The sequence below is a fragment of the Brucella anthropi genome, assembly GCF_046630315.1.
In the GTDB taxonomy this organism is placed as follows: Bacteria; Pseudomonadota; Alphaproteobacteria; order Rhizobiales; family Rhizobiaceae; genus Brucella; species Brucella anthropi_A.
In genome coordinates this window covers 57,672-115,342 of sequence record NZ_LQBD01000001.1, presented here as the reverse complement: position 1 = coordinate 115,342, position 57,671 = coordinate 57,672, and the positions used below count along the sequence as shown (strand labels likewise).

Sequence of the window (57,671 nt, the reverse complement as noted above, 5' to 3'; positions counted from 1 at the left end):
TGTTCTGCGCATGGATGGTGCGGACACGCGCTTCCCTGCCGGACGGGCTGATGAGCAGATGGTCGCCAGCCGCAACCTTGCCGGAAAGCACCGTGCCGGTGACGACCGTGCCCGCGCCCTTGAGCGTGAAAGAACGGTCCACGGCCAAACGAAAACGTCCGTTTACCCGCCGCCCGCCGAATGCATGCGCTTCGATTTCCAGCAAGGTTCTAAGTTCGTCGATCCCGGCACCGGATAGGGTGGAAACCGCCAGAACGGGAATATCGGCCAGTCCCGTCGGCGCCAGTTCATTGCGGATGGCGATTTCGACTTCTGTGAGGCGTTCCGGCTCGGCAAGATCGGATTTGGTGATGACGGCGACGCCGCGCCGAATGCCGAGCAGATTGACGATTGCCAGATGTTCGCGCGTTTGCGGCATGATCCCGTCATCGGCGGCGACAACCAGCATGACGAAATCGATGCTCGCAGCCCCGGCCAGCATCGTATGCACGAATTTTTCGTGCCCCGGCACGTCGACAAAGCCGAGTGTATGCTTTTCATCGCCGGAGAGAGGCAGATAGGCAAAGCCGAGATCGATGGAAATTCCGCGTTCTTTTTCTTCTTTCAACCGATCCGTATCGATCTTGGTCAGCGCGCGCACCAGCGCGGTCTTGCCATGATCGATATGTCCCGCCGTTCCGACGATCATGAGCGGCGTGCCGCAAGAGACGACAGATCGTGCAGAAAGCCGTCTTCATCCTCAAGGCAGCGCAGATCGAGCACGAAGGCACCCTTTTCCATCCGCCCGATGACGGGCAGAGGCAGCGCGCGCAATGAACTGGCAAGCGCTGTCAGCGCCGTGCCGCTGCCCTCCTTCGGCACAATCGACAATCCGGCGCTTGGAACCGTTGAAAGCGGCAATGCGCCGGAGCCGATCTGGCTGGCGCAATCCGTCACCGCCACAGTGAAAGCCGGGCCAAGCGCTCTTTCAAGCTGCGGCTTCAGCCTTGCCGCCTGGGCGGCAATTTCCGGCTGCGGGCGCGCCAGAGCGCGAATGGTCGGCAGTTTTTCCGCAAGCCGTTCCGGGTTGCGATAAAGTTTCAGCGTCGCTTCCAGTGCCGCAAGCCTGATCTTGTCGACCCGCAGCGCACGCTTCATCGGGTTCTTGTTGATGCGGGCAATCAGATCGCGCCGCCCGACGATGAACCCCGCCTGCGGTCCGCCCAGAAGCTTGTCGCCCGAAAAGGTGACGATATCCGCGCCTTCGGCAACCGCCTCACGCACGGTCGGCTCATGGGCGAGGCCGAAAGCGGTCAGATCGGCAAGCGTGCCGGAGCCAAGATCATTGACCAGCGGCACGCCCTTGCCTCGCGCGATTGCCGCCAGTTCCGACGCCGTGACTTCCCGCGTAAAACCTTCGATCCGGTAGTTGGAGGTGTGGACCTTCAGCACAAGGCCGGTATCCGGGTTGATTGCATTCTCGTAATCGCGCGGATGGGTGCGGTTGGTGGTGCCGACTTCGACAAGCCGTGTCCCGGCACGGGTCATGATATCCGGCATACGGAACGCGCCGCCGATCTCGATCAGTTCACCGCGCGACACAATGGCTTCCTTGCCCAAGGCAAGGCTGTTCAGCACCAAAAGCACGGCGGCGGCATTGTTGTTGACGACGGTTGCGTCTTCCGCGCCTGTGAGTTCGCAGACAAGCGCGCGCAGATGGTCGTCGCGCTCGCCACGCGATCCCGACGACAGATCAAACTCAAGCGAAACCGCCTGCCGCATCGCTTGCGTGGCAGCCTCGATTGCGGCTTCGGCAAGGATCGCGCGTCCCAGATTGGTGTGCAGAACGGTTCCCGTCAGGTTGAACAGCGGGCGCAGGCTCGACTGTCCGGATGCTTCGAGCAAATGGAGAACCCGTTCCGCCAGATGCTTATTGCTGGAGAGCGAAGCACCGGATTTCACCGCCTCGCGCTCGTCGTGCAGAACCTTGCGGACGGCCTCCGTCAGCGATGCGTGGCCGAAATTCTCCGCTGCCCCGGCAAGTTCGGGCAGGTGCAGGATGGTATCCACGGACGGAAGATGGCGCAGCGAAGCCTTGATCTGGTCCATGCCGCCTCACAGCCCGGCAAGAAGCGGGGAGAACCCGCCGCGCCGGTAAGACGTCTCGCGCATCAGCATATCAAGGCCAAGGCTTGCAACATCGTCGGCCACCGGATCGGCATCCGCCGATAGCTGCTGATAGATGATCTTGACCCAGCGCTGGCATTCGTCGCAGGTTTCGGCCTTGATGATGCCGCCGCCTTCCTCAACGTGCCTGTAGCCAATGCCCTTTGTAGAGCCGCAGCACACGCATTTGACCCGCACATAATGCCAGAGCGTGTTGCACACGGAACAGGAACAGAAGCGCGCGCCATGCGCACCGTGCCAGCCCACGACCATCGAGCTTGACGGCAGGGAACCGCAGGCCGAGCAGACGCCATCGGCGACCGGCTTCACCGATTTCGCGTCGAGCGCCGAGGCAAGCCGCGTGAAATGGAGCTGCAATCCCGCCCAGATATAAATATGTTCGGCAATCGCCTGCGGCGGCAGAACCCCGGCGAAAAGCGCCTCGATCATCCGGCGGCGATCATCAGTGCTACTTTGCGCCACACGCTCCAGCGCATCGGCGGCATCCTGCGGCTTGGCGATTGTGTCGGCGCGCGCGAAAAGCCGGTCGAAGATGGTGTCGAGCGCCTCGTCCGATAGGACATCCGCACGATCGATCGACGGCATACCGAATTCCCGCCCCCGCTCATCGCCCTGCCGCGCAACGACGGGGCCGAGACCGGCCGCCACTTCAGACTGCGCCTCGCTCAGATCGGCGATGAATTCCAGATAGGGTTTCAGCGGGCTGACCGAGGCCAGAAGGCGCAGGCGCTCCGCTCGTCTGGCGAAAAGTGCGCCGGGGTCCGGCAATTGCACGAAGGGCGGGGCCGATATTTCGCCGATGACCGTCGGGTCCGGCACCAGATTTTTCTTGCCTGCCATGTCACTCCTCACGAACCCGACGGGCCACGTGGACCACTGAATATGATCGCCGCCGAATGACGATCACGCAAATTCAGGCGGCAGGTTTGCTGCCGCCCTGTTTCACTTTCTGCTTCGATGCCAGTTCGCGCAACCATTTGCGGTGGTGCCGCCAGGCCCAGCCGCCTGTCACCGTGCCGCGCGTCATGGCATGGATAGTGCCCTTCACCCAGATCGCGGCATAGACATGCACGATCCACACACAGATCGCCACCACCGCCGCCATGGAATGAACAAGCAGGGCCCAACGCTGCTGCTCGATGCTGGTATAGGCACCGAAATATTCGTTCCAGATCATCACGCCGGAAACGATCAGGATGATGATCAGGAGCGACATGGACCAGAAAACCAGCTTCTGACCGGCATTATATTTGCCGACTTCGGGCAGTTTTTCCTCATGGCCGGCAAGCACGTCATTGGCCTGCGCCAGCCACTGGCTGTCTTCGCGCTTCCACAGATTGGCGCTCCAGAAACGCAGGAAAAGCCCGAGGAAACTGACAAACAGCACGACGCCGATCCACGGATGGATGGCGCGGGTCCATTGTCCGCCGCCGAACAGACCCGACAGGAAAAACAGCGAAGGATGGAACATGGCAAGGCCCGAGAGTGCCAGCAGCACGAGGCTGATGGCGGTGATCCAGTGATTGAGGCGCGCGCCGCCGGAATAGCGATGCACCCGGACCGGTCTGCCCGGCTCTATGCCGTCGCCGCGTTCCACATCGTCAAAGTCGGTCTTGCTCATGAGTCTTCTCTCCCGTGAGCTTTTCGGCCTGTTCCTCGTCATGCTCCGTCACGACGTTCGGACCCTTGAAGATATAATGCAGCAGACCCGCCGCAGCGGCCAGCCCCATTGCAGCCATGCCCGCATATTTGGACACGCCCTTCCACGCCTCGACAACCGGGCTGATGCGCGGATCGCTCGGCAGATCGGCATAGATTTCAGGCTTGTCGGCATGGTGCAGCACATACATGACATGCGTGCCGCCAACGCCCGGCGGATCGTAAAGACCGGCATTTTCAAAGCCGCGCGATTTCAGATCCTTGATGCGGTCATCGGCCCATTCCTTCATCTCGTCCTTGGTGCCATAGACGATGGCCTGCGTCGGGCAGGCCTTGGCACAGGCCGGCCCCTGCCCCACCGCGATGCGGTCGGAACAGAGCGTGCATTTATAGGCCTTGTTCGTCACCGGCGAGATGCGCGGAATGTCGAACGGACAACCCTTGATGCAATAGCCGCAGCCGATGCAGTTCTCGTGGATGAAATCGACGATGCCATTGGAATATTGCACGATTGCGCCCGGTGCCGGGCAAGCCTTGAGACAGCCGGGGTCCTCGCAATGCATGCAGCCATCCTTGCGGATCAGCCATTCCAGATTGCCGGTATCGGGATTGTCCCACTCGGTAAAGCGCATCAGCGTGAAGGTATCGGGCGTCAGATCATGCGGATTGTCATAGACGCCGACATTGACGCCCACTTCCTCATGCGTGTCGTTCCATTCGGCGCAGGCCGACTGGCAGGCCTTGCAGCCGATGCATTTCGACACGTCGATAAGCTTCGCCACCTCGGTCTGGCGCTCCGCTGGCGGCGTCACGTTCGACGCCGACCGCCTGATCAGGTCCTTGTCACCGAAACGCGGCTGTTGCGGCGTGACATCGGGATTGGGAACGGGTGGAAACATTTCTAATCCCTCCTATGCCACTGGCGCGCTTGAGCGCTCGATATTGACCAGAAACGCCTTGAACTCCGGCGTCTCGATGTTCGCGTCGCCGACGAAAGGCGTCAGCGAATTCGGGCCGAAGCCCTTGCGGGCGGCACCCATGAAGCCCCAATGGAGCGGGATGCCCACCACATGCACCGTCTTGCCGTCGCAGATGAGCGGCTTGATGCGCTTCGTCACCACGGCCTTGGCCTTGACCGAGCCGCGCTTCGACCACACGCGCACCCAGTCGCCCTTGGCGATGCCCTTTTCCTTCGCCAGCTCCTCCGAAATTTCCACGAAGAATTCCGGCTGCAGGACGGCATTCACATGAACATGCTTGGTCCAGTAGTGGAAATGCTCCGTCAGGCGGTAGGAGGTTGCGGCGTAGGGGAACTCCTCCGACGCCGTTTCCGCGAACTGCTTGAAATCGTCATTGAAGACACGCGCCACCGGATTGCCCCGGATGTTCGGCGCGATCACATTGGCGAGCGGCGATTCAAACGGCTCGTAATGAGCCGGGAACGGACCGTCGCGCATCATGCCGCGGCTGAACAGGCGCGAGGCGCCTTCCGCATTCATGATGAACGGCCCGACTTCCTGCGGCCTGGCGGTCGGCGCGATGTCCGGCACGTCATAGCCCGTCCATTTCGAACCGTCCCATTCGATGAGCTTGCGGCTCGGATCCCACGGCTTGCCGTCAATATCGGCGGAGGCGCGGTTATAGAGAATGCGGCGGTTCGCCGGCCATGCCCACGACCAGTTGAGATAGGCGCCCGTCTCATCCGGATCGTGATTGTCGCGGCGGGCCATGTTGTTGCCTGCCTCGGTGAAGCAGCCGGAATAGATCCAGCAGCCCGATGCCGTCGAGCCGTCATCGCGCAGCGCCGCAAAGCCGGACAGAAGCTTGCCCGCCTCGGCAACGACCTTGGTCGGATCGGCCGGATCCGTCACCGTGGAAAGCGCGCGGCCGTTCAGTTCCTTGGCCAGCTCTTCCGCCGTCGGTTCGCCCTCATCCGCATAATCCCAGGTGAGGTTGAGGATCGGATCGGGGAAGGCGCCGCCCTCCTTGCGATAAAGCGCCCGCAGCCGCAGGAAAAGCTGCGCCATGATCCAGTTGTCGGTCTTCGCCTCGCCGGGCGGCGTTGCGCCCGGCCAGTGCCATTGCAGCCAGCGCCCGGAATTGGTGAGCGAACCCTCATCCTCGGCAAAGCAGGTGGAGGGAAGCTGGAACACTTCCGTCTGGATGGACGCCGAATCCACATCATTATATTCGCCGTGGTTTTCCCAGAAACGCGAGGTTTCCGTTTCCAGCGGATCCATCGTCACGAGGAATTTCAGCTTCGACAAGGCGTCGGTCAGCTTCTTGCGGTTCGGCACCGCCATCAGCGGATTGAACCCCTGACAGACATAGCCGTTGACCTTACCTTCATGCATCATGTCGAAGATGCGCAGCATGTCGTAGTTCGGCACGTCGAGCTTCGGTAGCCAGTCATAGGCAAAGTCGTTCTCGACCGTCGCGGCATTGCCCCACATCGCCTTCTGGAAACTGACGAAGAACTTGCGATAGTTCTGCCAGTAGCTCATCTGGTTCGGGCGCAACGGCTTGAAACCGCGTGTCGACATATAAGTCTCGAGATCGGTTTCCTTTTCGACCGGGATGTTCATATAGCCCGGCAGAAGATTGGACATGAGACCGATATCGGTCAGCCCCTGAATGTTGGAGTGGCCGCGCAGCGCATTCATGCCGCCGCCGCGCACGCCAATATTGCCAAGGATAAGCTGCAGCATCGCCATACAGCGAATGTTCTGCGACCCCTTGGAATGCTGCGTCCAGCCGAGCGCATACATCGACGTCATCGTCTTGTCCGGGGCAGAGCATTCGGACATCATCTGCGCCACTTTCAGGAATTTCTCCTTCGGCGTGCCGCAGATGCGTTCCACCATTTCCGGCGTGAAGATCGAAACATGCTGCTTCAACAGGTTCCACACGCAGCGCGGGTGCTGCAATGTGTCGTCCACGACGGCATAGCCGTCATCGCCGATCACATAGTCCCAGCTTGAGCGGTCATAATCGCGCTTTTCCGCATCATAGCCGGTAAACAGCCCGTCCTTATATTCGAAGCCATCCTTGATGATGTAGCTGGCATTGGTGAAATGCTTCACATAATCCCACTGCACCTTATTGTTCTGGATGCAGTAATTAATGACGCCGAGCAGGAAGGCGATATCCGAGCCCTGCCGGATCGGCGCGTAGAAATCCGCGACCGATGCCGTGCGCGTGAAGCGCGGATCGACGACGATCAGCTTCGCGCCGCGATTGGCCTTGGCCTCCGTCACCCATTTGAAGCCGCACGGATGCGCTTCCGCCGCATTGCCGCCCATGACGACGACGAGGTCGGTGTTTTTAATGTCGGTCCAGGAGTTGGTCATTGCTCCGCGGCCAAATGTTGGGGCGAGACTCGCCACCGTCGGGCCGTGTCAGACGCGTGCCTGGTTATCGAATGCCACTATGCCTGTACTGCGCACCACCTTATAGGTAAGAAACGCCGTTTCGTTGGTGGTCGCCGAAGCCGCGAGGAAGCCGGTTGACGTCCAGCGGTTGACCGTGGTGCCCGCCGCGTTCTTCGCGATGAAATTGGCGTCGCGGTCGTCCTTCAGATGCCGCGCGATGCGGTCGAGCGCATCTTCCCAGGAAATCTGCTTGAATTCAGACGAACCCGGCTCGCGCACCCGCGGATTTTGCAGGCGGGTCTTCGCCTTGACGAAATCCTTCAGCGCCGCACCCTTCGGGCAAAGCGTGCCCCGATTGGTGGGGTGATCCGTATCGCCTTCGACATGGATCAGTTCTGCCTTCTCGCCCTTGCGCACATCGCCCTTAGAATAAAGGATGACGCCGCAGGCGACCGAGCAATAGGGGCAGGTGTTCCGGGTTTCGGTCGTATTGGTCAGCTTGAAGGGGCGAATGGATTCGGCATAGGCGCTTTCCACCCCACCGAAACCGAAGGACCCAAGCGCCGAAGCCGCCACCACCGCCCCCGTTCCGCCCAGAAACTGGCGGCGTGAGAGCTCCACATTCATTGCGCTGCACCTCCCTGATCGTCAGAAGAAAATGCCGGGGCACACTCTTCTCTAAACTGGACTTGGCCGACATCAGTTCACCGCAATAAAACCATGTTGTCAACCGAACAGCGCGCCCAAAACAACAACAACAATCCTGTTTTACCAATAACATGACTCTCATATTCAAGTATTAATACACAAGTCTTATCTCAACAACGACTTGAACATGCGTCGGTCGATTGACGTCCTCCTGTAAAAACGCCAGACTGACGCGGTAGCTTCTTTCGTTGCTAGCCCTTTTCGGGGGACATCATGGATATCGCATCGCCCATCCGTCTCAGCACCCTTGCCCATGGCGGCGGCTGCGGCTGCAAGCTGGCGCCAGCCGTCCTCCAGGACCTGCTGGCCGACCAACCCGCCATGCAGCCTTTCAGCCAGCTTCTTGTCGGCACGGAAACCGGCGACGATGCCGCCGTCTGGCAGCTGGATGACGAAAACTGCGTGATCGCCACCACGGATTTCTTCATGCCGATGGTGGACGATCCTTTCGATTTCGGTCGCATCGCGGCCACCAATGCGATCTCCGACGTCTATGCCATGGGCGGAACGCCGATCATGGCGCTGGCAATCCTCGGCATGCCGGTGAACAAGATGCCGGCCGACATGATCCGCGACATCCTGAAAGGCGGTTCCAGCATCTGTGCCGAGGCCGACATTCCGGTGGCGGGCGGGCATTCCATCGACGCGCCGGAACCTATCTACGGACTGGCGGTCATCGGCACATGCAAGCTTTCCAGCCTGCGCAGGAACAGCGGCGCCCGCCCCGGCGACACGCTGATCCTGACCAAGGCCATCGGCGTCGGCATCTATTCCGCCGCCTTCAGGAAACAGGAACTCGACAGCGCCGGTTACGATGAAATGATGGCCTCCGTGACGCTTCTGAACCGGGTCGGGGCCGAACTCGGCAAGGATGACGCCGTCCACGCCGTCACCGATGTCACCGGCTTCGGCATTCTCGGCCATGCGCTCGAAATGGCGCGCGGCTCGCATGCGGGCATTGCCCTCGATTATGCCGCCCTGCCTTTTCTCAAGCAGGCCGAACGGCTGACACAGGCCGGTTTTTCGACCGGAGCTTCCACCCGCAACTGGGCAAGCTACGGCCATGCGGTAAAGCTTCCCGACGACTATCCGCTCTGGAAACAGCAATTGCTGACCGATCCGCAGACATCCGGCGGGCTTCTCATTGCCTGCGCACCGGCGGAAGCCGAAAGACTTCTGCACAGCATTCGCGCCGCAGGCTGCCCCTCCGCCGGCATCATCGGAAAAGTGACGGATGATGATGGCCGTGTGACTGTGGCCGATTGAAAACAACCGAGGCGGCTCATCAACAATTCGCTTCACGGATAGATCAACGCCCTCTGGAAATCGCCGCTGCGAGGCGATAAAGGCAACAGCGCGTCCCGAAAAGTGCGAAGCGGTTTTCGGAAAAGATGCGCGTAAATAACAAATGGAAAATATTTTTCAGAGGGACATCATGGGCTATTTTCCAAGTTGGCGCTTGACATCAAACGCCGTCGTGCTTCCTGACGAGCGCCTGCCAGCCGCCGCCGCCGTACCGATGGGCGTGCAGCATCTGCTTGCAATGTCGGGCTCGACCATCGTGGCGCCGCTGCTGATGGGTTTTGATCCCAATGTGGCCGTCTTCTTTTCCGGCATCGGCACGCTTCTGTTCTTCGCGCTGACGGCGGGCCGCGTGCCGAGCTATCTCGGCTCGTCCTTCGCATTCATCGCCGTCGTCATCGCCGCGACCGGCTATGGCGGCTCCGGCCCCAATCCCAATATCGCCATCGCGCTTGGCGGCATCATCGCCTGCGGCGCGCTCTATGCCCTGATTGGCCTCGTGGTCATGGCCATCGGCACCGGCTGGGTAGAACGGCTGATGCCTCCGGTCGTCACCGGCGCCATCGGCGTTTCCATCGGCCTCAACCTCGCGCCGGTTGCCGTGGGCCAGCTGAAGGGAAGTGGCACGCATATAACCATCGCGCTCCTCACCGTTCTCTGCATGGCGATGATCGCCGCCTATGGGCCGCGCGGAACAAGGCGCCTGTCGGTGCTGTTCGCGCTGCTGTTCGGCTATCTGCTGGTGCTGGTCCTCGGCAACGGCCTCGGCATCGTGCCCGGCATCGATTTCACCGCCGTCAGCAATGCCGCCTGGTTCGGCCTGCCGCATTTCACCACGCCGGAATTCAACTGGCAGGCGATCACGCTGATCGCGCCGGTCGCCATCGTGCTTGTGGCTGAAAATCTCGGCCATATCAAAGCGCTGGGTTCGATCACCGGCCAGAGCATGGACCGTTATATCGGCCGCGGCTTCCTGGGCGACGGCCTTGCCACCATGATTTCCGGTTCCGGCGGCGGCACCGGCGTCACCACCTATGCCGAAAACATCGGCGTCATGGCAATGACCAAGGTTTACTCCACCCTGATCTTCGTCATCGCCGCCGTCATGGCGCTGATCCTCGGCATGTCGCCGAAATTCGGCGCCATCCTGCAAACGATCCCTGCCCCGGTTCTGGCCGGACTTGCGGTTTCGGTGTTCGGCCTCATCGCTTCGGCCATGGCCCGCATCTGGATCGTCAACAAGGTGGACTTCGCGGATTCCCGCAACCTCTTCACCGCTGGGGTGGCGCTCATTTTCGGCGCTGGCGACTTCACGCTGAAGATCGGCGAATTCGCCCTCGGCGGCATTGCCACATCGACGCTGGCGGCTCTCGTCTTCTACCAGCTGCTCGGCATCGGCCGCAGCGATAAGCCAATGGCATGAAAAACCAAAAGGAGCGGGCACCTGTCCGCTCCTTTTATGAAAACAGTTGCTGCTTGATCGACATCAATTACTATCTTTCTATATCCGTCTATGTCCGCGACGAAGATCATCCTGAAACAGGCCTCCCAAAAGTGGGGGCCGGCTTCGGGATAAGGCATGCTTGGAAACAACCATTCAAAGCGTGTCCTATGAATATCTTGAAACACGACACGCTTTGATGAGACGGGCTCATGATATCAGACCTTTTCGAACATAACCGGCAATGGGCAGCGGAAAAACGCGCGGAAGACCCTGATTATTTCAACAGGCTTTCGTCCGCGCAGCGTCCGGAATATCTCTGGATCGGATGTTCGGACAGCCGCGTTCCGGCCAATGTCGTCACCGGATTGCAGCCGGGCGATGTCTTCGTGCACCGCAATGTCGCCAACCTGATCCACCGCGCTGATCTCAACCTGCTGTCGGTGCTGGAGTTTGCGGTCGCGGTGCTGGAGATCAAGCATATCATCGTCTGCGGCCATTATGGATGCGGCGGCGTGCGGGCGGCGATGGCCGGATATGGCCATGGCATCATCGACAACTGGCTGCAGCCGGTTCGCGATATCGCGCAGGCCAATGCACAGGAGCTGAACGGTTTTTCCGACCCCGAGGAACGCCTGAACCGGCTTTGCGAACTGAATGTCGCCGCGCAGGTGGAGAGCCTGTCGCGCACGCCGGTTCTGCAATCGGCGTGGAAGCAGAACAAGGACATCACCGTGCATGGATGGATGTATGGCCTCAAGGATGGCCTGTTGCGCGACCTTGATTGCGACTGCACGAAAAGCGTGCTGCATTTTTCATGTCAGCAGGCCGGATGATCTGTAAGCAGCCTTTCCGCCCTGACGCGCATATCGGGTGCAAGTTCGGCTGAACACCGCGCGATCTTGTCGAAACAAACAGCAGTCGTCTCGTTGATTGCGCGCGGTTTCCCGTCGAGCGAACCCATCATCATCTGGCGATAGGTGATTGACGAGCGACCGACTTTCAGCACCTGCGAACGGATCGTCAGCAAGTCCCCGGCGGGCACTTCCTGCTTGTATTCGGTTGTCGCGCGCACATCTGCCCAGCCGAAGCCGTCATCGGGAATTTTCCCGGCAATGTGGCCAAGTAACTGAAAGCTCGCATCGTCGAACATTCCCGCATAATGCCGGACATTCATGTGTCCCATGACATCGCACATCCACGGATGCGCGACGCCGACAAAGGTAACAAGACCGCTCATCGCACCACCGACTGATAGCCACCGAGAAAGGCTGTGAGATTATCGCCCAGTGCATCGCACAGATAGCCGCCTTCCTGCACGATGACGGTCGGCAGCTGAAGCTTTGCGATGGCTTCTGCAATATGTCCGAAACCGCCTGTGGTGACCGACAATCCGCCGAACGGATCGCCTTCGAACGGATCGAGGCCAAGCGCCACAACAATCGCATCCGGCGCGAAGGCTTCGATGCGGCGCAGCGCCGTAGCGAGCGCCGAAAGAAATTGGGCATCGCCGGATTTGCGCGGTAGCGGCAGGTTGAGATTGTAGCCAAGCCCTGCGCCTTCACCGCGCTCGTCGGCATGGCCCCAGAAGAATGGATAAAAACGCACGGGATCGGCATGGATCGAGACGGTCAGCACGTCGGGGCGAGCGTAGAAAATGCCCTGCGTTCCATTGCCGTGATGAAGATCGACATCGAGGATCGCCACGCGCCCGGCTTTCGAGCGCAGGCGCTCTGCCGCGACCGCCGAATTGTTGACGAAGCAGAAACCGCCCGCCACATCGGCAAAGGCATGATGCCCCGGCGGGCGGCAGAGCGCATAGGCCGCGACCTCACCGCCCAGCACGGCATCGGCGGCATCAACCGCGCTCCAGGCACTCCAGCACACGCTTTCCCATGTATGCTCGGCAATCGGGCAAGCCGTGTCAGCCATGTGGTAGCCGACCTGCCCGACAGCGGACGCCGGGTAACGGCCATCGCGCGCCAGCGGATGGATATTCGGGATCACCTCTTCCGGCGCCTCCTCAATGCGCCGCCAGCGGGCATAGATATGCTGCAGGAATTCCAGATATTCCGGCGTATGCACGGCTGCAATCGGGCCAAGGCCATGATTGCGCGGACGAATGATCGCGCAGCCTGCGGCCTTCGCACCGGCGAGCAGGCGCTCGATGCGTTCCGGTTGTTCAGGGTTTGGCTGCGGCGCGCCGCTGGAAAGAAAGGCTTTCGGGTCGTGACGCTTCTGCTCGACGGCGTAAAAGGCTTTCATGACTGCTCCCATATTTGATTGATATGCGCCAAGCGCTCGAAGTCATCGCCATAGGCGCCATGATCGCGGTCGGTCTCGATCCAGCCGATGCCCAACCGCTCATAAAATCTCTGCGCGGCAATATTGTCCCGGTCCACGGCCAGCCGCAGATAGACGCCGCCCCGCGCCATCGACCAGGAGGCGACATGGCGCAAGAGCAACTCGCCGATCCCCCTGCCGCGAAAGGCTTCATCCACATAGAGGTCCTGCACATAGACGCCAGGTTTGCCGAACCATGTCGAGAAGATGGGGAAAAACAGGGCAAGCCCGGCGAATGCCCCGTCCACCTCAGCGATCAGGCTGGTGAATGCCGCATGGGGGCCAAAACCATAGCGACGAAAATCCTCGACGGTGCTGGAAATCCTGTCAGCAGCGCCTAGCCCTTCGCCCATGATGCGGATTGCTGCGTGAATCTGTTCGGCATCGGCAAGTTCCGCCAGCCGGACCACGATGCCTGCCTTATTGTCCATCACGATTTGCGGCATCAGAACTTCACCCTGTCTCCACCTTTGAGGCCCAGATATTCACGCGCCTCTTCGGGCGTGGCAACCTCCAGCGACAGGCCATCAAGGATGCCGCGAATGCGCCGCACCTGATCGGCATTGCTTTTGGCAAGCTGGCCGCGCCCGTCGTAAAGGCTGTCTTCCAGCCCCACACGCACATTGCCGCCCATGGCTGCCGCCATGGTGATCATCGGAATCTGGTGCCGCCCCGCGGCCAGCACGGAGAAGGAATAATCGTCCCCGAACAGCTTGTCGGCGGTCCGCTTCATATGCATGAGATTGTCAGGGTCTGCCCCGATGCCGCCCAGCACGCCGAAGACGAACTGGATGAACAGATGACCGGACACCAGCCCCCGGTCGCGGAAATGCGCCAGCGAATAGAGATGGCCGACATCGTAGCATTCGAACTCGAAGCGCGTGCCGCAGCCCTGCCCGAGACTGGTCAGAATGCCTTCCATATCCGCAAAAGTGTTCTTGAAGATCGAATGGCGCGTGGCTTCCAGCAGTTCCGGCTCCCACGCATGTTTCCATTCACGCGGCTTGTCGAGTGCCGGGAACAGCGCGAAATTCATCGAGCCCATATTGAGCGAACACATTTCCGGCTCAGCCCGGAGCGGCGCGGCCAGCCGGTCTTCCAAAGTCATCAGCGATGAGCCGCCGGTGGAAATATTCACCACGGCAGATGTCGATTGCTTGATGCGCGGCAGGAACTGCATGAACAGATCCGGATTGGCGGACGGCCTGCCGTCATGCGGATCGCGGGCGTGAAGATGCAGGATGGATGCGCCCGCTTCCGCCGCCGCAATGGCTTCGCTTGCAATCTCGTCCGGCGTTACCGGCAGATACGGTGACATGGAGGGCGTATGGACGGAGCCAGTCACCGCGCAGGTGACAATCACCTTGCGATGCGTCTTCTTCTTGTCGGTCATGATCCGATTTCCTTACGCGTTGACAGGCAGTTTGAGTTCACGCGCAAGAACCTCCAGCGTATCGCCAAGGATGGCGGTGATCTCGCCGACCTGCTCGCGGCTCACGATCATAGGCGGGCAGACAAGGAAGTGGTCGCCTTCAACACCGCCGCGCGTGCGGCGCGAATAGATGATGAGCCCGCGCTCATAGGCGAGATCGACCATGCGCTGATGGGCGTTCAACTCCTTCGGCAAGGGCTTCATGGTTTCAGGATCGGACACAAATTCCGCTGCCAGCAGCAGACCCTTGCCGCGCACATCGCCGATGAAGGGGAAGCGTTTTGCCAGTCCTTCCAGCTCGCCTTTCAGCGTATCGCCCATCCGGGCGGCATTGCCAACCAGATCAAGCCGATCAATCTCCTGCAGCACGGCCTTGCCCGCAGCGCAGGCCAGCGGATTACCGGCATAAGTGAAGCCATGCAGGAAGCCGCCCGCATCCAGAACCGGCTGCACGATGCGCCCCGGCGCCGCCATCGCGCCAAGCGGGCAATAGCCGGAGGCAAAGCCCTTGGAAAGCGCAATCAGGTCGGGCTTGCAGTTCCAGTGGTCGCCGCCGAGAAACTTGCCTGTACGCCCGGCGCCGCTCATCACCTCGTCGTGGATCAGCAGGATGCCATAACGGTCGCAGATTTCTCGGATGCGCGGAAAATAGCTGTCGGGTGCGACCAGCGCGCCGGTGGACGCCCCACCGATCGGCTCCATGATGAAGGCCAGCACGCTGTCCGGGCCTTCTTCCTGAATTTTTTCCTCCAGCATGTCGGCATATTTCTGGCCGCGCTGTTCCATCGAAAGATTGTCGCGGTCGAGATAGGCGGTCGGTGCCGGAACTTTCGGCATTTCACGCATGATGGGCGCGAAAGGCTCGCTCAAGGCCGCATAGCCGGTGACGGCGAGCGCGCCAAGCGTGCCGCCATGATAGGACGGAAAACGCGAGATCACTTTCCAGCGCTTGCCCTGCCCGGTGGCGACTGCCCATTGGCGCGCAAGCTTGATGCAGGATTCGACCGCTTCCGAACCGCCGGAAACAAAGAATATCTTGTCCAGACCTTCCGGCATCCGCTCGGCGGCCATGCGTGCCAGATCTTCAGCCGGTTCATTCTCGAAATGCAGGCGATAGGCGAAGGTGACGCGGTCCATCTGCTCTTTCATGGCATCGAGCACGTTGCGATTGCCATGGCCGATATTGACCACCATCGCGCCGCTCGATCCGTCGATGACGCGGCGTCCGTCCTGATCCCAGATGTAGATGCCCTCGGCGCGATCCACCAGCGGCCTGCGCAGGCGCGACTGGTAGAAAAGATGCGATGCCGGGCGTTCATTCTGTGCTTTTGTGTTGAGCATGGCGTTACTCTGTCAGCGCTTGAGATATTGGTTGAGAACATTGGCGGTCACACGCTCGACCATGCGGTCGCCGCGCTTGAGGGCCGCCACCCATTCGCAGCTTCCGGCGTGGAAGACCTCGCCTTTGCCGCGCGGGAAATTGACGATCATACCGCAGCCGCGCTTGATGCGCTCCACGGCTGCATCTCCATCATTGCCGATCAGCGTATCGGCCACGAATTTTGCATCGGCATCGGAAAGAAACTGGTCGTCGGCTGGAATATCGGCGCTCTCTTCCTTGAGAGACGACATGCCGAGCGCCAGAATCTGCAATCCATCAGGCGCGCCGCTGCCTTCTTCCGGCTCCGGCAATCCGCCCCGGATCACATAGTCGAGCCCATCGACTTCGTAACCGAAGGCATGGCCTTCCGAGCCCAGAAGATCGCCATAATAGATGCCGGTGCCAGCAAAGGCCCAGTGTTCGGGGCGATAGACCGGGAAACCGCGCACGCCGCGCGGGGCGCAACCGCCCCAGCCGACATAAAGCCCGCGCAATGCGTTGAGGCCGAAGGTTTCGGCGGCAGGCCGTCCGGTTTCCGCCGCTTCCCAGCAGCCGCTGGTGCGGCGCGGATCGGCGGAGCGATAGACCGGGTCTTCGGCGCGGGCACGATATTTGTAGCAGGTCTGCCGCTTGCCATTGTCCTCCAGCCGGGTCTGCCACATGAAATTGCCGGCAAAACGCGCCGCACGACCGCCGCCATCGACATAATTGTCGATGGCATCGCGCATTTCCCATGTCCAGTATTCGTCGTGACCGACAAAAACCACGCAATCATAACCGTCGAGGATTTCCGGCGAGAAATGCAATTCGTGCTGGCTGGCGAGATCGACCGCATAGCCTTCCCGCTCGGCCCAGCGGAAAAACAGGCTGTCATAGCTTGCCCAGCCGGAAGAGACATATTTCTTGGAATAGCCATTGGCATAGGCCCATTCCATATGCGGATAGCGCGGGGGGCTGGCTGGTGGCGTCACAATTTCCAGCGGGACGCGCGGCGCATCGGACGGCAGGACGACAAAGCCGCGGCAGAACGGGCGCTCGATGCTCACCGTCGTCGCATATTGATCGCCATTCGGCCCAGTGATGCCCTGATAATGGTTGGAACCGCCCCATGTATTATAGGCGGTCCATGTGCCGGTTGCCGCGACTTGCAGGATACGACCGGGCTTTTTTCCCGCCGCAGGACGCAGGATGAACAGGTGATGGCAATGGATGGGCTCTCCGTCATTGCCATGCGCCTTCAGCGTGATGCGATACGCGCCGGAAGGCCAGTTCTCATCCGTCCTGAAGGCAAACGTCGTTTCCCATCCGCAGCCGACAACCGAACATTGCGCCGGTGTTTCCTGCCATTTGCAATCTATCCCGCGCTTGGAGAAGACCGGTGTTTCCACAGCACCGTCCCGCACGATCTCGATATCGAAACGCGAGGCGGTGGCGCTCACCTGCAAATGAACCGTCGCGCCCGGCAGATAGGAATAGGCGTCGGTGTAGCACCAGATTTCGCCACGCGGCCCATCCATGCCGGGATATTCGTAATAATGGCCGAGGACAGCCTCGCGCCGCTGCGCCGAGGTCAGCCCGAAATCGGGAAAATCGCTAGCGGTTCTCTCGTTCATGCCGGCACCTCAGGCAGCCAGATATTTTTTGAGGAAGGAGCGGGTACGCTCCTGTACCGGGTTGCTGAGTATCTGGTCCGGCGGTCCCTCTTCCACCACCACGCCGCCATCCATGAACAGGATGCGGTCGGCGACCTCGCCCGCAAAACGCATCTCATGCGTGACGATCAGCATCGTCATATGTTCGGCGGCAAGCTGCTTCATGACGGCGTTGACCTCATCCACCAGTTCTGGATCGAGCGCCGAGGTTGCCTCGTCAAACAGCATCACTTTCGGCTGCATGGCGAGCGCACGTGCAATGGCGACACGCTGCTTCTGCCCGCCCGAAAGGCGCGAGGGGTAGACGTCGATCTTGTCGGCAAGCCCCACCTTCGACAAAAGCTCCAGCGCCAGAGTGCGGGCCGCGTCCTTTGCCATGCCTTTCAGCTTGATCGGGCCGAGCGTGATGTTTTCCAGCACAGTCAGATGCGGGAACAGGTTGAAGTGCTGGAACACCATGCCCATCTGCTGGCGCACCGCATTGATGTGCTTTTCAAAGGCCTGCCCAGTTAGAGGCTGGTTGACCTGCACGCCATCGAGCCAGACTTCGCCGCCATTCAGCGTTTCCAGATGATTGATCGACCGCAGAAGCGTGCTCTTGCCGGAGCCGCTCGGACCGATGATCGCAACGATCTGGCCGCGCGCCACGGCAAGGTCAATGCCTTTCAGCACTTCCAGCGCGCCGTAAGCCTTGCGGGCGCCCTTCACCTCGACCATCGGTTTTGCAGATTTGGAGCTGCTCATCGCGTGACCTCCACTTTTCTTTCAATGCGCCGCAGGCCTGCCTCAAGCACGAGATTGACCACGTAATAGATGGCCGCGACGGTGATATAGAATTCAAACGGGCTGAAGGTTTCGCTGATGGCAAGCTGGGCGCTATGCACCAGTTCCGCAATGCCAATGATCGAAACCAGCGACGTATCCTTCAGAAGAACGATCATGTTGTTGCCGATGGGCGGGATCGTGTTGCGGATCGCCTGCGGAATGACGACATAGCGCAAGGCCTGACCGTGGCTGAAACCGATGGAACGGGCACCTTCCATCTGTCCCGGATCGACAGCCACAATGCCTGCGCGGATGATATCCGCATTATAGACCGCGAAATGCAGGCTGAGGCCGATGATGCCCGCGTCAAGGGCCGGAATATCGATGCCGACCTGCACCAGCCCGAAATAGATCAGGAATAGTTGTAGCAGAAGCGGCGTGCCCATGAACAGCCACATGAAGAACCGGACCGGCCATGCGAGGAATGCGGGCGCATAAAGCACCACCAATGCAAATGCGATGCCGAGCACGAAACTAAAAAAGGCCGAAGCAACGGTCAGAACCAGCGTCCACCAAAGACCGGTCAGAAGAAGATCGGTGTAAGGGGTGACGATGCTGAAATCGAGAGCCTGCATCCGGTCCCCCTCACTGCGCCGCGAAGCGCTTGTCGAGAAGATCGACCCCGCGCGCCACGACATAGATGATGATCATATAGAGAATGGCGGCGACGCCGAAAATCTCGAAGGGCTTGTAGGTCGAACCAATGAAGCGTTGCGCGGTATAGGTCAGCTCGACCACCGAAATGGTGGAGACCAACGCCGAGCCTTTCAAAAGGGCGATGGCGTTGACGCCGAGCGGGCGGATCATCAAGCGAGCCGCCTGCGGCAGAACCACGAGCCGCATGGTCTGGCCGCGCCCGAAGCCGATGGAGCGCGCGGCTTCAGTCTGGCCGCGATCCACGCTCTGGATCGCGCCGCGGATCGATTCCGACATATAGGCGCCGATATTCAGTCCGAGCCCGATGACGCCCGCGGCAAACGGCTCCAGATTGATGCCGATCTGCGGGCCGCCGAAATAGAGAATGAAGAGCTGGACAAGGCAAGGCGTGCCGCGAAAGACGCTGACATAGGCAGCCGCCAACCCGCGTAGAATGGGGGAGCGCGACAGGCGCGCCGCCACAAGGAATGCTGCCACTGCAAGGCCAAGGATCAGGGCCAGTGCGGAAATTTGCACAGTTACCCATGCCGCCTCCAGAAAAAACGGGAGGACGCGCTGCATCAACGCAAAATCCATCGGAAAACTCCGGTCAATCGGTTCTCAACCGGCCCGGACATAGGCCGGGCCGGGATGACGACAGATCAGCGAATGTCGCTGCCGACCCATTCCATCGAGATTTTCTCGTAGGTGCCGTCAGCCATGATCTCGTCGAGAGCCTTCTGCATGGCTGCCTTCAGCTCAGGATTGTTCTTGCGGATGGCAATGCCGATGGCGACGCTGCCGCCTTCAATATCCGGCGTATCGAGCTTGCGGACCTTCTGCCCGGTTTCCTTGATCGCCACCATGACCGGGATGTTGTCGACAACGATGGCATCGACACGGCCCGAATTCAGTTCGAGCATCAGTTCCGGCAAGCCCTTATAGGTGCGAATGGTCCAGCCGCCCTGCTCCCGCGCCCATTTCTCATGGGTTTCGCCAAGCGTCACGCCCAGCGTCTTGCCCTTGAGATCGTCGAGCTTCTGAACGGCGGAATCTTCCTTCACGAAAACCGCGCGGCCCGCGTGATAATAGGGTCCGACGAAATCCACCGCCTTCTCGCGCTCCGGCGTGATGGTCATGGAGCCGACGACCGTATCGAACTTGCCTGCACGAAGACCCGCGACGATACCATCCCAGGCCGTGGTGATGAGCTGCGGCTTCAACTGCATGCGCTCGGCAATCGCCGAACCGATGGACGCATCGAAGCCCACGACCTCGTTCTTCTCGTTGACGAAATTGAACGGCGGGTACTGGCCGCTCATGGCGATTTTCAATTCTCCCGATGCCTTGATTTTTTCAAGGTCGTCCGCTTGTGCGGGCGCAACCGCAAAGACTGCGGTGGCGGCAATTGCGGCAGCGGCAATGAAACCCGTGAATTTGTTAAACATGCTGTTCCCGTCTTCCTCTTGTTTGTTTTCTTGAGGCTTGTTTCTGCCCCTCAATATTCATGATTGCTTTTATGGATGCATTTCGCAAATAGATAATGGAAATGGATTGCATAGATTTTGTGAATGGATAAATCATGTCGCTGCATCGTCCCGAGCGCCTTGTCTGGGATCTGGACTGGAACCTGCTGCGCAGTTTCGTGGTGATCGCGGAGGTGAAAAGCATCACCCGCGCCGCCGAACGCCTCAACCTCAAACAGCCGAGCGTGAGCAATGCGCTGCGCCGTCTGGAAGACCGCATCGGCCAACGGCTGGTGGAGCGTGACGCCACCCATTTTGAACTGACCGAAGTTGGCAAACTGCTCTATGAACAGAGCATCGAAGTCTTCGGCACCATTTCGCAATTGCCGCAACTGGTGCGCGGGGTGGGGGACGATGTGACCGGCCATGTCACCATATCGGTCGCCAGCCACATTATCTCGCCGATCTTCGATCAGGCGCTTGCGCTCTTTCACGAACAGCATCCCCGCGCGACCCTGACGATCAACGTATCCGCCAGCACCGAAGTCGCCCGGCTGGTGCGGGAGAAGCGCGCTTCGTTCGGTCTGGGGCTGGTGAGCAATCGCGATCCCGCGCTGGATTACACCATGGTCTATCGTGAGTTCTTCGGCTTTTTCTGCGGCCCCCGCCACCGGATGTTCGGCCAGTCCGGGCTGACGCTCGCCGATCTGAAGGGAGAACCATCGGTATCGTTCCAGACCGACCATATTGCCGACGCGCTGCGCCCCGTGGCCCTGCTGCGAAGCGAAGCGCGGCTTTCGCCGGATGTTGTCGGCACCTCATCGAGCCTTGAAGAAGTGCGCCGCATGATTATCACCGGTCTTGGCATCGGCCCGCTTCCGCTGCATGTGGCGCGACGCGAGATCGATGACGGACTTCTCTGGCGTCTGCCGCCTTATGAAAATCCTCCGGCAATCGATGTTTTTCTGATCCACAATCCGGAAACCAATCTCAACAAGGCTGAAAAGGCTATGCTAACCGGACTGAAAGGATTGATCGCTTCCACGCCGCTGGAAGAGCGAATTTACGCAGATTGACAAGCGGGCAAAATCGCCCGCCCTCAGCCTGAGACAATCGACGTAAAGTCAGATATGTCTGCAAAACGCGCAGCGCGAACCTTGCCGTACTTGCTCCTGTCAATGACAAGGTGTTTTTCGACGGCGCGGCGCATGGCCATCTGCTTGATCGGCACTTCATGGAAGTGCGAACAGGTGACGCCGTGTTGCTCATCGACGCCGCCAGCCGACAGAAAAGCCTTGTTGATGTTGACGCGCTTCAGAACCTCAATCCCCTCATCCCCCGAAAACGACGCCGCTTCCGGGTGATAGAGCCCGCCCAGGACGATGAGGCGCACATCGCCGCGCTGCGACAGGATTTCCGCGATATTGAGCGCATAGCAGACCACCGTGACATGCTGGTTCTGCGGTATGCGGTGGGCAAGGTGCGGCATGGTGGTGCCGCAGTCCATGAAAACAGTGTCGTAGGGTTCGATCAATGCCGCCGCCGCCGTACAAGCCTGTGCTTTGGCGTTGGCATGGCTGTCTTTTTCGAAATCGAAGACATAATCGCCGTTCGATCCGTCCTGATTGGGGATAATGTAACCACCCAAACAATTGAGCATGCCGCCATCACCGCCGATATCGCGGCGGATCGTCATTTCCGAAACACCCAGACGCGCTGCCGCATCACGCAGGCGAAGCACCCCGACTTCATCGACCAGCGCTGCCAGTTCGGCCATGCGCTCTTCTTTCCGGCTGATCCTGCTCACGCTTTCCCCATTCTTCGCGGTTCGCTCACCCGTTTATAGGTCCGTCACATTTCACGCAATTGCGATCATCCGATCTTGACAGGCCAAACATAAATGTGAAACGATCCAAACATAATGATCGGATTGTAACATTATAATTCGCATTGTTGGGAGGAGATGACAACAGGGTTTTGCACGCGCCGAACAGAATTCCGTTCTTCGGCCAGCAGACCGGGAAACGTCAGACTGGCGGGAAAACAGATTGCATTTTCGCCCGGCCGGGAAGCCGGGCATGGAGGAGAACGCTGACGCGCCCCATCGTTCCAGGGCGCGTCAGCGTAACGACAGTTGTGCCTGTCTGGGCCATCAAGGGCAGACGGCAAAGAATTCCCAGGGAGGAAACACCGGTGAAAAAATTTCTAGCATCCGTGGCGATTGCCATGTCCGTTGCCGTTCCCAACGCTTTTGCGGAGGGCGTCGTTGACACGTCGAAGGTCAACAAGGAACTCATCACCACTGCCAATGACAAGAAATACACCATCGCGACCGTCGTGAAGGTGGATGGCATTGCCTGGTTCGACCGTATGCGCGACGGCGTCGACCAGTTCAAGGCCGACACCGGCAATGACGTCTGGATGGTCGGCCCGAGCCAGGCGGATGCCGCGGCACAGGTGCAGATCGTCGAGAACCTGATTGCACAGGGCGTTGACGCCATCGCTATTGTGCCGTTCTCAGTCGAAGCAGTGGAGCCGGTTCTGAAGAAGGCGCGCGACCGGGGCATCGTCGTCATCAGCCACGAAGCATCCAATATCCAGAATGTCGATTACGACATCGAAGCCTTCGACAACAAGGCCTATGGCGCCAACCTCATGAAGGAACTCGGCAAGTCGATGGGCGGCAAGGGCAAGTATATCGCCACAGTCGGCGGCCTGACCTCCAAGTCGCAGATGGAATGGATTGACGGCGCCATCGAATACCAGAAGGCCAACTTTCCGGAAATGGAAGAGGCGACTGGCCGTCTCGAAACCTATGACGACGCCAACACCGACTATAACAAGCTCAAGGAAGCAATGACCGCCTATCCGGACATCAAGGGCATTCTCGGCGCACCGATGCCGACTTCTGCCGGTGCCGGACGCCTGATCGCCGAAGGCGGCCTCAAGGGCAAGGTCTTCTTCGCAGGCACGGGCCTCGTTTCGGTGGCTGGCGAATATCTCAAGAACGACGATATCCAGTATATCCAGTTCTGGGACCCTGCCGTTGCAGGCTATGCCATGAACATGCTGGCCGTCGCCGCGCTTGAGAAGAAGAACGATCAGATCAAGGCCGGTCTCAACCTGGGCCTGCCGGGCTATGAAAGCCTGCTGGCACCGGACGCCGCCAAACCGAACCTGCTCTATGGTGCCGGCTGGGTCGGCGTGACCAAGGAAAACATGGATAAGTACGACTTCTGATTTCCATGGAGGTCGGATGGGAGGAGCGTCAGGCCCCTCCCATCCTGCAAATCGCATTCCAGCCTTGCACGAGGCCCCTCATGAGTGAAAACCTGATCGAACTGCGCCATATCGGAAAACGCTTCGGTGGCGTCAGGGCGCTGGACGATGTTTCCTTTGCCATCAAGCCCGGCGAGATCCACTGTCTGGCAGGCGAGAACGGCTCCGGCAAATCCACCATCATCAAGGTCATGTCGGGCGTCTACACGCCGGAAGACGGCGAGATACTGATCGACGGCAAACCTGTCGGCAAGCTCGATCCCGTCAAGTCGGTTCATCACGGCATTCAGGTGATCTATCAGGATTTCTCGCTGTTCGGGAACCTGACCGTTGCCGAAAATCTGGCCATCAATACTTTTCTCATCGAAGGCCGCAAGGGCGTCGACTGGAAGCGCGTGCGCGAACTGGCACAGAAGGCGCTGGACCGGCTTGGCGTCAGCATCGACCTCGACGCGGATGTGGACAGCCTGCCCACATCGGGCAAGCAGATCGTGGCGATTGCGCGCGCCGTCATGGCTGACGCCCGCCTCATCATCATGGACGAACCGACCACCGCGCTGACGCGGCATGAGGTCGATGCGCTGTTCAAGATCGTGCGCGATATCCAGGCGCAGGGCATTGCCGTGCTCTTCGTCAGCCACAAGATGCGCGAGATGCTGGAAATCAGCGAAAGGCTGACCGTCTTCCGCAATGGCAAGAAGGTCGCCGAAGGCCCGATTTCCGATTTCGACGAGCCATCGATCACCCGCGCCATGACCGGCCAGGAACTCACATCGGACCATTATCACTGGACCCCGCGCGAAGGCGCTTCGGCCCGTCCGACGCTCGAAATCAAGGACCTTTCTGTTCCGGGCTCGGTGGAAAATGCCAGCCTCACGCTCCATGCGGGCGAGATCGTCGGCATATCCGGACTGATTGGCTCCGGTCGCACGGAACTGGCGCTGGCGCTCTTCGGCATGAAGCCGGATTTCACCGGCACCGTGCATATCGACGGCAAGCAGGTCCACCCGAAAACCGTGCAGGAAGGGATTGCCTGCGGCGTCGCCTATGTGCCGGAAGACCGTCTGACGGAAGGTCTGTTCCTGACGCAATCGATCGAGCGGAATATCATCGTCACCTCGATCGAGAAATTCGTGCGCGGTCTCTTCATCGACCGCGGACAAGCCGATGCCACCACCCGCGACATGTTTTCCGCAATGCATATCGTCGCCCCCGGCCCGCATACGCCGGTCAACCACCTCTCAGGCGGCAACGCGCAACGTGTGGTGCTGGCCCGCTGGCTTTTGACCGGCGCGAAAGTGCTGATCCTCAACGGGCCGACGGTCGGCGTCGATGTCGGCTCCAAGGCGCAGATCCACAACATCATCCGCAAGCTCGCGCGCGATGAAGGGCTGGCGGTCCTGATGATCTCCGACGATGTGCCCGAACTGGTGCAGAACTGCAATCGTGTGCTGGTGATGCATCGCGGACGTTTCGTCGATGAGCTTTCCGGTGAAACCATGACCGAAGATGCCGTCAACGACCGGCTCAAGACGCTGAATTGAGGAACCGGCACATGAAGTTTTTCCGCAGTACCGAATTCATCATTGCCTGCGTTCTGTTCGCGGCGATGGTCATTATCGGCCTCATCAATCCGGCTTTCTGGTCGCTGGACAACATCTTCGGCCTTCTGCGCTCCAACGTCGTGATCGGTATCATGGCGCTCGGCGTTCTGCTGGTGATGATTTCCGGCGGCATCGATGTTTCCTTCACAGCCTTTGCCATCGCAGCCATGTATCTGACCGTCCGCGCCATGGTCTATCTCGGCTATGACGGCGTGTTCATTCCGTTTGTGGCGGCAACGCTGATCGGCCTGCTGCTTGGCGCTTTCAACGGCTTCATCATCCATCGCTTCAAGATGATCCCGCTGATCGTGACGCTCGGAACCGGCTCCATCGTGCGCGGGCTGGTGCTGGGCCTTGTCGGCACCAGCATCGTCAACATCAACAAGATGCCGAAGGAACTGATCGAGTTCGGCAAGACCGATGTGATCTCGCTGACATCGGCCTCCGGCACGGCTTTCGGCCTGACCGCGATGTTCGTCGTCTATCTGGCGCTGGCGCTGCTGATCCACCTCATCCTCAACCATACGATGATCGGGCGCAGCGTTTATGCCTATGGCGGCTCACCGGAAGCGGCAAAGCGCGTCGGCTTCAATACCCGCCGCACGATCTTCTTCGTCTATTGCGTGGCCGGAGCGCTCGCAGGCTTTGCTGGTCTTCTGCATTCCTCCATGATCTGGCTTGCCAATCCGCGCGATTTCGTCGGGCTGGAACTGGACGTGATCGCAGCCGTGGTTCTGGGTGGCGCATCCATCTTCGGCGGGCGCGGCACGGTTCTCGGCACGTTGATGGGTGTCTTCATGCTCGTCATGGTCAAGAACTCGCTCATCATCATGAAGGTGGACACCACATGGCAGCGCGTCGTCGTTGGCCTCATCATCATCGTCGCTACCGCCATCACCGCTTGGCGCGACCGCAAAAGCATAGCCTGAGGAGACAAGCGACATGAAACAGTCATTCGACATGCGCCGCATCCTTGGCGGAGACAACAATATCATCCAGCTCATCGTCATCACCATGCTGGTCTTCGCGCTGATGACCTGGATGAATCCGGACAAGTTCCTGCGCTACTACAACTTCGAATCCATCAGCTACATCATGCCGGAGCTTGGCATCCTCTCCATCGCCATGATGATTGCCATGCTGACGGGCGGCATCGACCTTTCCGTGGTTGGTATCGCCAATCTGGCGGGCATCGTGGCCGGGGTTTATTTCCATTCCTCCATGGTGCAGGCGGCACAAGCTTCCGGCTCGGGAATGCTGTTCTACACCATCATCGGCATATTGCTCGCTCTGTTGGTCGGGCTTGTGTCCGGGCTGGTCAACGGCCTTCTGATCGCCCGGCTGCGCATCACGCCGATCCTCGCGACGCTCGGCACCGGACAGGTGCTGATGGGGCTTGCCCTGGTTCTGACCGGCGGGCCTGCCATCGTTGGCTTTCCCGATGCGTGGAACTGGGTCGGTAACGGCAAGCTGTTCGGCATCGCCACGCCTTTCCTGCTTTTCATCGCGGTGTGCATCGTCGTGGCAATTCTCCTGACACGCACGACACTCGGCATCAATCTCATGCTGATCGGCACCAATCCGCGCGCGGCCGTCTTTGCCGGTATCCGCAAGGAGCGCATGATCCTCTATTCCTACATGCTGACCGGCGTGCTCGCCTCCATAGCCGGGATCATCCTCTCGGGCCGCACCAACGCCGCCAAGTCAGACTATGGCGCATCCTATCTGCTGCAAGCCGTTCTGATCGCCGTTCTCGGCGGCACCAATCCGGCAGGCGGAAAGGGCCGTGTGCTGGGCATCGCCATCGCGCTGATCGCTCTGATGCTGCTTTCCTCCGGCTTCCAGATGATGCGGTTCTCCAACCACCTCATCGATTTCATCTGGGGCGCTTTCCTCATTCTCGTCATCGCGATCAACGCATCGCGCAATCAGGGCAGGTGATCCCTTATGCAAGACATCGAGTTTCATCTTCGCCGTCAGGATTTTGTCGAACAGCCGCATGTCATCGCCAACACCTATGGTCTCAGCGTCACCGCCTTTCGTTATCCAAGCGGCATCGAGGCGCTGCTGGTCGAGAATGAACGCGGCAACATCATCGTGCTGCCCTTCATGGGCCAGATGATCTGGGGCGCGGAGTTTGACGGTGTGGACCTTACCATGGGCAACAGCTTCTCCATGCCGCGCCCGGCAACCACCATCGTCGAGACCTATGGCTGCTTTGCATTCCACAGCGGCATCCTGCGCAATGGCTGTCCTTCGCCACAGGACAATCATCTTCTGCATGGCGAAATGGCCTGCGAGAAAATGGACAAGGCCGGTCTTCTGTTTGGCCACGACGAACGCGGCGCCTTTGTCGAAATCACCGGCGAATATGAATATGTGATGGGCTTCGGCGCGCATTATCTGGCACGGCCAAGCGTGCGGCTTCATGCCGACGAAACGCTGTTCGACATCACCATGAACGTGGAGAACCTTTCATCCGCCCCTATGGAGCTGATGTATATGTGCCACGTCAATTTCGCCTACGCGGAAGGCGCGCGGATCGTGCAGCCGGTGCCCTATACGCCGGATCACGTGCAGGTGCGCACCGCCGTTCCGGGCCATGTTACGCCCAACGACGATTACCTGTCGCTGATCGATGAACTGGCCGCCGACCCGGCCGCGATGGAAGTGCTGGACGAGCCGGAGCGCTACGATCCCGAGCAGGTCTTCTATATTCGCGGCCTGCCAAAAGATGCCGAAGGCAACACGCATCTGATGATGCAGCTTCCCGAGGGCGACGGTTTCGGCATTTCCTACCCGACCGACATCTTCCCCAAGACCGTGCGCTGGATTCTTGTGAACGGAGACGCGCAGGTTGCGGCCTTCGCACTGCCATCGACCTGCGAGCCGGAAGGCTATCTGGCCGAAAAAGCCAAGAACAATGTGCAGGTGCTGGCATCGGGTGAGCGCGCCGTTTTCCCCGTGCGTGTCGGCTATCTCGATACAACCGCCGCTGAAGAATTTGAAGCCACGATCAAGGCACTCTGACATTTCAAAGGAAGCTCTCATGACCAGAAAGATCGGAGTGGTCGGCTCCAATATGGTGGACCTCATCACCTATGTGAACCGCATGCCCGGCCCCGGCGAAACGCTGGAAGCCCCGACATTTGAAATCGGCTGCGGCGGCAAGGGCGCCAATCAGGCGGTAGCTGCCGCGCGCCTTGGCGCGGATGTGATGATGGTCACGCGGGTGGGCGACGATATTTTCGCGGACAATACCATCCGCAACCTGAACGAGTTCGGCGTCGATACGCGCCATGTGCGCAAGGTTCCCGGCAAGTCGAGCGGCGTCGCCCCCATCTTCGTCGAACCGTCCGGCGAAAACTCGATCCTGATCGTCAAGGGCGCCAATGCCGATCTTGTGCCCGCCGAAGTCGACAAGGCGGCCGACGATCTGAAAGCATGCGGCCTCATTCTGATGCAGATGGAAGTGCCGGTCGAGACCGTCTATCACACCATCGCTTTTGCGGCTGAAAACGGCATCGAAACCATTTTGAATCCTGCGCCTGCTGCTGCCGATCTCGATCCCGAGCTGATCCGGCAGGTGACTTTTCTCGTGCCGAACGAGAGCGAACTGGCAATTCTCTCCGGCCTGCCGACCGGCACGGACGACGAAATCGTCACCGCAGCGCGTTCGCTCATCGCGCGCGGCATCCGCACCGTCATCGTTACGCTTGGCGGGCGCGGTGCGCGCATGATTACCGCAAGCGAAATTGTCAACATTCCACCCGTCAAGGTTACGCCGAAGGACACGACCGGCGCAGGCGACGCCTTTATCGGCTCATTCGCCCGCTTTTATGCCGAAACTGGCGCTGTGGAAGCCTCGCTTCGCAAGGCGGCTCTTTATGCAGCCCATTCCATCACCCGGCCCGGCACCCAGAAAGCCTATGCCAGTCGGGAAGAATTCGAAACGTTCTGCCGCGATCACGACCCTTCCATAGAGCGTGCGTGATCGCTCGCGAGCGTAACTGAACCGATGAACGGACAATGAAATGACCGAAGCCCTCCCCCGCAATAATGGGACACCGCTCAAGCCGGAATGGTTTGAGGATGTGTCCGTCAACCGCAGCGCGTCCGAGCGCCGTGCCGCCACGATCAGCGCCCGCCGTTCGGTGAAGAAGGAGTATCAGGCCGCGTGGCTCATCCGCGCCATCCAGTGCATCGACCTGACGACGCTCGCCGGCGATGATACGGCGGGCCGCGTGGGCAGGCTCTGTGCCAAGGCGCGCCGTCCAGTGCGCGAGGATATTCTGGAGGCGCTGGGCCTCGCGGACGCGGGCATCACCACTGGTGCGGTCTGTGTTTATCCGACCATGGTTTCCCATGCGGTGAAGGCACTTGAAGGCTCCGGCATTCCGGTTGCCTCCGTCGCGACAGGCTTTCCCGCCGGGCTGACCCCGCTGCCGCTCCGCCTGGCCGAAATCACCTATGCGGTGGAACAAGGCGCGCATGAAATCGACATTGTAATCACCCGCGAGCATGTGCTGACACAGAACTGGTCGGCCCTTTATGACGAGATTGCAGCCATGCGCGAAGCATGCGGTGAAGCGCATATGAAGGCGATCCTCGCCACCGGCGATCTCAACACGCTGACCAATGTTTATCGCGCCTCCATAGTGGCGATGCAGGCAGGCTCCGATTTCATCAAGACCTCGACGGGCAAGGAAGACGTCAACGCCACCTTGCCCGTGAGCCTGACCATGGTGCGGGCACTGCGCGATTATGGCGAGCTTTCCGGCCAGAGCGTCGGATTCAAGCCTGCGGGCGGGCTCAAGACCGCCAAGGATGCGCTCGCCTGGCTGACGCTGATGAAGGAAGAACTTGGGCTTCGCTGGCTGGAACCGGATTTGTTCCGCATCGGCGCAAGCTCGCTTCTCGGCGATATCGAACGGCAATTGGAGCATTTCGTGACCGGACGCTACTCCGCCGCCAACCGTCACGCTGCTGCATAAAGTTTATCGCATTTCTGCGACGCCAAATGTTCCATTTGGCTGCAAATGCTTAGAGGATTTTCAGAATGCGACCCATCAAGGACATTCTCAAGACCATGGAATACGGACCTTCCCCCGAAGCAAACGGCGATGTGAACCTGTGGCTGGAACAGCATGACCGCTCTTTCGGCCACTATATCAACGGTGCATTCGTCAAACCGGAAGGTCGCAAGGCGATCCCTGTCGCCAATCCGGCCAGCGGCGACAAGCTCGCGGAAATCATCTGCGGCAATGCGGAAGATGTCGATCAGGCCGTGAAAGCCGCGCGCGCGGCTTTCGGCAAATGGTCGAAACTCTCCGGCTATGAGCGCGCCAAATATCTCTATGCCATCGCCCGCCACATCCAGAAGCGCGAGCGCTTTCTGGCCGTGCTGGAAACCATGGACAACGGCAAGCCGATCCGCGAAACCCGCGACATAGACATTCCGCTCGCCGCCCGCCATTTCTACCATCATGCAGGCTGGGCCGAGATGGTGGAAGATGAGTTCAAGGGCTTTTCGCCGGTCGGCGTCTGCGGTCAGGTGATCCCATGGAACTTTCCGCTTCTCATGCTTGCCTGGAAAATCGCGCCAGCACTTGCCGCCGGTAACACGGTGGTGCTGAAGCCTGCAGATCTGACGCCGCTTTCGGCCATTGCCTTTGCCGAAATCTGCCATGAGGTCGGCCTGCCCGCCGGTGTCGTCAACATCGTGCAGGGCGATGGCACCACCGGCGCGGAAATCTGCGGCCATGACGGCGTGGACAAGGTTGCCTTCACCGGTTCGACACAGGTTGGCCGTGTTATCCGCGAACAGATCGCCGGATCGGGCAAAAAGCTGTCGCTGGAACTGGGTGGAAAATCGCCCTTCATCGTGTTTGAAGACGCCGATCTCGATGCCGCAGTCGAGGGCGTCGTCGATGCCATCTGGTTCAATCAGGGCGAAGTTTGCTGCGCCGGGTCGCGCCTTCTGGTGCAGGAAGGCATTGCCGACCGTTTCTATACCAAGCTTAAAAGGCGGTTGGAAACACTGCGCGTCGGCGACCCGCTCGACAAATCCACCGATGTTGGCGCCATCGTTTCACCCGGTCAGGTGAAGCGTATCTCCGATCTGGTCCGGAAGGGCATCGAGGAAGGCGGCGAACTGTGGCAGTCGCCGAACCCGTTGCCCGCCAAGGGCAATTATATTGCGCCCGGCTTCTTCACCGGGGTGGATCAGGCCTCAACTGTCTGTCAGGTGGAAATCTTCGGACCGATTGCGGCGGCGACCACCTTCCGCACCCCCGACGAAGCTGTCTCGCTCGCCAACAATACGCGCTACGGGCTGGCCGCGTCGATCTGGTCCGAAAACATCAATGTCGCGCTCGATCTTGCAGCGCGGGTGAAAGCCGGTGTCGTCTGGATCAACTGCACCAATATGCTGGATGCGGGCGCAGGTTTCGGCGGCTATCGCGAAAGCGGTTTCGGTCGCGAGGGCGCACGCGAAGGCATGTACGAATATCTCGTCTCCGATTGGGAAAAAGCGCTTTCCTCGACCAAGGTTGCGGAAGCCTTCGTGCCATCGGCCTCGCCCTCCGGCGATGACAAGATCGCCATCGACGGCATCGACCGGACAATGAAGAACTATATCGGCGGCAAGCAGGCGCGCCCGGATGGCGGCCACAGCTATTCGGTCATCGGCAAGGGCGGTGCGGTGATTGGCCAGGCTGGCATCGGCAACCGGAAGGACATCCGCAACGCCGTGGAAGCGGCAAACAAGGCCGGAAGCTGGGGTGCAGCGACAGCGCATAACCGGGCGCAGGTGCTCTATTATCTTGGCGAAAACCTCGATGCGCGCCGCACGGATTTCGTGGCACGGCTGATCGAAAGTACCGGCATCACCGAAAAGAAAGCGGAAGAGGAATTTGAAACTACACTGCACCGTATATTCTATTACGCGGCGCAGGCCGACAAGTTCGACGGTGCGGTGCACTCCACCAAGTCGCGCCATGTGACACTGGCGATGAACGAACCATGGGGCGTGATGGGTATCGTCTGCCCTGATGAAGCGCCGCTTCTCTCGCTCGTTTCGCTGGTGCTTCCAGCCATTGCGATGGGAAACCGGACGGTCGTGGTGCCGTCGAGCCGCCATCCGTTGATCGCTGGCGATTTCTATCAGGTACTCGACACATCCGATGTGCCGGGCGGCGTGGTCAATATCGTCACCGGTGAACGCGACCTTCTGACGAAGACGCTTGCCGAACACGACGATGTTGCTGCGATCTGGTATTTCGGCTCACGCGAGGGCAGCGCGATGGTCGAGAAGGCATCGGCCGGCAATCTCAAGGCCACCTGGGTCGGCAATGGCCGTGTCCCCAACTGGCTTAACAAGGCCGACGGACAGGGCCGTGATTATCTGCGCCGGGCCATTCAGGTGAAGAATATCTGGGTGCCTTACGGAGCATAAAAGCTGAAAGGCCCGCTTCGGCGGGCCTTTTGCTGGGCATTTACTGTGGCACCCAGAGAAGGGCACCCGGATTGATCCCAAGCAGCAGCGCCTGCGCGACTGCGCGCGCCTTCAACTCTTGGCTTGCTTCCGGCTCGCGCGACAGCACCCAGAAGTAACTGCGCGTAGAACCGACAACAATCGACCACCGATAGCCCCCTTCGTCGATATCAACGATATTGTAGCCGCCATAGAACGGCCCGAAGAAGGAAACTTTCAACGCACCTTCGTCGGGAGATCGAACAAAGCGGGCTGTTCCCGTGGCTTGCGTCCAACGCCCTTTCCATGGATCGAAACCGCGATTGACCACTTTAACGGTTTGATCGGAGTTTAATGAATATTCCGCCGCCGTTCGCGTCAAACCGCGCTCAAAGCGGTTTTCAAGCCGCGCGACCTCGTACCATTTGCCCATATAGCGCGTGAGATCGAAGGGTTTTACCGGCACGATACCCTGTGGAATTTGCGGCGAACTTGCCCGTGTCAACGCGTATCCCACTGCCAATCCCGTCAGGCCGAGGGCGAGTTTTCCAATTCTCATCGTCTTCCCTTCCTTTTCGCATGAAGAGAAAAACCGATGCCCGGGCGATTGGTTCCCCACAGCAGGCAGGACGCCCCGCAACGTCATCCAACTGTCACGCAATCCGAATAAAAGCTCCCAAGTCATTTGGATTGCGGGAAAATGTTACACTCCTCTAATATAAAAGCGGATATCGCCGTTCGGGCGGAGAGGCTGAATCTTGCCTACGGTCCGACCACGATACTGAAAAATATCGATCTTTCACTGCCGCGAGGACAGACGCTCGCCCTGCTCGGACCATCCGGTTGCGGCAAGACCACCTTGCTTCGTCTCGTAGCTGGTCTTCTCGCCCCGACCAGGGGGGCGATCACGATCAATGGCATCACCGTTGCAGATGCCGCGACGGGCACTTTCGTCCCGCCAGAAAAGCGCCATCTCGGCATGGTGTTTCAGGATTATGCGCTCTGGCCGCATATGACTGTTTTCGACAATGTATCCTTTCCACTTGAGATGCGCGGGATTGGCCGCGCTGAGCGCGAAAAGCGCGTTGCCTCGGCGCTTGATCGCGTTGGCCTCTCCGGGTTCGGCGAACGCGCCATCAGTGACATGTCGGGTGGCCAGCAGCAGCGCGTTGCCATTGCCCGCGCCATCGTTGCCGAACCGGGGCTTGTCCTGTTCGACGAGCCGCTTTCCAATCTCGACCGCGAACTGCGCGAGAACATGGTCATCGAGATCGGTCAGCTTGTCGCCAATCTTGGCCTGACCGCGATTTATGTCACGCATGACCAGAGCGAAGCCTTTTCGCTTGCCGATCAGGTGGCTGTCATGCGCGCAGGGGTGATCGAACAGCTCGCCGCGCCCGAAGCCCTCGTTGCCGAACCAGCGACGCTGGAAGTTGCAGATTTTCTGCGGCTCGGCTGCGTCGTGCCGGTCGAACAGCGCGACAATGCCTATCGAATTGCACGGACCGAAATCCACATCGCCCACAGCTCCATCAGCGAAAAGGCAACGCATGTACTGTTGCCGTCGCGTTCGGTTCGCAGCGCTCCCGTCAGCGAAACTGCAATTCCCGCAACGGTCCTGCGTTCGCAGTTTCGCGGTGACGGTCATCTGACCACAGTACGCATCGGCTCAAAGCAGGATGGCCACGAACTGACCTATCTCGACCGCATCCGCCTTTCACCCGGCATACCGGTCGGCCTTTCGGTCGATGCCAGCCAGCTGCGCTGGTTCTCGAAATAAAGCCATCTCATCAGGCAAGATCTCAGGAGGCACAGATGAACAAATCCATTCTCGGCGCGGGGCTTGCGCTTGTCACCGCTCTGCTCGCCGGCACGGCAGCCCATGCCGACATAACGGTCTATTCGGCAGGGCCCGGCAGCCTGATCGAAAAGCTTGCCGCAGGCTTTACCTCCAGGACCGGCGCAAAGGTCAACGTCTTTCAGGCAACGACCGGCAAGGTCATGGCACGCATCGAGGCGGAAGCCGCCAATCCGGTTGTCGATGTTCTGATCTCGGCATCGTGGGACACGGCAACCGACTTTGCCAAGCGTGACTGGCTGGTCGCCTATACCAGCCCGAACGCCGAGAAAGTGCCGGATTTCCTCAAGAATGAAACCGCTGTCGCGCAGGGCGTTTCCGCCCTCGGCATCGCGTGGAATCCGGCCAGCAAGACGCCAAAGCCTGCCGAGTGGGCCGATCTCGCCAAGCCCGAATACAAGGATCTGGTCAATCTGCCGGACCCCGCACAGTCGGGTGCAACCTTCGAGCTTGTTGCCGCCCTTCAAGCCCAGCAGGGCTGGGACCTGTTCAAGAATCTGCATGAAAACGGTGCGACTGTCGCTGGTGCCAATGCGGAAGCATTGAACCCCGTCCTTCAGGGCGCGAAGGCCGCTGTGTTCGGTGCCGTCGATTACATCTCGCTTGCCGGCAAGGCAAAGGGTGAATCCATCGACGTCATTTTCCCGGCATCCGGCACCGTGATCGCACCACGCCCGGCCATGATCCTCAAATGGTCGAAGAACCAGGATGAGGCCAAGCAGTTCATCGACTACATGCTGTCCGATGAAGGCCAGAAAATAGTTGCCGACACCTATCTGATGCCTTCGCGCACGGACATCCCGGCCAATCGCCCGCTGATCGGCGATCTGAAAATCCTGCCGATCGACGCGAAGGAAGTCTACGGCAAGCGCGACGAGACGCTGAAGGAATTTAGCGCCGCCTTCGCAGCCAGCAACTAATATTTGAGGGGCAGACAGACATGACGACAGGCAGTACGGCGGCTCGCAATCCGCTCGGGTTCGTTGCGGTTGCCGGGCTCGCATTCATCGTCGCGGTGCCGTTTGTCTTCATCGTTCTTCAGGCTGTCTTTCCGCAACTGGGGAGAGGCTCACTGACCGAGCCTTTCCTGCATCTCCCCGCCTTGTTTGAAGACCCCAAGCTTTTGCGCATGAGCGGCAATACTGTGCTGCTCGGGCTTTCGGTGGTGGTGCTTTCCGCTCTCATCGCCGTTCCGCTTGCGGTCTTTCGGGCGCTCTACAGGGTGCCTTTCGCTGTATTATGGGACATGCTGATGCTCGTGCCTTTCATGATCCCGCCTTATATCGCCACGCTCGGCTGGATCATGACCCTACAGCCACGGGGCTATCTTGAACAACTTGCGGGTTTCGATCTGGCTCCATTCCTGTTCTCGGTCGCAGGCATGAGCTTTGTCATGGCGCTGAACACGTTCCCCCTCGTCTATTTTGCAGTGTCACGCACGATTGAAGCGGTCGGTGCGCGCTATTCCGATGTCGGTCGCGTGTTCGGGGCTTCGCCATCGCGCGCCTTCTTCCGCATCACCCTGCCGCTGGCGACACCGGGACTTGCGGCAAGCCTTCTTCTGGTTTTCGCAGCAGCCATCGAAGAATATGGCACACCTGCCGCCCTTGGACGCCGTTCCGGCTTTGACGTTCTGGTGACGGAGATCGATCTGCGCATTTCCGACTGGCCCATCGACCTTGCGGGTGCTGCTGTCTTTTCGCTAGCACTCGTCTGCCTGTCTCTGACAGCTTTTCTGGTGCAGCGCTGGATACTGACGCGCCGCTCCTATGTGACGACCGGCGGCAAACCGCAGGCAAAGGACAAGCGCCCGCTCGGAACGCTCACCGTTCCAGTGGTGGCCCTCTTTGCCCTCGTCGCCTTTGCCGCGACCGGCGTACCCCTTCTGGCCATTCTGGCGACTGCTCTTTCGAAAACGGTGTCCGGCGGGCTGGTAGCGTCGAATCTCGGCTTCGATAATTTTGCCGCCATTGCCGAAAACAGCGCGGGCGGTATGCGTGCGCTCGTCAACAGTCTGTCGCTTGGCGTTGCAAGCGCTCTGCTGACCGGACTGCTCGGCGCGATTGCTGCCTATGCCGTGGTGAAGATGCGCTTTCGCGGGCGCTTCTGGCTCGACCTGCTGACCGTCCTGCCGAATGCCCTGCCTGGCGTCGTTGTCGCGGTTGGTCTCATTCTGGCATGGAACCAGCCTGCCCTTCCCGTCTCGCCCTACAACACACCGCTGATCCTGCTGCTTGCCTATTGCTGCATTCTCCTGCCGCAGCCGATCCGCTATGCTTCGGCGGCCTTTCACCAGATCGGCGACAATCTGGAGGCCGCGGCGCGGGTCTGTGGAGCGAACAGTTTTACGGCTTTTCGCCGCATCATGCTGCCATTGATCGCGCCGAGCCTCATAACCGCCATGCTGCTCGTCTTTGCGGTCGCCTCGCGTGAACTCGTCGCATCGATACTGGTCGCGCCGGTTGGCATGCAGACCATATCGATCTTCATCTGGCGTCAGTTCGAACAGGGGTCGGTCGGCCTCGGCATGGCCATGGCATTCATCGCCATCCTCATCACCACACTCCTGCCACTGGTTCTGATGGGGCTGTTGAAGCGCTCCGGCCTCGTGAGGATATGACACACATACCGCACCGCCCGAAGACGATGCGGCTTTTTGTTAAAGCGTGCGGATTTTGCGGGCGGTTGCCTGCAATAGCGTGAACGCCTCGAAACGCCTGTCGTGCCATCTGGCGCGTTCGGCATCCGGCCTGTTCACCGCACCCAGTTCCGACATGGCGTGCATGGCGGCGGCAAGATCGGGATAAGCGCCAGACGCCACCGCGCCCAGCATGGCCGAACCGAGCAGAACCGGCTCCGGCGATGTGGAGGCGGCGATGACGAGGCCCGTCGTGTCTGCAAGCACCTGCCGCACGAGATTGGAACGCGCCGCCCCGCCGGAAACCACGATCGTATCGGTTTCGATGCCCTTTGCCGTCTGCGCCTCCACGATCTGCCGCGCGCCATAGCCAAGCCCGCACAGCCCGGCCAGATAAAGCGCTGTCAGGCTGTCGATCCCGGCATCGAGATCGAGCCCGGCAATGATCGCGCGCGCATCGGGATCGGCAAACGGCGCCCGGTTGCCAAGAAATTCCGGCACGACATGAAGGTCGCCGATGATCGCAGCCGTCTTTTCAACGCCGCCCCTCGCCTCGACTTCCGCAGCAAGGCTGTCGGCCAGGCCCATGCCTTGGGCTACCGCCTGCCTTTCAGCTTCCGCCGCGAAGGGATGCATGTGGATCAGATGATTGATCGCGGCACCCGCCGCCGACTGTCCGCCCTCGTTGAGCCACAGGCCCGGCACCATGGCCGAAAAATACGGACCCCAGACGCCATCCACAAAAACAGGCTCTTCGGTGGTGGTCATGGTGCAGGCCGACGTGCCGAACACATAGGCCATGCGCGACAATATCCGGCCTTCCGAACCGCGCGCGCCCACCGTTCCAATCCCGCCCGCATGGGCGTCGATCAGACCGGCGGCAATCGCCGTGCCGGGCTTCAGCCCCAGTTCCATCGCTGCCTGTTCGCTCAATCCGCCAAGCTTTTCGCCGCCGGCGCGAACATCGGTGCCGATGCGGACAAAATTTTCATCCGCCAGTTCGCCAAGGCCGACTTGCCGGAAATAGGCTTCGTCCCAGCGCTTTTCATGGCTGAGATAGGTCCATTTGCAGGTGACGGTGCAGGCGGAGCGAGTGAGGCTGCCGCAGGATTTCCAGGTGAGAAAATCGGTCAGATCGAAAAACTGCCAGGCGGCGGCGAAGGTTTCCGGCTTGTTTTCCTTCAGCCACAGCAGTTTGGGCGTTTCCATCTCGGGCGAAATGGTGCCGCCCACATAATCGAGAACCTTGGCCTTCGTCGCATTGATGCGCTCGGCCTGAGCGACTGCGCGATGATCCATCCACACGATGATATCACGCGCGGGATCGTTGGACGGGCCGACGGCAAGCGGCTTGCCTCCATCGCCCAGCACCACCAGCGAGCATGTGGCGTCATAGCCGATACCGGCAATGTGAGCCGGATCGACGTCTGCAAGCCTGACCGCTTCGCGCACGCTCTCGCACACGGCCTGCCATATATTGGCGCTCGACTGTTCGACGATGCTGCCCGCCTCGCGCCAGATGGCGATATCGCGCCTGGCCGCGGCAAGCATGGTGCCGCCGGCATCGAAAAGACCGGCGCGGGCGCTGCCGGTGCCGACATCGACGCCCAGATAATAGCTGGTCATGGTCGCTCCCATCTAGAGGTCGAGGCTCTGCGGAAGAATGACCAGATCGCGAATGGTGATGTTGCGCGGGCGCGTCAGCATGAACATCACCGATTCCGCCACTTCCTTCGGCTCCATCAGGCTGCCTGCGGCCAGCGCCTCGTCCAGCTTGGCCTTTGGCCAGTCGCTGATGAGCGCGGTAACAACCGGACCCGGCAGAACGCCGCCGACGCGGATACCATGCGGGGCGACCTGACGGCGCACCGTGTGGACAAAGGCCTGAACGGCGTGCTTCGACGCCGTATAGATCGGTTCCCATATCACCGGCACGACACCGGCGACGGAGCTTGTCATGATGATATCGCCGGTCTTGCGCTCCATCATATGCGGCAGCACCGCATGGATGGTGCGGAAAGCCGCATTGATATTGAGGTTCAGCATGCGGTCCCATGCATCCGGATCGCCTTCCCACAGCGGACCGCCGATATAGGCCCCGGCATTGGCGTGGAAAACATCGAGCTGGCCCGCCTGTCCGAGAATCTGCGGCATCATGGTGGCGACCGATGCCGGATCGAGCAGGTCGATGACCAGCGGCTTTGCCTTGTCGCCAAGCCCGGCGCATTTTTCGGCCAGCGCCTTCTCGTCCCGATCGACGAGAAACACCGTCATGCCTGCTTCGACCATATGCCTTGCGCATTCAAAGCCGATGCCGGAGGCGGCACCGGTGACGGCGCCGACTTTTCCGTTGAGATCCTGAGCCATTTGGAGAACCCTTTTTGTTAGGCGCGGCCGTGCGACTGGCGCGAGCGGCGGGCAAGAGAATCGACGATCACCGCGATGGCGAGCACCGCGCCCGTGATCATGTAGCGAAGCGAGGACGACAGATCGAGCAGCGTCAAGCCGCTGGCAATCGACTGGATGACGATAATGCCGAGCAGGGCCGACCATGCGCTGCCGCGCCCGCCAAAGAGGCTGGTGCCGCCGATGACGGCTGCGGCGATGGCGTTGAGGTTGACGTCGCCGGTGCCCGCCTGCTGGCTGGAGGAGGCAAGGCGCGCCGCTGCCATGATGCCGCCAGCCGCCGCAAGTGTGGAGCAGGTCATGAAAGCCGCCATATAGATGAATTTCACATTGATGCCGGCACGGCGCGCGGCCTCGCGATTGCCGCCGACCGCCTGCATGGCGCGGCCCCATTTGGTGCGGGTGAGCGCGTAGTTCATCGCGATCACCAGCGCCACGAACAGGCCGAACATCCACGGCACGCCGCGCGACTGGTTGAGATAGAACACCGCGCCGCCGACAATGACCGTGATGACAATGGCCTTGAGCGCGATCCCGGCTGACGACGGCGCCGACAGGCCGGCTTCACGGCGGCGCTGGGCAGAGCGAAACCCGGTAAGGAAGATGGCAAGTCCCGCAATCAGCGCAAACGCATAGGAAAGCGGGCGCGGCATGACCAGAAGCTGGCCGAAGCTCACGAGCCACGAGCCGTAAGGCAGGTTGATGGAGCCGGTATTGCCGAGCAGATAAAGCTGAAGCCCGAGCGCCGCCAGCAGGCCAGCCAGTGTGGAAACGAAGCTTGGCATGCTGAAGCGGTTATAGAGAAAGGCGTAAAGCAGGCCGATCAGCGCGCCGGTGCAAAGTGCGGCCAGCATCGCGATCCCGACAGGCCAGCCGTGATTGACCCAGAGCACGCCGACAATGGCCGACGCCAGACCGCTGACCGAACCGACCGAGAGGTCGATTTCGCCCAGCATCAGGATGCAGACGATGCCGAGCGAAATCACGCCGATGGTCGAGCAGTCGAACAGCAGATTGACGAGATTGTTGCTGGACAGAAAGACCGGGTTCAACGTCTGGAAGACGGTCCAGATGATGACGAGGCCGACAATGACCGGCAGCGATCCGAGATCGCCCGAACGAACACGGTCAAGGAAATTGCGCAGCGCGCCTGAAACGCCTTCGTCATGGCGCACGCGTGTATCCTGGCGGTCGAGAGGAGTATTTCCGGTTGCCTGGTTCATTATGCTTCTCCCCGATCATGGGCCTGACCGGCTTCGTGCTGCGCCTGGCGCCGTTCGGCGCGGCGGGAAACGGAATTGCTGCTCGCGCCGGTAATGGCGGCGACCAGTTCCTCATTCGAGGAATCCGGGTAGAAGACACCATTGTTGCGGCCAAGCCGCAGCACGACGATGCGGTCTGCCACGGCGCGCACATCCTCCATATTGTGGCTGATCATCAGGACGCCGAGCCCGCGGTCACGCACACGCTCGATAAGATCGAGAACCTCAGCCGTCTGCGCGACGCCCAGCGCCGCCGTCGGCTCATCGAGCATGATGAGCTTCGGATCGAGCAGCAGCGAGCGCGAGATCGCAACCGTCTGGCGCTGGCCACCGGAAAGCGAAGCCACCGGCTCGCGCACGCTTGGAATGCGCGCCGACAATTCGTTCAGAAGCTTCCACGCCTTGATTTCCATCGACACCTCGTCGAGGCGGTATGGGCTCATCTCCCGGCCAAGGAAAATATTGGCGACGACATCGAGGTTCTCGCACAGCGCCAGATCCTGAAAGACCGTCGCAATGCCGAGATCGAGCGCCACGCCGGGCGAGGAAAGCACCACCTTCTCGCCGTTGAACTCGATGGTGCCGGATGTCGGCTGATGGACGCCGGCCAGCGTCTTGATGAGGGTGGACTTTCCCGCGCCGTTATCGCCCACGAGAGCGACAACCTCGCCCGGAAAGACTTCCAGATCGATATCGGTCAGCGCTGAAACGGCGCCGAAATTCTTGGATATGCCGCTCAGGCGCAGCACCGGCTGCCGCGACGACGCAGCCGCTTTTTGATCTTCGGGGTGATCTTGGGGCATGATCTCACTTTCCCTGACATACAGCAGGAAGCCCGGCCGGGGCGAACCGGCCGGGCGTGTCGCTGTTCAGTTGGCGATGCCGAGCTTCTTGCAGCCTTCGGCATAACGGTCCACGCAGAGCGTGGCGGCGGGAACCACATTCTTGTCGATGATCTCCGCCTTCAGGTTTTCAGCCGTCACAACCACCGGGACGAAAAGCTTCGACGGCGTGTTGTAGAGCGTGGCTTCGGCCTTCGGGGTTTCGCCGTTCAGAAGCTGGCCCGCGACGCGCGCGGCTTCTGCGGCCACGATTTCAGACGGCTTGTTGATCGTGTTGTACTGATCGCCCGAAATGATGAGCTGAAGCGCTGCAATCGTCGCATCATTGCCGGTAACCGGCGGAAGCGGATCGACGCCCGCCGCCTTCATCGCCGCAATCGCGCCGCCTGCGGTGCCGTCATTGGCAGCCACCACGCCGACGATCTGGTCGCCAAAGCGGGTGATCTGGCCGCTCGCCCATTGCTGGGCCTTGCTCGGCGCCCATTCCGGCGTGTCATATTCGGCAAGCGTCTTGTAGCCGCTGTCCTTCAGACCGGCATGAATGCCGTTCTTGATGAGACCGGCCGCGGCATCGGTCGGCGAACCGTTGATCTGGAGAACGCCGCCCTTGTCGCCCGGCACGCCCTTTTCCTTCAGGTGCTTGACCAGCGATTCCGCAATCGACTTGCCGATGGCCTCATTGTCGAACGACACATAGAAATCCGACGTCGCATCCGGGATCGGGCGGTCATAGGCGATGACCTTGATATCCTGCGACTGGGCAAGCTTGACCAGCGAGGCCGCCGCCGCCGTATCGACCGCATCGAGCACGATCACCTTCGCGCCCTGCGAAATGACCGAGTTGAACTGCTGCTGCTGCTTGCTCGCATCGCCATCGGCGTTGAGATAAAGCACCTTGCAGCTTTCGCAGATCTTCTTCATCTCGGCGGCGAAGCCCGGATAATCGCGCTCCTCGTAACGGGTCGATGCCTGATCCGGCATCAGGAAGCCGACCACGGCATCCTTCACCTCCGCCTGGGCCGTACCGGCGGCCATCATCAGCACGCCTGCAAGCGCGCCCGTCATCTTCAATGCCTTCATGACACTCCTCCTGATGATTGTCGTAATCTTCTTGTGGCACTTGTCCGGGATTTCCGCCGGCAAATCTCTGCCTCGAATGCGCCGACGCGACCGGTTGCTCCATCGGAAAACCGCTCTCGAAAATCAGCGCTGTACGATGCCTCCACTTGTCTGCGCCGCCATCTCCCATCAGGCGGAGTAGCGCTCCATCACGCCTTTCAGCGGGTTGAAAGCACTGCACAATCGATTGTGCAAGGTGATAATGCGCCAGCATTGAAAAGCTGTCAACACGTTTCAATGCGGGCAGCAGATGACAATATGGTTGATGCGTGAAATGCGGCGTTACATCCGGGCGTCACGCTCGGGCGGCGCCATGCCCGGCCTGACCAAACCTCTACCGGTACGGAAGCGGCCCATCTACTTGATATCCTTCAACGCATCGAGCGGCCCCGGTATGGCCGAGCGCGGCGCGATGAGCTTGGGCATGATGAGATGCAATTCGGGTTCCGTCACCCGGCGCTCCATCAGATCGAACGCCTTGGCGATCATGCCCTCGACATCCTGCAGAACCGAAATCACCGGAAAGGAAAGAAACGAGGCAAAGGGGTCGTAGTCATAGCACCCCACCACGAGATCGCTCAGCGTCTCGTCGGGATGCTCGACCATATAGCGCAGAAGCCCTTCCAGATTGATCGACGAATTGATGAACAGCCCGCGCGGCAACCGGCCATGACGCTGGCGATAATCATCGAGCGCGCGCAGCGTGTTGGGCGGAGAATAGCCGGTGTGGAAAACACAGCCTTCCGGGTCTTCCCCGAACACGGCCTGCTTCACATGATGGAAGGCGCGGATGCGCTGCCGCGTCGATTCATCGTTGCGCCCGCCGAACAGGCAAAGCTCTTCCGGACGCAGGGGCTGCCCGTCACCGAAATGGTCGATGATCGCCTGGGTCAGCATCCTGCCGCCTGCAAAATTGTCCGTCGTCACCGATGGCGCTTTTGAACCGGGCAGATCGATATTCACATGCGGAAGCGCTGCCCTTTCGCAAAGCGCGTGCAGACTGTCGGGATCGGTGGCGCCGCAGATGAAAAGCTCGTCGATGGAATAGGAAATCAGCGTTTCCGCCGTTTCGCGTTCTTCTTCCGGGTCGCGGCTCGCACTCACCACGACCGGGCAAAGGCCGCGCGCGCGCACATGCGCCTCGAAGGTCTGCGCCATGGCGGAAAAGAAACGGTTGTCATGCAGCGGCAGCAGCAGGCCCACAAGGCCGGAACGCGAATGCCGCAAGCCCTGCGCCTGACGATTTGCCGTATAATCATGCTTTTCGGCGAGTGCGAGAATTGCTTCGGCGGTTTCCTGCCTGATACGCCTTTTGCGCCATGTTCCGTTCAGCACCGCGCTGACAGTCGAAGGCGAACTCCCGGAAAGCACCGAAAGATCGTAGATCGTTGCCTTTTTCCTGTTTCCGCGCATTCAGTTACCCTCTCCAAGACCTTTACGAATAGTGGGAGCGGACAAAAAGGCAAATATGTTTCTCGCCGGTCGCGGATATAGTTGCGTCAGGGCGGACGGCCTGCCCTATTGCCAGGCTCAGGCGATCACCAGCGGCGTGTCCTCATCGAACATGCCGGAAAGGTCTTGCAGCGTATCCGCACTGGAGCGTTTTCGCATTTCGAGAAGATTGTTGAGCCCCTTCGCGATGCGCTTCGCATAGCCCAGATCGTTGAGAAGCGAGCTCAATTGCATGCCGCTGATCCGGCCTTCACGGTTCAGGGCGAAAAGCCGCGTGCTGAAATCGACATCGAACAGATGTATCCCGTCGGCAAACTCCTTCTGGCGGGCCTCCCAGTTTTCGCTTTCGGCGCCGGCCCGGCTCAACACGCGAACATCGTGCAGCACCGTGATGAGATAACGCCGAAGCTCGACATAATTATCGCGCACCGGGGAATCGCCCTGCCGCAGGTAGAAGCCCAGATTCTTCTGCAGATGTTTGGCGTCCTTCACAATCTCCACAAGCTGCAAGGCCACCATCTGGCAGGTCATCCAGAATGCCTGCCGCTCCTGATCGTCCGGCAGTTCCACCTTGCCGATAAAGCTCAGAATATCGCCATAGACACCCTTGATGTAGCGGCGGTAGAGCAGATCCGCATCCGCATAATCGTCATCCGGCCGCGCGCGCATGACGGCGTCGTCATGCTTGGCGCGATTGATTTCGCTGACCGGCAGATAAAGCGCATGGCAGATGACCTCGATACTGAGGCGGCCAAGATGCTGCAATTCATGCGCGACCGCAGCCGCAGCCGTATCGAGCGTGCTGAGCGCCGATTTGTCCAGATAGCGGGCCTCAAGCGGCTTCGCATCGGGCTGGGCGCGCTCGGGATGGGGAATGAGAACACGGGGCTCCGGTCTGGCCGGCAGGACATATTCCAGAAATCGTGTAAAGGGGCGAAGCATCGGCCAGAAAACGAGAACGCCCAGAATGTTGAATGCGCTGTTGAAAAAGGCGAGCATGATAAGCTGGTTGTCGCCAAGCCCGATCGCCTCGGTCAGAAAAACGGCAAGGCGCACAAAGACATCCATGACCAGAAGCGCCAGCACAGCCGTCACGATATTGAAGATCACATGGGCCAGCGCGAGGCGCTGGCCGCTGCGGTTGCCGCCCAATGCGCCCGCAATGCCGGTCGTGATGCTGCTGCCCACATTGGCGCCAATGGCTATTGCCGCCGCCTGCCAGAGATCGACCTGACCAAGACCGAGCGCGGCCAGTGTCAGCATGAGCGTTGCGTGGGTCGATTGCAGAAGCAGGGTCAGCACAAGCCCGACGACGGCAAACAACAGCCGCCCCGGCCACCCGTCGAGGCTATATTGCGCCAGATCGAGATTTTCGGTGACGACGGAAAAGCCCTGCTTGATCTGGTCGATGCCGAGGAAAATGAAAGCGATCCCGAGCAGGATTCTTCCCAGCGCCTTCATCTTCGGCCCGAGGAAACTCGCCAGGACGCCGAACACCAGCAATGGCAGGGCCAGGGCCGACAGGCTGAAATTCTGGCCTGCAAGCGCAAGCAGCCATATGCCGGTGGCCGAGCCGAGATTGGCGCCGAAGATGATGGCAATGCCGGCGGGAAGCGCGATCAGGCCGGTGGTGATAAACGCAATCGTCATCAGCGAAACCAGCGTGCTCGACTGCATGGCCGTGGCGCCCACCAGACCGACCAGAAGGCTTTTCCACGATGTCGAGGTGCCCCGCGCCAGCATGCGCTCCAGGGCGCTGCCCGCAAGATTGCGCAAGCCCTCCTCCAGGCACTGCATGCCAAACAGAAAAAGGGCAAGCCCCGCACAGAGCATAAGCCAGTGCTCGTTGCGCCAGAAACTATAGCCAAGCACGAGCAGGATCAGCAGGCCCGCCGCGCGAAGGGCCTGCTGCCCGATCCCGGAACCCGACGCGACATTGTCTTCCGTGATAGCCGTCTTCAATGCCTGTCCATCCTTCGATTGCCGGATCGAGCGATCCCGTCATCCCTGCCGGAATTGAAGCAGCCCGGCCGCTCCGTGCAGCCCGCCCGGTTTCCCGACAATGGCAGGTTTAACGGCTGCCGAGAAGTGCCTGAACGAGATCGGCCTCCAGATCGTCCGCATCTTCCAGACCCACGGAAATGCGAATGAGCTGCGGGCCAATCCCCAGATCGTTCTTCTGGTCTTCCGGCACCACCGCATGGGTGAGGGAGAAGGGATGCTGGATGAGGCTTTCCACGCTGCCAAGGCTGACCGCGAAATGGAAATAGCGTGTGGAAGTCAAAATACGCTCGACGCGCGCCACATCGCCCGTAACCTCGACCGAGACGACACAGCCGAAATTTATCATCTGGCGCGCCGCCATCTCGTGCTGCGGATGGCTTGCAAGACCGGGATAGACAACCCGGCTCAACCCCAGTTCCTCTGCTCGACGCTCAAGACTGACGGCGAGCTTCAGCGCCGTTTCCGACTGCCTGTGGCTGCGGATTTCCAGTGTTTTCAGGGAGCGGTGCAAAAGCGCGCAGTCTGTCGGCGACATGACTGATCCGAGCGCATTCTGCAGATATTTGACCCGCTGGGCGAGGCCCGCCGGAGCGCGGGCGGAGACAGCAACCACCCCGCCAAGGAGATCGGAATGGCCATTGAGCATTTTGGTGGCCGAATGGACGACCACATGGATGCCATGTTCGATCGGCCTTTGACCGGCCGGGGACGAGAACGTGCTGTCGCAAACGGTGATGGCGCCCGCTTCGGCGCCGAGCTTCGCCACCAGAGACAGATCAACAATGCGAAGCGTCGGATTGGACGGGGTTTCGAACCATAACAGGCTGGGCTTGTGGTCCGCTACGGCCTGCCGGAGCGCGGCTTCATCGGAAAAATCGACGAAATTGACCTGATGGCCAGCCGTTACCGGCCGCACATCGGCGAGCAGCCGGTAGACCCCGCCATAAAGATCGTTATGCGCCAGGATCGACGATCCTGACGGAAGCGCCTCCAGCAGGGTGGCCGCCGCGGCCAGACCGCTCGGAAAAACGAAGGCGGCCTCCGCACCTTCAAGATCGGCGAGGCAGAGTTCCAGCGCATTGCGCGTGGGATTGCCGCTTCGGCTGTAGTCATAGCCCTTGCTGGCGCCGATGCCGTCCTGAACATAGGTAGTGGCATGATAGATCGGAGGGATCACCGCGCCGGTCAATGGATCGGGTTCCTGTCCGACATGAATGGCGCGCGTTGCAAATCCAGCCTGATTGCGGTGAAGCTTATTCGACACTTGCTCGTCTTTCGTTAGAGCGTTTCCGTTGATTCAATCAATACAGTAATGCTTTAGAGCATTTCCAGCAAAAGCGCGAAGCGGTTTAGCGTCGGATAATGCGTGAAAACAAATAGATAGAGCGGTTCCGGCGATTCCGTTAAAGCAGGAACCGCTCTGGCGAAACCTGATCGCTCCGACAATTTGCAGCCTGTAGGTGATTGCCCATGTTGCATTGCTCCCTGGAACCGATCCTGTAAAGCCAAGATTTTTTATAAATTTCTGCCATATTGAAACCGGCGTTTCATTTCAGCCCGGCACAAGCCTTATCCGAAGGCCAGTGCACAATTGACGGCCATCGAATTGATCTTCCGCAATGATCGCCACAGCGCAAACGCGCTTTCCACGAAGAAAATCACGCAGATTTGAATGCACTCCGCAAGCCTTGGCCAAAAGCCGCTTGTCTTTATTTCAATGATAGCTTTATTCTCTCCTTAATATGAGCTAGCTTATTAAAAACCAGGCATCCTTCGTGACAGACACCCGCATTCTTGGCTTCCTCCTGCATGATGTGGCCAGGCTCCTCCGCAAACGTTTCGAACAGCGGGCACGCGAAAAAAGCCTCACACGCACGCAATGGCACACACTGGCCATTCTTTCCAAAAACGATGGCATCAAACAGCGCTGCCTGGCGGAAGAACTCGAGATCGAGCCCATAACGCTCACCCGCATTCTGGACAGGCTCGTCGAGCAGGGCCTTGTGGAGCGGCGCCCCCATCCGACGGACCGTCGCGCCTTCCTTATTCATATCTGTGACGCCGCCCTGCCGCTTTTGGACAGCATGCGCGAACTGGGCGCCCTCACACGTCAGGAAGCCTTGGACAATATCTCGGAACAGGAGCAGGAGCAGCTGATCCGGACGCTCCTTTCCATGAAAGAAAATCTCGCCCGCGCCTGCCGGGCGCCCATCACCCAAGAAGACACACGCAATGACTGATCCTTCGAATATCGTGAAACATCCTGCCGCCGAACCGGTCCGTTCCGAACGACCGCACGATGCCGACGCGGAAAAGGCCGCCCCCGCCGCGCAGGGCCCGGTCACGCTGTCAGACGCCCCCGCCGACCGCGCGCGCCGCAGGCTGAAACGCCGTCGCCTGTTGTTTTCACTCTTGCCATTGGCGCTCCTGGCCGGCGGCTATTTCTATGTGACCGGCGGGCGTTTCATGTCCACCGACAATGCCTATGTCCAGGCCGACATATTGGGCGTCTCGACCGATGTATCGGGGCTGGTGGCATCGATCGATGTGCGGGAAAATGAGACCGTCAAAACCGGGCAGGTCCTGTTTACGCTGAAACCCGCCCCCTTCCGCATCGCGCTTGAAGGCGCAGAGGCAGAACTTGGCCATGTCCGCAATCAGATTGTGACATTGAAAGCCAGCTACCAGCAGGCGCTGGCGGAAATCCAGCGGGCCGAAGCCGACCTTCCCTATTACGAAGCGACCTACAAGCGGCAGCAAAATCTGGTCGCGACGCGGGCAGCCTCCCAGGCCGTGCTGGACCAGGCCAAACACGACCTCGACGCGGCGCGCCAGAAGGTGATCGTCGCCAGAGCCAAGGCGCAGTCCGCTTTGGCCGAGTTGGGCGGCGACGCCGGCCAGCCGGTCGAACAGAACCCGCTCTTCCTGCAGGCAAAAGCCAAGGTTGACGATGCGCGGCGCCAGCTCGACGATTCCGTCGTGCGCGCGCCCTTCGACGGCATCGTCACCAATGTGAATTCCTTGCAGATCGGCTCCTATCTGGAAGCCTCGCAACAGGCATTCTCGCTGGTCTCCACCGATCACCTGTGGATATTGGCAAACCCCAAGGAAACCGAGCTGACGCATATCGAACCCGGCCAGGAAGCCACGATCTCGGTCGATACCTATCCCGGTGTGAAATGGAAAGGGAAAGTGACCAGCATCAGCCCGGCATCCGGGGCCAGTTTCGCGCTTCTCCCATCGCAGAACACGTCCGGCAACTGGGTCAAGGTCGTTCAACGCATTCCAATGCGTGTGAGCATCACCGACACCAGCGGAAAGCCGCCATTGCGCGTCGGCATGAGTGTCGATGTCGAGGTCGATACCGGACACGCCCGCGGCTTGCCGAACTTCATAGCCAGATTGTTTGGCAGCAGCGAACATGTCTAGCATTGCCGTTTCACAGGCCCCGGCGATCGCGCATCGGGGCGCCATTACGGCATGTGTGATCCTCGCCGTCATCATGCAGGCGCTGGACACGACCATCGCCAATGTCGCGCTTCCCTATATTCAGGGCAGCGTTTCGGCGAGCGCGGACCAGATCAACTGGGTGCTGACCTCCTATATCGTGGCCGCAGCCATCATGACGCCGCCCTCCGGCTTTCTGGCCGCCAGGTTCGGGCGCAAACGGGTGCTTCTGGTGGCAATCGCCGGCTTCGTTCTTGCCTCGGTTCTGTGCGGCCTGGCGCAATCTCTTTCGCAGATCGTCGGGTTCCGGCTGCTTCAGGGCCTGTTCGGCGCAGCACTCGTGCCCTTGTCGCAAGGCATCCTGCTCGATATCTATACGCTTGAGGAACGCGGATCGGCCATGGCGCTTTTTGGCGTGTCCGTGATGGTCGGCCCCGTGCTGGGGCCGGTGATCGGCGGATGGTTGACGGACCATCTGAGCTGGCGCTGGGTTTTCTACATCAATGTGCCGATCGGCATGCTGGCCTTGGGCGGCGTCATGGTCTTCGTTTCGGAAACGAAGATCGACCTGAAGGCGCGTCTGGACTGGACAGGGTTCGGCTTGCTCAGCCTCGCCATCGCATCGCTACAGCTTTTCCTCGACCGCGGCGAGCAGCTGGACTGGTTTTCATCCGGGGAAATCATGATTGAAGCCATCGTCTGCGCGGCGGCTCTCTATCTTCTGGTGGTGCACACGTTCACGACCGACAATTCCTTCGTCAAGCCGCAGCTTTTTCTCGACCGGAATTTCTCGATCAGCATGCTTTTCATTTTCGTCATCGGCATAACCTATCTCGCATCGCTCGCATTGATGACGCCCTATCTTCAGACGCTGATGGGCTATCCGGTTACGACCGCCGGTATCGTCATGGGGCCGCGCGGGCTTGGCACCATGGCCTGCATGTTCGTGGTGGGCAAGCTGATCGGCCGGGTCGATTCCCGTTTTCTGCTGCTTGTCGGATTGGCGCTCACGGCATGGGCCATGTACGAGATGACGGGATGGACGCCCGACATATCGCAATGGACCATCGTATGGGTCGGGTTCGTGCAGGGTGCGGGGCTTGGCTTTCTGTTCGTACCACTCACCACCATGGCGTTTTCGACCTTGCCCGCGCATCTGCGCGGTGACGGCACGGGGCTTTACAACCTCTCGCGCAATATCGGGTCCAGCGTGGGGATTGCGGTTGTATCGGCGCTTCTGACCGAGAACACCCAGGTCAACCATGCCGATATTTCAGCCTATGTGACCCCTTTCAACCGCAATTTCGAAGCGCCGCTCGTCTCCCAGTATCTCGATCCGGCAAAGGCGGCTGGCCGGGCGCTGCTGGACAACATGATAACCGAACAGGCCACGATCATCGCCTATATCGATGATTTCAAACTGTTGATGGTGTTGTCGCTTTTGGCGATGCCGCTGGTCCTGCTGCTGCGCAAGCCCAAGACGGCCCAGCAAGTCGATCACTCGATAGCGATGGAATAAGTTGGATGGACAATTCTGGAAAAACGATGCGGGTGGGCGATATCATGACGGCGCCCGTGATCGGGATAGCGCCGACGGCATCGCTCGCCGATGCCGCGCGGTTGATGCTGGGCAGCAGGATCAGCGGCCTGCCCGTGGTTTCTGCCGATCGACATCTCGTCGGCGTGCTGACGGAAGGCGATTTTCTCCGCCGTATCGAATTGGGAACCCTGCCAAGACGGGCAGGCTGGCTTGATTTCTTTCTCAGCCCGCGAAAGGAGGCGGCGGAATATATTCACGGCCACGGCCACAAGGTCGAGGAAGTCATGTCGCCCGATCCCGTAACCATCTCGTCGCGGGCCCCGGTCAGCGAACTTGTCGACCTCATGATCTCCAGAAAGATCAAGCGGGTGCTGGTCGTCGATGATGGAACGCTTGTCGGCATCGTGGCGCGGTCGGACCTGATGCGCGCCGTGTTGCGCATGACGCCGGAACAAAATCCCGGCGCGCAGGACGATGACCATATCCGCACATCCATCATGGAGGAACTGAAGCAGCATTCCTGGTCCGGTTCCGTTCGGGTGACGGTGCATGGCGGCATTGTCGAGTTCCATGGCATCATATTCGATGACACGGTCCGCGAAGCGATCCGCGTCGCCGCCGAAAATGTTCCCGGCGTGAAAAACGTCGTCGATCATCTGCTGTGCATCGACCCCATAACGGGCCTCTATCTCAGCTCTCCCGACGATCCATAGAGCGGTTCCGGCTCGAAAATGCTCTGGGCTGCCGGGACGAATGAACTTATGGTCTGGCGCAAGCGTATTTTGTTTCCTGCCTTTGCGAAGGCAAAGCCTTGCAGCACTTTCACTGCTCCCGAAAGATTTCCGAGGAGCTGACGCAATGGATAAACGATGATCGGATGCCTGCCACCACTTCTGCTGCTTGTTCTGGGCGCTGCAATCGGCTTGCTGATCGGCGGAAGCTATGGGGCCGTCTGGGGCGGCGGCGTGGGACTTGGCATCGGCCTGGTGATCATGCTGATCCTTGTCTGGGCGCTGATGAAAACCCGAAACAGATAGCCCGGCCCTGGCGCGTGCGCCGTACAGGCCGCCAGGCCGTAAACCGGGCGCGGGGACCGATCAGTTTTGATCCAGCACCCGCGACAGCTTGAGCGCCGCCAGCGTGCAGATCGCACCGGACAGGAGATAGCCTCCGATGAAGATGATGCCGAGGCTGCTGGCAAGGCCGAGGGCCACGAGGGGGGCGAAGGCCGCGCCGACGAGCCAGGCGAGATCCGATGTGAGCGCTGCGCCGGTGTAGCGGTAATATTGCGTGAAACGGGAAGACACCGCGCCGGAAGACTGGCCGAAGGTCAGCCCCAGAACGGCAAAGCCAATCAGAATATAGGCATCCTGTCCCACACTCCCCGCATCGAGCAGGAAGGGAGCCGAAAAGCTGAAGATCGCAATGATGCTCGCGCCGATCATCAATTCGCGGCGACGCCCGACGCGATCTGCAAGCAATCCCGAAAAGATGATGCCGATGACGCCGATCGCCGCGCCCGCGACCTGCACCCAGAGAAAGCGTTCCACGGGCTGCGCGCCCGACAGGACGACCCAGCTCAACGGAAAGATCGTGACGAGATGGAACATCGCAAAGCTTGCCAGCGGCACGAAGGCGCCCAGCACGACATCGATGCTATGCTTGCTCAACATTTCAAAGACGGGCCGCGGCTGCAATTCCTGGGCATCCATCGCCGCGCCGAATTCGCTGCTGGCAACGATGCGAAGGCGCGCGAACAGCGCCACGACATTGATCGCAAAGGCGACAAAGAACGGATAGCGCCAGCCCCATGCGAGAAAATCGGCTTCGCTGAGATTATGCACGAAATAGGCGAACAGGATGCTGGCAAGCGCAAAACCGATGGGCGCGCCCAGCTGCGGTATCATGGCGTACCAGCCGCGCCTGTTCTGCGGCGCGCTCAAGCTGAGAAGAGAGGCCAGGCCATCCCATGCCCCGCCAAGCGCAAAACCCTGCCCCAGCCTGAACAGCGCGAGCAGGAACACGGCCCAATATCCGATCGTCTCGAAGCCGGGCAGAAAGGCGATGGACGCGGTCGAGCCGCCCAGAATGACGAGCGCAAGCGTGAGCTTCGTTCCCCGGCCATAGTGGCGATCGATCCACATGAAGATGAACGACCCCACGGGACGCGCGATGAAGGCCAGCGAAAACACCGCAAACGACATCAATGTCGCCGTCACCGGATCGGGTGCGAACGGAAAGATCAGCTTTGGAAAAACCAGAACGGAGCCGAGCCCATAGACAAAAAAATCGAAAAATTCCGATGTCCGCCCGATGATAACGCCGATGGCGACGTTTCCCGGCGACAATGGCTTTCCGTCCTCATGAATGCGTCGCGCATCGCGTTCAAGTCCGGACGATGTTGGCGTGGCAGACGAACTCATGAAACTCTCCAACGGAAATGTATCATGCAATTATGATGTCGCACCGGCGCACGATATCAAGGAACCAACCCAAAAAAAAGAAGATAACGCCGCCCGAAAGCGCCCTGGCCGCGAAATTTCCATAAATTGAAAAGGGGGGCTTCCCGAAACGGGATTGTGCCTTATCATGATTGGGGGAACGGAATGTAGGTCGGGTCGAGCATGGACACATTCTTCAGTTTCACGCGAAAAGCGATCCCGGTCGTGCTTCTTCCGGCGGGGCTGGCAGGATGCGACATGGTCGTGATGTCCCCATCGGGCTACATCGCGGCCCAGCAGGCCGATCTCATCGTCATATCGACGATCCTGATGCTGATTATCATCGTGCCGGTTATTTTCCTCACGCTTTTCTTTGCCTGGCGATACCGGCAGTCCAACAGTGCCGCCCGATACGATCCCGAATGGCATCATTCAACCGCGCTCGAGGTGGTCATATGGACAGCCCCCTTGCTGATCATCATCGCCTTGGGCGCGATCACCTGGGTGAACACCCACAAGCTCGATCCTTATCGGCCGCTCGACCGGATTGACAGCACGCAGCCCGTTCCGGCCGGGACCAAACCCCTGGTCGTCGAAGTCGTGGCGCTCGACTGGAAATGGCTGTTCTTCTACCCGGATTACGGCATCGCCACGGTCAACGAGATGGCGGCCCCCGTCGACAGGCCCATCGAGTTCAAGATCACGGCCTCGTCGGTCATGAATTCCTTCTATGTTCCGGCACTTGCAGGCATGATCTATGCAATGCCCGGAATGCAGACACGGCTTCACGCGGTCATCAACAAAGCCGGCGAATATGAAGGTTTCTCGGCAAACTACAGCGGCGAGGGCTTCTCGCATATGCGCTTCCGGTTTCACGGGCTCGACGCCCCCGGTTTCGAAAACTGGATCGGGCAGGTGAAGCAGAATGGAACCATGCTCAACAGGGACACCTATCTGAAGCTCGAAAAGCCGAGCATCAAGGAGCCGGTGCGCTATTTCGCAGCCGTCGAAAGCGGACTTTACGAAGCCGTGCTCAATATGTGCGTGCGCCCCGGCCAGATGTGCGTGAGTTCCATGATGCATATCGACCGGATGGGCGGCGGCGGACTCGACAGTCACGAAAACAGGGCCCGGCTTGAACACGACAATCGCCACGGCATGAAGGAGGCGCAGTCCGGCGCGGCCGACAGCCAGCCGGTACCCGCCGCAAACCGGGAACAGGGCCACGACATGCACGATATGCCTGAGGGCGAACCAGGAAAATGAAGCGATATTCTGCGGCTTTGGCAGGTCCAGACGATCGAAACTGATGATCGGATAACGATAACTTCGGGAATGTTCTATCATGATTGGCGGTGACAGTTCCACGAATATGATCTTCGGACGCCTCTCCCTGGAGGCGATCCCCTATCACGAACCGATCCTCCTGGTGACTTTCTTCGGGGTCGCGATCGGGGGGATCGCCATTGTGGGGCTGATCACCTATTTCAGGCTGTGGGGATATCTCTGGCACGAATGGTTCACCAGCGTGGACCACAAGAAGATCGGCATCATGTATGTCATTCTCGCGCTGGTCATGCTTCTGCGCGGTTTTGCCGATGCGATCATGATGCGCATCCAGCAGGCAATCGCCTTCAATGGATATGAAGGCTATCTGCCGCCCCACCATTACGACCAGATCTTCACCGCCCATGGCGTGATCATGATTTTCTTCATGGCCATGCCCTTCGTGACGGGGCTGATGAACTATGTCGTGCCGTTGCAGATCGGGGCGCGTGACGTGTCCTTCCCGTTCCTCAACAATTTTTCGTTCTGGATGACGACCGGCGGTGCCGTCATCATCATGATGTCGCTTTTTGTCGGCGAGTTTGCCCGCACGGGCTGGCTGGCTTACCCGCCCTTGTCCGGCATCGATTACAGTCCGGATGTCGGGGTCGATTATTATATATGGGGCTTGCAGGTCGCGGGCGTCGGCACGACGCTGTCGGGCATCAATCTGATTGCCACCATCGTGAAGATGCGCGCGCCCGGCATGTCGTTCATGAAGATGCCGGTGTTCACCTGGACCTCGCTGTGCACCAACGTGCTCATCGTGGCGACATTTCCGATCCTCACCGCAACGCTCGCCCTGCTGTCGCTCGACCGTTATGCGGGAACGAATTTCTTCACCAACGATCTGGGCGGCAATCCGATGATGTATGTCAACCTCATCTGGATATGGGGGCACCCGGAAGTCTATATTCTCGTATTGCCGGCTTTCGGCATCTTTTCCGAAGTGGTCGCCACCTTCTGCGGCAAGCGCCTTTTCGGCTATGCGTCGATGGTCTACGCAACCTGCGTCATCATGATCCTGTCCTATATTGTGTGGCTGCACCACTTCTTCACAATGGGGTCGGGCGCGTCGGTCAATGCGTTCTTCGGCATCACGACGATGATCATCTCCATCCCCACCGGGGCGAAGATGTTCAACTGGCTGTTCACCATGTATCGCGGGCGCATAAACTATGAAGTGCCGATGCTGTGGACCATCGGGTTCATGGTGACATTCGTGATCGGCGGCATGACGGGCGTTATGCTGGCCATCCCGCCGGCCGATTTCGTGCTGCATAATTCCCTCTTCCTGATCGCGCATTTCCACAATGTCATCATTGGCGGCGTTGTGTTCGGGCTGATGGCGGGGCTCGTCTACTGGTGGCCGAAAGCATTCGGCTACAAGCTCGATCCCTTCTGGGGCAAGATGAGCTTCTGGTTCTGGCAGATCGGCTTCTTCTTCGCCTTCATGCCGCTCTATGTCCTGGGGCTCAAAGGCGTCACCCGCCGCCTCAACCAGTTTGAGGACCCTTCGCTCCAGATATGGTTCGTGGTTGCGGCTTTCGGCGCGGGCCTCATTGCGCTTGGCATAGCCTCTTTCGTCATCCAGCTTGTCGTGAGCTATGCGAAGCGCGACCAATTACGCGACCTGACCGGCGATCCATGGGGTGGCCGGACGCTGGAATGGTCGACATCCTCACCGCCGCCGGAATATAATTTTGCATTCACGCCGGTCGTTCATGATCTCGACAGCTGGTATGACATGAAAAATCGTGGCCATGAGCGGCCGCTGACCGGTTTCCGGCCCATCCATATGCCGCGCAATACGGGCGCAGGCGTCATTCTTGCAGCACTGAGCGTCATCCTTGCCTTTGCACTCATCTGGTACATCTGGTGGCTGGCGATCGTCTCTTTCGTTGCCTTGCTGATCGCCGCGATCGCCCACACCTTCAACTATCAGCGTGACTTCTACATCCCCGCGGAAACCGTCGCGGCGACGGAAGCCGCCCGTTCGAAACTTCTCGCTGGATAGGCTGACACGATGACAGAAACATATGTGGACCGCTCCGAGAAGCCGCAGTTTTATCTGACGGAGGACCATCACCCGGAAAACAGCACGATGCTGGGGTTCTGGCTCTATCTCATGAGCGATTGCCTGATATTTGCCGTTCTGTTTGCCACCTATGGCGTGCTGGGCCGCAATTATGCGGCGGGACCGTCACCGGCGGATCTCTTTGACCTCAATCTCGTGGCCATCAATACGGCAATGCTGTTGCTGTCATCGATCACATATGGCTTTGCCATGCTGCAAATGCAGCAGGACAAGAAGGCGGGAACGCTGTTCTGGCTGGCGATTACCGGCATTTTCGGCGCATTGTTTCTGGCCATCGAAGTCTACGAGTTCAGCCATCTCATCGGCGAGGGCGCGGGGCCGGGCCGTTCCGCTTTCCTGTCGTCGTTTTTCACGCTTGTGGGAACCCACGGCCTGCATGTCACATTCGGGATCGTCTGGCTGATTACCCTGATGTTGCAGGTGACGCGCCATGGCCTGATTGCCGCAAATCGCAGGCGCCTGATGTGTCTTTCCATGTTCTGGCATTTTCTCGACGTCA

General features: G+C 59.9%; 50 protein-coding genes (2 of these 50 cut by a window edge). 23 read left to right on the top strand and 27 right to left on the bottom strand.

Features of this window, described 5'->3' with window-relative positions:
- From selB to fdnG, 6 genes are all read right to left on the bottom strand, one after another.
- Positions 1-688: the beginning of a selenocysteine-specific translation elongation factor gene (gene selB / locus AVM02_RS00490; protein WP_411505061.1), read on the bottom strand. The gene continues 1,274 nt to the left of window position 1, outside the view; the window shows 688 of its 1,962 coding nt (coding positions 1-688); it begins with the start codon at positions 686-688; its stop codon lies off the left edge, out of view.
- Positions 685-2,088, bottom strand: coding sequence for an L-seryl-tRNA(Sec) selenium transferase (gene selA / locus AVM02_RS00485; RefSeq protein ID WP_411505060.1), 1,404 nt, complete (start codon positions 2,086-2,088; stop codon positions 685-687). The genes selB and selA overlap by 4 nt, the downstream gene beginning before the upstream one ends.
- Positions 2,089-2,094: 6 nt before the next feature.
- Complete coding sequence (fdhE, locus tag AVM02_RS00480) at positions 2,095-3,006, bottom strand: formate dehydrogenase accessory protein FdhE (protein WP_411505059.1); 912 nt, start codon at positions 3,004-3,006, stop codon at positions 2,095-2,097.
- A gap of 73 nt (positions 3,007-3,079) precedes the next feature.
- Positions 3,080-3,787, bottom strand: a complete 708-nt coding sequence (locus AVM02_RS00475) for a formate dehydrogenase subunit gamma (protein ID WP_411505058.1) — start codon at positions 3,785-3,787, stop codon at positions 3,080-3,082.
- Positions 3,768-4,724 (bottom strand): formate dehydrogenase subunit beta, encoded by a 957-nt coding sequence (gene fdxH / locus AVM02_RS00470; protein WP_411505057.1) that lies wholly within the window; start codon positions 4,722-4,724, stop codon positions 3,768-3,770. The genes AVM02_RS00475 and fdxH overlap by 20 nt, the downstream gene beginning before the upstream one ends.
- Positions 4,725-4,736: 12 nt before the next feature.
- Positions 4,737-7,823: a formate dehydrogenase-N subunit alpha gene (gene fdnG / locus AVM02_RS00465; protein ID WP_411505056.1), complete on the bottom strand. Its 3,087-nt coding sequence runs from the start codon at positions 7,821-7,823 to the stop codon at positions 4,737-4,739.
- Between the two features lie 294 nt (positions 7,824-8,117).
- Between fdnG and selD the strand changes: the two genes are divergently transcribed.
- The 3 genes from selD (at position 8,118) to can (ending at position 11,483) form a co-directional block, all read left to right on the top strand.
- Positions 8,118-9,170, top strand: coding sequence for a selenide, water dikinase SelD (selD, locus tag AVM02_RS00460; RefSeq protein WP_411505055.1), 1,053 nt, complete (start codon positions 8,118-8,120; stop codon positions 9,168-9,170).
- 169 nt (positions 9,171-9,339) lie between these two features.
- Complete coding sequence (locus AVM02_RS00455) at positions 9,340-10,629, top strand: solute carrier family 23 protein (RefSeq protein ID WP_411505054.1); 1,290 nt, start codon at positions 9,340-9,342, stop codon at positions 10,627-10,629.
- Between the two features lie 230 nt (positions 10,630-10,859).
- Entirely contained in the window at positions 10,860-11,483 is a 624-nt protein-coding gene (gene can / locus AVM02_RS00450) for a carbonate dehydratase (RefSeq protein WP_411505053.1), read from the top strand.
- Here can and AVM02_RS00445 read toward each other — a convergent pair.
- The 10 genes from AVM02_RS00445 to AVM02_RS00400 all read right to left on the bottom strand — a co-directional run bounded on the left by AVM02_RS00445 (position 11,468) and on the right by AVM02_RS00400 (position 20,364).
- A complete protein-coding gene (locus AVM02_RS00445) occupies positions 11,468-11,887 on the bottom strand; it encodes an acyl-CoA thioesterase (RefSeq protein ID WP_411505052.1) in 420 nt (139 codons plus the stop codon). The two genes, can and AVM02_RS00445, sit on opposite strands and share 16 nt — an antisense overlap.
- Positions 11,884-12,912, bottom strand: coding sequence for a histone deacetylase family protein (locus AVM02_RS00440; protein ID WP_411505051.1), 1,029 nt, complete (start codon positions 12,910-12,912; stop codon positions 11,884-11,886). The genes AVM02_RS00445 and AVM02_RS00440 overlap by 4 nt, the downstream gene beginning before the upstream one ends.
- The gene (locus AVM02_RS00435; RefSeq protein WP_411505050.1) at positions 12,909-13,436 is read right to left on the bottom strand and encodes an N-acetyltransferase family protein; all 528 of its coding nucleotides are present in this window, start codon (positions 13,434-13,436) and stop codon (positions 12,909-12,911) included. The genes AVM02_RS00440 and AVM02_RS00435 overlap by 4 nt, the downstream gene beginning before the upstream one ends.
- Positions 13,436-14,383: a 3-keto-5-aminohexanoate cleavage protein gene (locus AVM02_RS00430; RefSeq protein WP_411505049.1), complete on the bottom strand. Its 948-nt coding sequence runs from the start codon at positions 14,381-14,383 to the stop codon at positions 13,436-13,438. Before AVM02_RS00430 ends, AVM02_RS00435 begins: the two co-directional genes overlap by 1 nt.
- 12 nt (positions 14,384-14,395) lie before the next feature.
- Positions 14,396-15,763, bottom strand: a complete 1,368-nt coding sequence (locus AVM02_RS00425; RefSeq protein WP_411505048.1) for an aspartate aminotransferase family protein — start codon at positions 15,761-15,763, stop codon at positions 14,396-14,398.
- Between the two features lie 12 nt (positions 15,764-15,775).
- Entirely contained in the window at positions 15,776-17,416 is a 1,641-nt protein-coding gene (locus AVM02_RS00420; RefSeq protein WP_411505047.1) for a N,N-dimethylformamidase beta subunit family domain-containing protein, read from the bottom strand.
- A 9-nt stretch (positions 17,417-17,425) separates the two neighbouring features.
- Positions 17,426-18,172 (bottom strand): amino acid ABC transporter ATP-binding protein, encoded by a 747-nt coding sequence (locus AVM02_RS00415; RefSeq protein WP_411505292.1) that lies wholly within the window; start codon positions 18,170-18,172, stop codon positions 17,426-17,428.
- 23 nt (positions 18,173-18,195) lie between these two features.
- A complete protein-coding gene (locus tag AVM02_RS00410) occupies positions 18,196-18,855 on the bottom strand; it encodes an amino acid ABC transporter permease (RefSeq protein WP_411505046.1) in 660 nt (219 codons plus the stop codon).
- Between the two features lie 10 nt (positions 18,856-18,865).
- Positions 18,866-19,513, bottom strand: coding sequence for an amino acid ABC transporter permease (locus AVM02_RS00405; RefSeq protein WP_411505045.1), 648 nt, complete (start codon positions 19,511-19,513; stop codon positions 18,866-18,868).
- Positions 19,514-19,578: 65 nt separating this feature from the next.
- The gene (locus tag AVM02_RS00400; protein ID WP_011982597.1) at positions 19,579-20,364 is read right to left on the bottom strand and encodes an ABC transporter substrate-binding protein; all 786 of its coding nucleotides are present in this window, start codon (positions 20,362-20,364) and stop codon (positions 19,579-19,581) included.
- 134 nt (positions 20,365-20,498) lie between these two features.
- On the opposite strand from AVM02_RS00400, the gene AVM02_RS00395 reads away from it, so the two are divergent.
- Positions 20,499-21,458 carry a LysR family transcriptional regulator gene (locus tag AVM02_RS00395; RefSeq protein WP_411505044.1) on the top strand — a complete coding sequence of 320 codons (960 nt, stop codon included), beginning with the start codon at positions 20,499-20,501 and terminating at the stop codon, positions 21,456-21,458.
- A 23-nt stretch (positions 21,459-21,481) separates the two neighbouring features.
- Here AVM02_RS00395 and AVM02_RS00390 read toward each other — a convergent pair whose 3' ends face one another.
- The gene (locus AVM02_RS00390) at positions 21,482-22,189 is read right to left on the bottom strand and encodes a DeoR/GlpR family DNA-binding transcription regulator (protein ID WP_411505043.1); all 708 of its coding nucleotides are present in this window, start codon (positions 22,187-22,189) and stop codon (positions 21,482-21,484) included.
- Positions 22,190-22,575: 386 nt separating this feature from the next.
- Here AVM02_RS00390 and AVM02_RS00385 point away from each other — a divergent pair, with 386 nt between their 5' ends.
- The 8 genes from AVM02_RS00385 (at position 22,576) to AVM02_RS00350 (ending at position 32,721) form a co-directional block, all read left to right on the top strand.
- Positions 22,576-23,622, top strand: a complete 1,047-nt coding sequence (locus AVM02_RS00385; protein WP_411505042.1) for an autoinducer 2 ABC transporter substrate-binding protein — start codon at positions 22,576-22,578, stop codon at positions 23,620-23,622.
- An 80-nt stretch (positions 23,623-23,702) separates the two neighbouring features.
- Positions 23,703-25,205 (top strand): sugar ABC transporter ATP-binding protein, encoded by a 1,503-nt coding sequence (locus AVM02_RS00380; RefSeq protein WP_411505041.1) that lies wholly within the window; start codon positions 23,703-23,705, stop codon positions 25,203-25,205.
- A gap of 11 nt (positions 25,206-25,216) precedes the next feature.
- Positions 25,217-26,194, top strand: a complete 978-nt coding sequence (locus tag AVM02_RS00375) for an ABC transporter permease (protein WP_122000741.1) — start codon at positions 25,217-25,219, stop codon at positions 26,192-26,194.
- A 13-nt stretch (positions 26,195-26,207) separates the two neighbouring features.
- Positions 26,208-27,206 (top strand): ABC transporter permease, encoded by a 999-nt coding sequence (locus AVM02_RS00370; protein WP_411505040.1) that lies wholly within the window; start codon positions 26,208-26,210, stop codon positions 27,204-27,206.
- A gap of 6 nt (positions 27,207-27,212) precedes the next feature.
- Positions 27,213-28,295, top strand: a complete 1,083-nt coding sequence (locus AVM02_RS00365) for an aldose 1-epimerase family protein (RefSeq protein ID WP_411505039.1) — start codon at positions 27,213-27,215, stop codon at positions 28,293-28,295.
- A gap of 19 nt (positions 28,296-28,314) precedes the next feature.
- Positions 28,315-29,259, top strand: coding sequence for a ribokinase (gene rbsK / locus AVM02_RS00360; protein WP_411505038.1), 945 nt, complete (start codon positions 28,315-28,317; stop codon positions 29,257-29,259).
- Positions 29,260-29,299: 40 nt separating this feature from the next.
- Entirely contained in the window at positions 29,300-30,259 is a 960-nt protein-coding gene (gene deoC, locus AVM02_RS00355; RefSeq protein WP_411505037.1) for a deoxyribose-phosphate aldolase, read from the top strand.
- Between the two features lie 65 nt (positions 30,260-30,324).
- On the top strand, positions 30,325-32,721 hold the full coding sequence (locus AVM02_RS00350) for an aldehyde dehydrogenase family protein (RefSeq protein ID WP_411505036.1): 2,397 nt from the start codon (positions 30,325-30,327) through the stop codon (positions 32,719-32,721).
- Positions 32,722-32,761: 40 nt separating this feature from the next.
- Here the strand turns inward: AVM02_RS00350 and AVM02_RS00345 are convergent, their stop codons facing one another.
- Positions 32,762-33,400 carry a lipocalin family protein gene (locus tag AVM02_RS00345; RefSeq protein ID WP_411505035.1) on the bottom strand — a complete coding sequence of 213 codons (639 nt, stop codon included), beginning with the start codon at positions 33,398-33,400 and terminating at the stop codon, positions 32,762-32,764.
- 39 nt (positions 33,401-33,439) lie between these two features.
- Here AVM02_RS00345 and AVM02_RS00340 point away from each other — a divergent pair, with 39 nt between their 5' ends.
- The 3 genes from AVM02_RS00340 to AVM02_RS00330 are packed head-to-tail and all read left to right on the top strand — an operon-like array spanning position 33,440 to position 37,217.
- Positions 33,440-34,519: an ABC transporter ATP-binding protein gene (locus tag AVM02_RS00340; protein WP_411505034.1), complete on the top strand. Its 1,080-nt coding sequence runs from the start codon at positions 33,440-33,442 to the stop codon at positions 34,517-34,519.
- Positions 34,520-34,554: 35 nt separating this feature from the next.
- Entirely contained in the window at positions 34,555-35,517 is a 963-nt protein-coding gene (locus AVM02_RS00335) for an ABC transporter substrate-binding protein (RefSeq protein WP_411505033.1), read from the top strand.
- Positions 35,518-35,537: 20 nt separating this feature from the next.
- On the top strand, positions 35,538-37,217 hold the full coding sequence (locus AVM02_RS00330; RefSeq protein WP_411505032.1) for an ABC transporter permease: 1,680 nt from the start codon (positions 35,538-35,540) through the stop codon (positions 37,215-37,217).
- A 39-nt stretch (positions 37,218-37,256) separates the two neighbouring features.
- On the opposite strand, the gene AVM02_RS00325 is transcribed toward AVM02_RS00330, so the two are convergent.
- The 8 genes from AVM02_RS00325 to AVM02_RS00290 all read right to left on the bottom strand — a co-directional run bounded on the left by AVM02_RS00325 (position 37,257) and on the right by AVM02_RS00290 (position 47,584).
- Positions 37,257-38,861, bottom strand: a complete 1,605-nt coding sequence (locus AVM02_RS00325; RefSeq protein WP_411505031.1) for an FGGY-family carbohydrate kinase — start codon at positions 38,859-38,861, stop codon at positions 37,257-37,259.
- Positions 38,862-38,873: 12 nt separating this feature from the next.
- Positions 38,874-39,602, bottom strand: a complete 729-nt coding sequence (locus AVM02_RS00320) for an SDR family oxidoreductase (RefSeq protein ID WP_411505030.1) — start codon at positions 39,600-39,602, stop codon at positions 38,874-38,876.
- A gap of 17 nt (positions 39,603-39,619) precedes the next feature.
- A complete protein-coding gene (locus AVM02_RS00315; protein ID WP_411505029.1) occupies positions 39,620-40,864 on the bottom strand; it encodes a sugar ABC transporter permease in 1,245 nt (414 codons plus the stop codon).
- Entirely contained in the window at positions 40,864-41,706 is an 843-nt protein-coding gene (locus AVM02_RS00310) for an ATP-binding cassette domain-containing protein (protein ID WP_411505028.1), read from the bottom strand. The genes AVM02_RS00315 and AVM02_RS00310 overlap by 1 nt, the downstream gene beginning before the upstream one ends.
- Positions 41,707-41,772: 66 nt before the next feature.
- A complete protein-coding gene (locus tag AVM02_RS00305) occupies positions 41,773-42,825 on the bottom strand; it encodes a sugar ABC transporter substrate-binding protein (RefSeq protein ID WP_411505027.1) in 1,053 nt (350 codons plus the stop codon).
- A gap of 396 nt (positions 42,826-43,221) precedes the next feature.
- Positions 43,222-44,277: a substrate-binding domain-containing protein gene (locus AVM02_RS00300; protein ID WP_411505026.1), complete on the bottom strand. Its 1,056-nt coding sequence runs from the start codon at positions 44,275-44,277 to the stop codon at positions 43,222-43,224.
- Between the two features lie 117 nt (positions 44,278-44,394).
- Positions 44,395-46,278, bottom strand: coding sequence for a Na/Pi cotransporter family protein (locus AVM02_RS00295; protein ID WP_411505025.1), 1,884 nt, complete (start codon positions 46,276-46,278; stop codon positions 44,395-44,397).
- Positions 46,279-46,387: 109 nt separating this feature from the next.
- Positions 46,388-47,584, bottom strand: a complete 1,197-nt coding sequence (locus AVM02_RS00290; protein WP_411505024.1) for a trans-sulfuration enzyme family protein — start codon at positions 47,582-47,584, stop codon at positions 46,388-46,390.
- Between the two features lie 511 nt (positions 47,585-48,095).
- Here AVM02_RS00290 and AVM02_RS00285 point away from each other — a divergent pair.
- The 5 genes from AVM02_RS00285 (at position 48,096) to AVM02_RS00265 (ending at position 52,344) form a co-directional block, all read left to right on the top strand.
- Positions 48,096-48,560, top strand: a complete 465-nt coding sequence (locus AVM02_RS00285) for a MarR family winged helix-turn-helix transcriptional regulator (RefSeq protein WP_411505023.1) — start codon at positions 48,096-48,098, stop codon at positions 48,558-48,560.
- Positions 48,553-49,749, top strand: a complete 1,197-nt coding sequence (locus tag AVM02_RS00280; RefSeq protein WP_411505022.1) for an HlyD family secretion protein — start codon at positions 48,553-48,555, stop codon at positions 49,747-49,749. The genes AVM02_RS00285 and AVM02_RS00280 overlap by 8 nt, the downstream gene beginning before the upstream one ends.
- Entirely contained in the window at positions 49,742-51,286 is a 1,545-nt protein-coding gene (locus AVM02_RS00275) for a DHA2 family efflux MFS transporter permease subunit (RefSeq protein WP_411505021.1), read from the top strand. The genes AVM02_RS00280 and AVM02_RS00275 overlap by 8 nt, the downstream gene beginning before the upstream one ends.
- Positions 51,287-51,291: 5 nt before the next feature.
- Positions 51,292-52,020: a CBS domain-containing protein gene (locus AVM02_RS00270; RefSeq protein WP_411505020.1), complete on the top strand. Its 729-nt coding sequence runs from the start codon at positions 51,292-51,294 to the stop codon at positions 52,018-52,020.
- A 156-nt stretch (positions 52,021-52,176) separates the two neighbouring features.
- Positions 52,177-52,344, top strand: a complete 168-nt coding sequence (locus AVM02_RS00265; RefSeq protein WP_411505019.1) for a hypothetical protein — start codon at positions 52,177-52,179, stop codon at positions 52,342-52,344.
- 60 nt (positions 52,345-52,404) lie between these two features.
- Here AVM02_RS00265 and AVM02_RS00260 read toward each other — a convergent pair whose 3' ends face one another.
- Positions 52,405-53,730, bottom strand: a complete 1,326-nt coding sequence (locus AVM02_RS00260) for an MFS transporter (protein ID WP_411505018.1) — start codon at positions 53,728-53,730, stop codon at positions 52,405-52,407.
- Positions 53,731-53,931: 201 nt separating this feature from the next.
- On the opposite strand from AVM02_RS00260, the gene cyoA reads away from it, so the two are divergent.
- The 3 genes from cyoA to cyoC form a co-directional block, all read left to right on the top strand.
- Positions 53,932-55,014 (top strand): ubiquinol oxidase subunit II, encoded by a 1,083-nt coding sequence (cyoA, locus tag AVM02_RS00255; protein WP_411505017.1) that lies wholly within the window; start codon positions 53,932-53,934, stop codon positions 55,012-55,014.
- A 79-nt stretch (positions 55,015-55,093) separates the two neighbouring features.
- The gene (gene cyoB / locus AVM02_RS00250; protein ID WP_411505016.1) at positions 55,094-57,091 is read left to right on the top strand and encodes a cytochrome o ubiquinol oxidase subunit I; all 1,998 of its coding nucleotides are present in this window, start codon (positions 55,094-55,096) and stop codon (positions 57,089-57,091) included.
- A 9-nt stretch (positions 57,092-57,100) separates the two neighbouring features.
- On the top strand, positions 57,101-57,671 hold the 5' portion of the coding sequence (cyoC, locus tag AVM02_RS00245; RefSeq protein ID WP_411505015.1) for a cytochrome o ubiquinol oxidase subunit III. 50 nt of this gene lie beyond the right edge of the window; the window shows 571 of its 621 coding nt (coding positions 1-571); its start codon is at positions 57,101-57,103; its stop codon lies off the right edge, out of view.

Coding starts and splice junctions, on each gene's coding strand:
- selA (WP_411505060.1), bottom strand. CDS start 2,088: ATGGACCAGATCAAGGCTTCGCTGCGCCATCTTCCGTCCGTGGATACC.
- fdhE (WP_411505059.1), bottom strand. CDS start 3,006: ATGGCAGGCAAGAAAAATCTGGTGCCGGACCCGACGGTCATCGGCGAA.
- AVM02_RS00475 (WP_411505058.1), bottom strand. CDS start 3,787: ATGAGCAAGACCGACTTTGACGATGTGGAACGCGGCGACGGCATAGAG.
- fdxH (WP_411505057.1), bottom strand. CDS start 4,724: ATGTTTCCACCCGTTCCCAATCCCGATGTCACGCCGCAACAGCCGCGT.
- selD (WP_411505055.1), top strand. CDS start 8,118: ATGGATATCGCATCGCCCATCCGTCTCAGCACCCTTGCCCATGGCGGC.
- AVM02_RS00455 (WP_411505054.1), top strand. CDS start 9,340: ATGGGCTATTTTCCAAGTTGGCGCTTGACATCAAACGCCGTCGTGCTT.
- can (WP_411505053.1), top strand. CDS start 10,860: ATGATATCAGACCTTTTCGAACATAACCGGCAATGGGCAGCGGAAAAA.
- AVM02_RS00445 (WP_411505052.1), bottom strand. CDS start 11,887: ATGAGCGGTCTTGTTACCTTTGTCGGCGTCGCGCATCCGTGGATGTGC.
- AVM02_RS00440 (WP_411505051.1), bottom strand. CDS start 12,912: ATGAAAGCCTTTTACGCCGTCGAGCAGAAGCGTCACGACCCGAAAGCC.
- AVM02_RS00435 (WP_411505050.1), bottom strand. CDS start 13,436: ATGCCGCAAATCGTGATGGACAATAAGGCAGGCATCGTGGTCCGGCTG.
- AVM02_RS00430 (WP_411505049.1), bottom strand. CDS start 14,383: ATGACCGACAAGAAGAAGACGCATCGCAAGGTGATTGTCACCTGCGCG.
- AVM02_RS00425 (WP_411505048.1), bottom strand. CDS start 15,763: ATGCTCAACACAAAAGCACAGAATGAACGCCCGGCATCGCATCTTTTC.
- AVM02_RS00420 (WP_411505047.1), bottom strand. CDS start 17,416: ATGAACGAGAGAACCGCTAGCGATTTTCCCGATTTCGGGCTGACCTCG.
- AVM02_RS00415 (WP_411505292.1), bottom strand. CDS start 18,172: ATGGTCGAGGTGAAGGGCGCCCGCAAGGCTTACGGCGCGCTGGAAGTG.
- AVM02_RS00410 (WP_411505046.1), bottom strand. CDS start 18,855: ATGCAGGCTCTCGATTTCAGCATCGTCACCCCTTACACCGATCTTCTT.
- AVM02_RS00405 (WP_411505045.1), bottom strand. CDS start 19,513: ATGGATTTTGCGTTGATGCAGCGCGTCCTCCCGTTTTTTCTGGAGGCG.
- AVM02_RS00400 (WP_011982597.1), bottom strand. CDS start 20,364: ATGTTTAACAAATTCACGGGTTTCATTGCCGCTGCCGCAATTGCCGCC.
- AVM02_RS00395 (WP_411505044.1), top strand. CDS start 20,499: ATGTCGCTGCATCGTCCCGAGCGCCTTGTCTGGGATCTGGACTGGAAC.
- AVM02_RS00380 (WP_411505041.1), top strand. CDS start 23,703: ATGAGTGAAAACCTGATCGAACTGCGCCATATCGGAAAACGCTTCGGT.
- AVM02_RS00375 (WP_122000741.1), top strand. CDS start 25,217: ATGAAGTTTTTCCGCAGTACCGAATTCATCATTGCCTGCGTTCTGTTC.
- AVM02_RS00370 (WP_411505040.1), top strand. CDS start 26,208: ATGAAACAGTCATTCGACATGCGCCGCATCCTTGGCGGAGACAACAAT.
- AVM02_RS00365 (WP_411505039.1), top strand. CDS start 27,213: ATGCAAGACATCGAGTTTCATCTTCGCCGTCAGGATTTTGTCGAACAG.
- rbsK (WP_411505038.1), top strand. CDS start 28,315: ATGACCAGAAAGATCGGAGTGGTCGGCTCCAATATGGTGGACCTCATC.
- deoC (WP_411505037.1), top strand. CDS start 29,300: ATGACCGAAGCCCTCCCCCGCAATAATGGGACACCGCTCAAGCCGGAA.
- AVM02_RS00350 (WP_411505036.1), top strand. CDS start 30,325: ATGCGACCCATCAAGGACATTCTCAAGACCATGGAATACGGACCTTCC.
- AVM02_RS00340 (WP_411505034.1), top strand. CDS start 33,440: ATGTTACACTCCTCTAATATAAAAGCGGATATCGCCGTTCGGGCGGAG.
- AVM02_RS00335 (WP_411505033.1), top strand. CDS start 34,555: ATGAACAAATCCATTCTCGGCGCGGGGCTTGCGCTTGTCACCGCTCTG.
- AVM02_RS00330 (WP_411505032.1), top strand. CDS start 35,538: ATGACGACAGGCAGTACGGCGGCTCGCAATCCGCTCGGGTTCGTTGCG.
- AVM02_RS00325 (WP_411505031.1), bottom strand. CDS start 38,861: ATGACCAGCTATTATCTGGGCGTCGATGTCGGCACCGGCAGCGCCCGC.
- AVM02_RS00320 (WP_411505030.1), bottom strand. CDS start 39,602: ATGGCTCAGGATCTCAACGGAAAAGTCGGCGCCGTCACCGGTGCCGCC.
- AVM02_RS00315 (WP_411505029.1), bottom strand. CDS start 40,864: ATGAACCAGGCAACCGGAAATACTCCTCTCGACCGCCAGGATACACGC.
- AVM02_RS00310 (WP_411505028.1), bottom strand. CDS start 41,706: ATGCCCCAAGATCACCCCGAAGATCAAAAAGCGGCTGCGTCGTCGCGG.
- AVM02_RS00305 (WP_411505027.1), bottom strand. CDS start 42,825: ATGAAGGCATTGAAGATGACGGGCGCGCTTGCAGGCGTGCTGATGATG.
- AVM02_RS00300 (WP_411505026.1), bottom strand. CDS start 44,277: ATGCGCGGAAACAGGAAAAAGGCAACGATCTACGATCTTTCGGTGCTT.
- AVM02_RS00280 (WP_411505022.1), top strand. CDS start 48,553: ATGACTGATCCTTCGAATATCGTGAAACATCCTGCCGCCGAACCGGTC.
- AVM02_RS00275 (WP_411505021.1), top strand. CDS start 49,742: ATGTCTAGCATTGCCGTTTCACAGGCCCCGGCGATCGCGCATCGGGGC.
- AVM02_RS00270 (WP_411505020.1), top strand. CDS start 51,292: ATGGACAATTCTGGAAAAACGATGCGGGTGGGCGATATCATGACGGCG.
- AVM02_RS00265 (WP_411505019.1), top strand. CDS start 52,177: ATGATCGGATGCCTGCCACCACTTCTGCTGCTTGTTCTGGGCGCTGCA.
- AVM02_RS00260 (WP_411505018.1), bottom strand. CDS start 53,730: ATGAGTTCGTCTGCCACGCCAACATCGTCCGGACTTGAACGCGATGCG.
- cyoA (WP_411505017.1), top strand. CDS start 53,932: ATGGACACATTCTTCAGTTTCACGCGAAAAGCGATCCCGGTCGTGCTT.
- cyoB (WP_411505016.1), top strand. CDS start 55,094: ATGATTGGCGGTGACAGTTCCACGAATATGATCTTCGGACGCCTCTCC.